Source organism: Nonomuraea glycinis, assembly GCF_014646515.1.
Classification (GTDB): Bacteria; Actinomycetota; Actinomycetes; order Streptosporangiales; family Streptosporangiaceae; genus Nonomuraea; species Nonomuraea glycinis.
In genome coordinates, this window is sequence record NZ_BMNK01000028.1 from 55530 (window position 1) to 96871 (window position 41342).

28 protein-coding genes (1 of these 28 only partly in view) are annotated in these 41342 nt (G+C 70.6%); 18 read left to right on the forward strand and 10 right to left on the reverse strand.

Translation table 11 applies throughout. The features are described 5' to 3' along the window. A protein-coding gene (locus IEY87_RS44180) for an ATP-binding protein (protein ID WP_189144890.1) crosses the window boundary here: on the forward strand, positions 1–580 show its 3' end. Its footprint begins 2144 nt before the window's first position; 580 of the gene's 2724 nt are visible here — the last part of the coding sequence; the start codon falls outside the window, past its left edge; the stop codon is at positions 578–580. A 56-nt stretch (positions 581–636) separates the two neighbouring features. On the opposite strand, the gene IEY87_RS44185 is transcribed toward IEY87_RS44180, so the two are convergent. The 3 genes from IEY87_RS44185 to IEY87_RS44195 are packed head-to-tail and all read right to left on the reverse strand — an operon-like array spanning position 637 to position 2618. After that, positions 637–942 (reverse strand): hypothetical protein, encoded by a 306-nt coding sequence (locus tag IEY87_RS44185; RefSeq protein ID WP_189144891.1) that lies wholly within the window; start codon positions 940–942, stop codon positions 637–639. Between the two features lie 26 nt (positions 943–968). Continuing rightward, a complete protein-coding gene (locus IEY87_RS44190; protein WP_189144892.1) occupies positions 969–1460 on the reverse strand; it encodes a hypothetical protein in 492 nt (163 codons plus the stop codon). A 15-nt stretch (positions 1461–1475) separates the two neighbouring features. Next, positions 1476–2618, reverse strand: coding sequence for a chymotrypsin family serine protease (locus tag IEY87_RS44195; protein ID WP_189144893.1), 1143 nt, complete (start codon positions 2616–2618; stop codon positions 1476–1478). Positions 2619–2958: 340 nt separating this feature from the next. On the opposite strand from IEY87_RS44195, the gene IEY87_RS44200 reads away from it, so the two are divergent. From IEY87_RS44200 to IEY87_RS44225, 6 genes are all read left to right on the forward strand, one after another. After that, positions 2959–4398, forward strand: coding sequence for a helix-turn-helix transcriptional regulator (locus IEY87_RS44200; RefSeq protein ID WP_189144894.1), 1440 nt, complete (start codon positions 2959–2961; stop codon positions 4396–4398). A 53-nt stretch (positions 4399–4451) separates the two neighbouring features. Then, positions 4452–5381, forward strand: a complete 930-nt coding sequence (locus tag IEY87_RS44205) for a glucosyl-3-phosphoglycerate synthase (RefSeq protein WP_189144895.1) — start codon at positions 4452–4454, stop codon at positions 5379–5381. A gap of 150 nt (positions 5382–5531) precedes the next feature. Next, a complete protein-coding gene (locus tag IEY87_RS44210; RefSeq protein WP_189144896.1) occupies positions 5532–5903 on the forward strand; it encodes a VOC family protein in 372 nt (123 codons plus the stop codon). 65 nt (positions 5904–5968) lie between these two features. After that, complete coding sequence (locus IEY87_RS44215; RefSeq protein ID WP_189144897.1) at positions 5969–7177, forward strand: acyl-CoA dehydrogenase family protein; 1209 nt, start codon at positions 5969–5971, stop codon at positions 7175–7177. 893 nt (positions 7178–8070) lie between these two features. Then, positions 8071–12024, forward strand: a complete 3954-nt coding sequence (locus IEY87_RS44220) for a trypsin-like peptidase domain-containing protein (protein WP_189144898.1) — start codon at positions 8071–8073, stop codon at positions 12022–12024. 20 nt (positions 12025–12044) lie between these two features. Further along, positions 12045–12335, forward strand: a complete 291-nt coding sequence (locus tag IEY87_RS44225) for a CU044_2847 family protein (protein WP_189144899.1) — start codon at positions 12045–12047, stop codon at positions 12333–12335. Here IEY87_RS44225 and IEY87_RS44230 read toward each other — a convergent pair. After that, on the reverse strand, positions 12319–13104 hold the full coding sequence (locus IEY87_RS44230; RefSeq protein ID WP_189144900.1) for an extracellular catalytic domain type 1 short-chain-length polyhydroxyalkanoate depolymerase: 786 nt from the start codon (positions 13102–13104) through the stop codon (positions 12319–12321). The two genes, IEY87_RS44225 and IEY87_RS44230, sit on opposite strands and share 17 nt — an antisense overlap. Positions 13105–13393: 289 nt before the next feature. Between IEY87_RS44230 and tnpB the strand changes: the two genes are divergently transcribed. Then, entirely contained in the window at positions 13394–14776 is a 1383-nt protein-coding gene (gene tnpB / locus IEY87_RS44235) for an IS607 family element RNA-guided endonuclease TnpB (RefSeq protein WP_189144901.1), read from the forward strand. A gap of 145 nt (positions 14777–14921) precedes the next feature. On the opposite strand, the gene IEY87_RS44240 is transcribed toward tnpB, so the two are convergent. Together IEY87_RS44240 and IEY87_RS44245 are read right to left on the reverse strand one after the other, a co-directional pair. Continuing rightward, on the reverse strand, positions 14922–15155 hold the full coding sequence (locus tag IEY87_RS44240; protein ID WP_189144902.1) for a hypothetical protein: 234 nt from the start codon (positions 15153–15155) through the stop codon (positions 14922–14924). A 246-nt stretch (positions 15156–15401) separates the two neighbouring features. After that, a complete protein-coding gene (locus IEY87_RS44245) occupies positions 15402–16061 on the reverse strand; it encodes a hypothetical protein (RefSeq protein WP_189144903.1) in 660 nt (219 codons plus the stop codon). Positions 16062–16189: 128 nt separating this feature from the next. On the opposite strand from IEY87_RS44245, the gene IEY87_RS44250 reads away from it, so the two are divergent. From IEY87_RS44250 to IEY87_RS44260, 3 genes are all read left to right on the forward strand, one after another. Then, positions 16190–17083, forward strand: coding sequence for a bile acid:sodium symporter family protein (locus IEY87_RS44250; protein WP_225278247.1), 894 nt, complete (start codon positions 16190–16192; stop codon positions 17081–17083). Between the two features lie 214 nt (positions 17084–17297). Beyond that, the gene (locus IEY87_RS44255) at positions 17298–23630 is read left to right on the forward strand and encodes a non-ribosomal peptide synthetase (protein ID WP_225278248.1); all 6333 of its coding nucleotides are present in this window, start codon (positions 17298–17300) and stop codon (positions 23628–23630) included. Further along, positions 23621–26674: a non-ribosomal peptide synthetase gene (locus tag IEY87_RS44260; protein WP_189144905.1), complete on the forward strand. Its 3054-nt coding sequence runs from the start codon at positions 23621–23623 to the stop codon at positions 26672–26674. Before IEY87_RS44255 ends, IEY87_RS44260 begins: the two co-directional genes overlap by 10 nt. Positions 26675–26785: 111 nt before the next feature. Here IEY87_RS44260 and IEY87_RS44265 read toward each other — a convergent pair whose 3' ends face one another. Continuing rightward, a complete protein-coding gene (locus tag IEY87_RS44265; protein WP_189144906.1) occupies positions 26786–29971 on the reverse strand; it encodes an AfsR/SARP family transcriptional regulator in 3186 nt (1061 codons plus the stop codon). A gap of 135 nt (positions 29972–30106) precedes the next feature. Here IEY87_RS44265 and IEY87_RS44270 point away from each other — a divergent pair, with 135 nt between their 5' ends. After that, complete coding sequence (locus IEY87_RS44270; protein WP_189144907.1) at positions 30107–31177, forward strand: HesA/MoeB/ThiF family protein; 1071 nt, start codon at positions 30107–30109, stop codon at positions 31175–31177. 144 nt (positions 31178–31321) lie between these two features. Next, positions 31322–32530 (forward strand): hypothetical protein, encoded by a 1209-nt coding sequence (locus IEY87_RS44275; RefSeq protein WP_189144908.1) that lies wholly within the window; start codon positions 31322–31324, stop codon positions 32528–32530. Positions 32531–32602: 72 nt separating this feature from the next. On the opposite strand, the gene IEY87_RS44280 is transcribed toward IEY87_RS44275, so the two are convergent. Continuing rightward, positions 32603–33436 (reverse strand): PaaX family transcriptional regulator, encoded by an 834-nt coding sequence (locus IEY87_RS44280; RefSeq protein ID WP_225278249.1) that lies wholly within the window; start codon positions 33434–33436, stop codon positions 32603–32605. Positions 33437–33540: 104 nt separating this feature from the next. Here IEY87_RS44280 and IEY87_RS44285 point away from each other — a divergent pair, with 104 nt between their 5' ends. The 5 genes from IEY87_RS44285 (at position 33541) to IEY87_RS44305 (ending at position 38862) form a co-directional block, all read left to right on the forward strand. Next, complete coding sequence (locus IEY87_RS44285; RefSeq protein ID WP_189144909.1) at positions 33541–34467, forward strand: SDR family oxidoreductase; 927 nt, start codon at positions 33541–33543, stop codon at positions 34465–34467. Between the two features lies 1 nt (position 34468). Beyond that, complete coding sequence (locus IEY87_RS44290) at positions 34469–35362, forward strand: amidohydrolase family protein (RefSeq protein ID WP_308113020.1); 894 nt, start codon at positions 34469–34471, stop codon at positions 35360–35362. After that, a complete protein-coding gene (locus IEY87_RS44295) occupies positions 35359–35817 on the forward strand; it encodes a MaoC family dehydratase (protein WP_189144910.1) in 459 nt (152 codons plus the stop codon). The genes IEY87_RS44290 and IEY87_RS44295 overlap by 4 nt, the downstream gene beginning before the upstream one ends. Positions 35818–35946: 129 nt before the next feature. Beyond that, positions 35947–37278, forward strand: a complete 1332-nt coding sequence (locus IEY87_RS44300; RefSeq protein ID WP_225278250.1) for an MFS transporter — start codon at positions 35947–35949, stop codon at positions 37276–37278. Between the two features lie 12 nt (positions 37279–37290). Continuing rightward, entirely contained in the window at positions 37291–38862 is a 1572-nt protein-coding gene (locus IEY87_RS44305) for an acyl-CoA synthetase (RefSeq protein ID WP_189144912.1), read from the forward strand. A 596-nt stretch (positions 38863–39458) separates the two neighbouring features. Here the strand turns inward: IEY87_RS44305 and IEY87_RS44310 are convergent. Together IEY87_RS44310 and IEY87_RS44315 are read right to left on the reverse strand one after the other, a co-directional pair. Further along, complete coding sequence (locus tag IEY87_RS44310; protein ID WP_225278251.1) at positions 39459–40346, reverse strand: IS5 family transposase; 888 nt, start codon at positions 40344–40346, stop codon at positions 39459–39461. Positions 40347–40616: 270 nt separating this feature from the next. Next, positions 40617–41258 carry a hypothetical protein gene (locus IEY87_RS44315; protein WP_189144914.1) on the reverse strand — a complete coding sequence of 214 codons (642 nt, stop codon included), beginning with the start codon at positions 41256–41258 and terminating at the stop codon, positions 40617–40619. Positions 41259–41342 lie beyond the last annotated feature (84 nt).

Below are 41342 nucleotides of genomic sequence, written 5' to 3' on the forward strand. Positions count from 1 at the left end.
CCGGCTTGGGGAGTATGGGCGGGCGCGAGCCGTACTCGACGCGTTCGAGGAGCGCGCGGCGGACCAGGAGCGGCACTCCTCACTTTCACTCATCGCAAGGGCCCGGGGCAACCTGCTGGCCGCGCAGGGCGGCTTCGACGAGGCGGAGATCTGTTTCGAGACCGGGCTGCGCCATGACGCTCTCGTCGACCTGCCCTTCGACCAGGCCCGGTTGAACCTGGACTATGGCATCTTCCTGCGAAGGAGAGGTACGCGCGGCGCCGCTGCTGATCGGCTGGAAGCTGCCCACCAGGTCCTCGAACGTCTGCAGGCGGTGCCGTACCTGACGCGCTGCGAGCGGGAACTGGCCGCCTGCGGTCGCGTCATCCGATCTTCCTCCATGGATCCGCGTTCAGGTCTGACACCCCAGGAGCACGCCATCGCCCGGCTGGTGGCGACCGGCCTGTCCAATCAGCAGGTGGCGAGGGAGCTGATGCTGAGCGTGAAGACCATCGAGTACCACCTGGGGCACGTCTTCACCAAACTGGGGTTGAGATCCCGAACCGCTCTGGCGGCCCGGCTGGCCGCGCAAGAGCCGTGAACGATACCGGGTCGGCCAACGGCAGGTGAGGTGTCCCCGTGAGCCCTTCGACGCGTTCATTGAGCGTGGTACTCGCCACTGACCTCGACGACGACCGGGAATCCGTCGACCTGCCCGGGAAGTTGCGACTCCAGTCGTGCCCGTGTGGCCACGTCGAGAAGCATGATCTTTATGAAGTCCTCGCCGTCGGCATTCGCTGTATGGGAGACCCCCTGGACGCCAGGTTCGGTCAGCCACGCGCGGGCGACCTTCTCGATCGCCGCCGCCAGCGGCGAGGCCGGCGGCGGTCCAGAGTAGACGGTGTTCTCTGCAAGCCCGCTCTCCATCGGCTGCGGTGGCCGGAAGTCATCGTTGGATACCAAGGCTTGCCCTCCGGTGAAAGTCTGCGCTAATCACGATCGCAGATGAACACGACCACCTTGCCGAGGTGGCTCTCCACGCCGAGCTGCATGGTGTCCAGGTAGCTGGCCGTGTTGAGGAACCCGGCCTTCCAGAACTTCAGTTCCAGTGTCTCACCAAAGGCTGCCGATCGTGTGATGTCGGTGGTAGCCACGCGAGTGTTACCGGAGGTGCCGATCGTCCGGATGAGGGGCCAGGAGTGGCCGGGGATGATCGCGGAAATTTCGATCTTCTTCCACCAGCTGATCTGCTGGGCCACCTGCAGTTGCAGGGTGATCTGCCCAGGTGTTCCGTTGTCCTCGTCGACCACGTAGTGCCATCGATCCCAGCCATTGTCGAGGAAGGTGCCGGCGCCGATCAGCTGTGCCTGAGCACGGTCGTCGTGGGCGAGTTGCTCAGCCATGGGCAGGGTGGCTTGGTAGTTGCGCGGCGCGATCATCTCGTGGAGTTCCTGCTGGAGCGCTTGGTCGGGAATCTTCATGGCGTCGTCCTTCCGTCAGGTGAAGAGATCGATGTCGAGCGCGTCGAGAACCAGAGCCATCGGGTTGGCCAGGGTGTGGCGGAAGCCGCCTGCGAACAGCAAGCCGACAGGTGAGCGGGTGGCATCCCACGTCCACACGATCGAGCCGGAGTCCCCGCCGGCGCTGAACTCCAGCGCTGACACGGGGCGGATCGCGATCTGGTTGGTGAACAGCGCCTGGTGGCCGTCGTAGTTGATGATTCCCGTCCATCCCAGGTCGGTGATCTCACCTTGCCTGACCTGGGTGGTCCGTCCGCTTTTCCCGACACCCATGCCCAGGAACGGGGAGACGGGCTGCCGGCCGATCCGGAAGAACGTCTGAGCGCCCCCGAGAATGCGGACGAGTTCTGGACGTACGCGGTCGGGCCAACACCAAGCGGTTGCGCAGTCGACGAGGTTGGGTGTGTTGTCGAAGGCGATCGGCCGGAAGCGCTCGAGCACCGCGATCTGGTCGACAGGTGCGGCGCCGCCGTCGAAACGTCCCTGCTGAATGATCGGGTCGTTCAGTGATGCCTTGTTCGAGTTGGCGATCACATGGTTGTTGCTCAGAAAGAGCAGCCTTTGATTGCGCGGCTCCGTACGGCCGACTGCCAAGCAACCGATCGTGCCCGCTGTGGCAGCGGTATGGCCCGTGGAGACACCGCCGGGGGCCGGGCGGATGCGGAACCGGTGTGCGCTGGCGTCGAATACATCTTGGCGCACCAGTATGGGCACGTCGCGCGCACTGGAGATACCGAAGTCGTCCACCACCATCTCCCGCACCAGTCTGGCCTCGGTGGGCTCGGCCACGTAGACGCTCATCGCTGGTTCGCCGGGCAACGAAGGGGAATCGGGATCGCCCAGGCCGATGGCGACACCTTGGATGCTGCCGGCAGGGGACAGGAAGCTGGTGACGTCCTGCGACTCAGCTTGCCGGGATTGATACCTGGCGATGAGAGCGCTTTCAAGCTCGGCGTGTGCATCGCGCACCGCAGTGTCGACATCCTGCAGGCCGGCTTCGAGAACTGCGCTCCCGGCCTGCGCCGCGACAGCGTACTGGGTATCCGCAGAGGGCTCGGATAACCTGGTGGGCGCCTCGAAGGGTACGTCCCTGCGCGGCGGTTGATCATTACTGGTCATGGATTCCTCGATTCGGCCTGGCCGCTTTCCGGCCCGTCATCCTGTGCCAGTCCCACACTGAGGCGCACGGCATCACAGGGCCCCAGGGGTGATGTAGGGGATTTCCCTAGTCCTTCGCGCGAAATGTGTCTGCCCAGGTCAGCCAGCACCCGATTCGGCGCCGCGCGGCCGTCCGGCACCGGTGGCGGTGCTGTCCGCTATCGTGCTGGGGCTAAAAATGCTCGGGCAGAGGGAGCAGCCAGGGGGATGTGCCGCCCGGCGGTAGGGCGGCTAGAAAATAGGCGGATTTTCCGTCTAAGATGCCCCTATGGCGTCCTTGCTAGGCGAAGAACCGCTGTCTTTGACGCAAGAGCTCGATCTGATCGCGTTCGGGCAGCGCCTGCGTCACCTGCGCAAACAGCGTGGCCTCACCCTGTCCGACCTCGGCTCCCGGGTCAGCAGGGCACCCAGCCAGCTCTCCCTGCTGGAGAACGGCAAACGCGAGCCGAAGCTGTCACTCCTCAAGTCGCTGGCCGCCGCGCTCGGCGTCCCCGTGGAGGAGCTGCTGCGCCGGCAGCCGCCGAACCGGCGCGCCCAGCTGGAGATCGCCCTGGAAGAGGCGCAGCGCGACCCCATCTACGCCGGGCTCGGCCTGCCGCGGCTCAAGGTCTCCGCGCGCGTGCCCAACGACGTGCTGGAGCACCTGCTCGGTCTGTACGGCGAACTACGCGCCAGGGAAGCCAGAGGCACCGCGACTCCCGAGGAGGCCCGGGCGGCCAACGCCGAGCTGCGGCGCAGGCAGCGCGAGGTCGGCAACTACTTCCCCGACATCGAGAAGGCCGCCGGCGAGGCGCTGGCCGCGGTCGGCTACCGGGGTGGCGCCCTGTCCCAGAGCGTGATCCAGGGCCTGGTGACACACTTCGGCTACACCGTCCACACCGCCCAGGACCTCCCCAGGTCGGTGCGATCCATCACCGACCTCCGCAATCACCGCATCTACGTCAAGCACGAGCAGCTCGGCATGCACACCCCGCGCACGATCCTGCTCCAGACGCTCGGCCACCTCGCGCTCGGCCACGGCAAGCCGCGCGACTTCGCCGACTTCCTGCGCCAGCGGACCGAGGCCAACTACTTCGCCGCCGCGGTGCTCGTACCGGAGAAGGCCGCCACTGTTTATCTGCAGGAGGCCAAGGCGGAGCGGGCGCTGTCGGTGGAGGATCTGCGCGACGTGTTCGCCGTCTCCTACGAGATGGCCGCGCACCGCTTCACCAACCTGGCCACCCACCATCTCGACCTGGTCTGCCACTTCGTGCGCAACGACGCCGGCGGCATCATCTACAAGGCGTACGAGAACGACGGCATCGTCTTTCCCGCCGACGAGCAGGGCGCGATCGAGGGGCAGCGCATGTGCCTGCAGTGGTCGGGGCGGCAGGTCTTCACCTCGCCCGACCGGTTCTCGGTCTTCTACCAGTATTCCGACTCGCCCACCGGCACCTTCTTCTGCGTGGCCCATGTGGACCCGTCCCGGGAGCGGGACTTCGCGATCACCCTGGGCGTGCCGTTCAAGGAGTCACGCTGGTTCCGTGGCCGTGAGACCACCAACCGCACCAGGTCGAGCTGCCCCAACGGCGACTGCTGCCGCCGTCCGCCCACCGACCTGGCCGAACGCTGGGAGGGGTACGCCTGGCCGTCGGCCCGCGCCAACTCCCACGTGCTCGCCGCCCTGCCGCCCGGCTCGTTCCCCGGCGTGGACGAGGCGGACGTCTACACATTCCTGGAGCGGCACGCGGTCCTGAGCTGACGACTAGCCGGGGCGAAAAACGGGGATAAAGCCTGATGAACGGGGGTGGTCGTATGCTGCCTGAAGTTCATAGCTGGTTGCGGCGCCGCACGTCGAGCGTCGCGGACTGGCCGGTCGGATCGCTGGTCGAGGCCAAGGGGGATGTCAGCGTCAGCGTGGTGCTCCCGGCGCGCGACGAGCGGGAGACCGTGGGGGAGATCGTTCAGATCATCCGGCGGGAGCTGGCCTGCCTCGTGGACGAGATCGTGGTGATCGACTCACGCTCCACCGACGACACCGCGGTGGTGGCCGCGCGGGCGGGCGCCGCCGTACACGCTCAGGACGACATCCTGCCGGAGTTGCCGCCGCTCGACGGCAAGGGTGAGGCACTGTGGAAGTCGCTGGCGGTCACCACGGGTGACATCGTGGCCTTCGTAGATGCCGATATCCGGAAATTTCACTCTTCGCTGGTGAGTGGGGTGCTTGGGCCTTTGCTCACCGATCCCACCGTGGCCTACGCCAAGGGCTGCTACGACCGCCCGTTCGACGGCGCCCCCAACGGCGGCGGCCGGGTCACCGAGCTCGTCGCCCGCCCGCTGATCAACCTGCACTGGCCGCTGCTGTCCGGCTTCGTCCAGCCGCTCGCCGGCGAGTACGCGGGCCGCCGCTCGGCGCTGGAGCGGGTGCCGTTCCTCACTCGATACGGGGTCGAGCTCGGGCTGCTCATCGACCTGCTGGACCTGGCGGGGCTGGACGCGTTCGCCCAGGTGGACCTCGGCTCCCGCGAGCACGCCCCGCAGTCGACGGAGGCCCTCGGCGGCATGGCCGGGCAGATCATGCTGGCCGCTTGGTCACGCCTGCGACGGCAGGGCAAGATCGAGTCGTGGCATGTTCCCTCGCCCTGCCTGGATCAGTTCCGGCGGGCCTGCGTCGGGCACGAGATCGTCTCCAGCGACATCACGATCGCCGAACGCCCACCGATGCTCACCCTCACCACCCACTGACCATCACCACCCACTGACCCGGCCCACCCTGGATCGCGAGCCACCCACCTGTCGCCCTGGGCCGAGCCACCGCTTGTTCCACCCTCGGCTGTTCCGCTTTTGGTCGTTCCGCCCTGCCTGTTTTGGTCTTGGTGTGGGTAGGGGGTCGGAATGGCTTGCCGGATCACTGAATTGGTGCTCGACTGTCGCGACCCTGAGCGGCTGGCCGCGTTCTGGTGCGAGGTGCTCGGCTTCAGCGTGATCGAGCGCGAAGAGGGGGCCATCGAGATCGGGCCCGCCGAGGGACCCGGTGGGCTGCAGCCGACGCTGGTGCTCAGCCCGTCCGACGACCCCAAGCTGCGGAAACTCCGGCTGCACATCGACGTCAACGCCACCGATCGCGACCAGGACGCCGAGCTGACGCGACTGCTGGCCGCCGGGGCGACGCACGCGGACGTCGGGCAGAGCGGCCAGGAGCCCTGGTACGTCCTCGCCGACCCCGAGGGCAACGAGTTCTGCCTGCTGCGCCGCCGTGTGACCTGACCTTTCCGGTCGTACCTACTGACCAGTAGGGTATTACCGTGTCGGAAATTTCGGGAAGTGACAACGTGAGCGGCTTTAGTCTTGATCTTGGCGAGGATGTCGCCGAGGTGCGCGGCTGGGTGCATACCTTCGCCCGCGACGTCATCCGGCCCGCCGGCGCCGAATGGGACGAACGCGAGGAAACCCCCTGGCCCGTCATCCAGGAAGCCGCCAAGATCGGCCTCTACTCCCTCGACTTCTTCGCCACCCAGTGGTTCGAGCCGAGCGGGCTGGCACTGCCGGTCGCGTTCGAGGAGTTGTTCTGGGGAGACGCGGGCATCGGCCTGTCGCTCGTCGGCACCGGCCTGGCCGCCGCCGCGCTGTCCGCCAACGGCACCCCCGAGCAGATGGGGGAGTGGCTGCCGCAGATGTTCGGCACCGAGAACGACGTCAAACTGGGTGCCTTCTGCGCCTCCGAGCCCGACGCCGGCTCCGACATCGGCTCCATCCGCACCCGCGCCACCTACGACAACGGCGACTGGATACTCAACGGCGTCAAGACCTGGGTCACCAACGGCGGCATCGCCAACGTGCACGTCGTCGTCGCCTCGGTGGACCCCGACCTGGGCACCCGGGGCCAGGCCACCTTCGTCATCCCGCCCGGCACGCCTGGCCTGTCCATGGGCCAGAAGTTCGCCAAGCACGGCATCCGCGCCTCGCACACGGCGGAGGTCGTCCTGGACCACGTCCGCATCCCCGGCTCCTGCCTGCTCGGCGGCAAGGAGAAGCTGGACGCCCGCCTGGCCAGGGTCCGCAACGGCGAGCGAGCCGGCGAGCAGGGGGCCATGCGCACCTTCGAGACCACCCGCCCCACGGTCGCCGCCATGGCGGTGGGCATCTCCCGCGCCGCCTTCGAGTACGCCAGGGACTACGCTGGCGAACGTGAGCAGTTCGGCCGCAAGATCGGCCAGAACCAGGCGATCGCCTTCCTCCTCGCCGACATGGCGACCCGCGTGGACACCGCCCGCCTGCTGACCTGGCGCGCCGCCTGGATGGCCAGGCAGGGCAGGCCCTTCGAGCAGGCGGAAGGCTCGATGTCGAAGCTGGTCGCGGGGGAGACGGCCGTCTGGGTGACGGAGCAGGCGATCCAGATCCTCGGCGGAGCGGGATACACCCGCGACCATCCGGTGGAGCGCTTCCACCGGGACGCCAAGATCTTCACCATCTTCGAGGGCACGAGCGAGATCCAGCGATTGATCATCGGCCGCGCCGTCACGGGCCTGCCGGTGCGGTGATGACACCCCGCGGCCGGACCTTCCGGCCGCCCAGCGATAGGTCTGCTGATATACGAGTGCGCCCCGCTCCTTCCTGCTGGGAGGAGCGGGGCGCATTTTCGTGTTTGCGCAGTTAGTCCTGAGGCTCACGGACCACGGAAGCGAGAACCGCAGGAACGGTCAGACGGCTTTCCACGTCGTGCACTGGTTGTTCGTTCCTGAAGGACGCCAGCAGAATCTGATGTCGGTGGGGTTGGACCGTAGGGGGTGGACCCAGCACAAGCTGCTGTACGTCGGCGCGTCATAGCGGATGAGAGTGCCGCCGCTGTACCTCACCGTGCCCCAGACGTCGGAATCGGGGTAGTGGCCGAGCATCCTGCAGACAGTCAGCTCCGTATGACTGGAGTTGATCTCCGCGTGGCCCCAACTGTTTCCCACCCTGACCGTGTGGGCTTGTGCGGGTGCGGCCATGGCTAGAGTCGTCGCGGCCGTAGCGATGGCTACTTGCCCAATCCGCATGATTTTCGTACGCATGGTCGTCTCCTTCATTCGATCTAACAGCGCAGACTCATGTCCGCATCTGCTGACCCGAAGGTCGGGCTGGCTCAAGCCTTACCTCTGGCGAGGAACCGGGCGAGGGCGACAACCGGCCACTTACCGGACATTTGAACCACCGGTTCTCGTGGAGACCGCGGTCGGCTGGCGACCTGCTGCTGCTACCTCCAGTCGCTCGCCGCGACCGCTCGGGGCGACGGCGTCGAGGAGATGTGGATCGACCCCGGCATCGGCTTCGGCAAGAACACCGAGGACAACATCACCCGCCTGCGGCCGCCCTGCTCGACGCGGTCTGGGGCTGAGCAGCGGGCCTGGCGGTCTCGTCATCCGGCGGGCCCGCGTCTGCCTAGGGTGGGCTTATGCCTGTGCGTACGTGGGTGGTCGCGGTGTTCACCGACGAGGAGGGGGTCTCCCCGGCCGGTTCCGGGGTCCTCGTCGCCGATGGGCAGGTGCTGACCAGCGCGCACGTGGTCCCGGAGGACGGCGTCTGCTGGGTGTGCTTTCCCCTGTCGGACGACGGTTTGACCCTGTTCCGTGCCGAGTGCGCGGGCCGGCGCGACGAGGTCGGGGCCGACGTGGCGCTCCTCGTCCTGACCGGCCCGCAGCCGCCGGACGTGGAGCCGGCCCCGGTGGCCTGCGTGAAGGACGAGGTCCTGAAGGACTCCCCCTGGTCGGCGTACGGATTCCCGGACGGCAGCCCGTTCGCCACCCAGGCGGGCGGCACGGTCGGCGCGCAGGCCGGCTACGGCTGGGTGGCGCTGCGCACCGAGTCCCGCCACCCGCTCGCCCGTGGTTTCAGCGGCTCCGGGCTGTGGTCCGAGCGGCACCAGGCCGTCGTGGGGATGCTCGGCCGGTACGAGTCCACCCAGGGCGACGGCCTGGCCCTCACCCTGCACACCGTCGACCGCCTGCTGCCGCGGGCGCGGCTGGGTTACCGCGCGGAGCGGGCGGGGGAGCTGGCCATGACCGCCTGGGGCTGGTCGCTGACCGATGATCCAGAGGCGGGGCGGCACTGGCGGCCACGGGCTCGCGGGGTCTCCCGGGACAGCGAGCGCGGCCACCGCTTCACCGGGCGCGGCGAGGTGCTGAGCCGCATCGTCGCCTGGCTGGACGGCGAGCGGCCCGCCTACAGCGCGCTCGTGGTGACCGGCTCCCCAGGGGTGGGGAAATCGGCGGTTCTCGGCAGGATCGTCACCACCGCCGATCCAGCCCTCCGCGCCGGGTTACCCGACTCCGACACCGCGGTCCGGGCCACACCGGGTTCGGTCGGCTGCGCCGTACACGCCAAAGGCAAGACCGCGCTGGACGTCGCCGCGGAGATCGCCCGAGCCGCGGGAGTGCCGCGGCCGGAGCGGCTGGAGGACCTGGTCGCGGCGCTGGACGCCGGCCCGAGGCTCAACCTGGTCATCGACGCGCTCGACGAGGCCGGCACGCCCGCCCAGGCGCGGGAGCTCATCACCGGCCTCGTAGTGCCGTTGGCGGAGACCTGCCAGGCCGTGCGGGTCGTCGTGGGCTGCCGCCGCCGCGACGACGAGGGCGATCTGCTGCTCCGGTTCGGGCGGGCCGGGGAACTCCTCGACCTGGACGATCCCGCGCTGTTCCGCGAGGCCGATCTCGCCACGTACGCGCTGGCCACCCTCCGGTCCGCGCGCGCCGACGACAACCCGTACCTGGAGGACGGGGCGGCCCGCCCGGTCGCCGACCGGATCGCGGCGCTGTCGGCGGGCAACTTCCTCGTCGCCGGGCTGATGGCCCGCGCGCACGGCCTGCACGACACCGTCGCCGCCGGCCCCGGCGAGCTGTCCTTCAGCCCCACCGTCGACGGCGCGCTGCGCGACTACCTCGCCAAGCTGGGCCCCGAGGCCGGTGACCTGCTGACCGCCCTGGCCTTCGCGCAGGCGCCGGGCCTGACCGTCGAGGTGTGGCGGACGGCGATCCAGGCGCTGTACGGACACGCGCCGGAACGGGAGGCGCTGATCAGGTTCGCCGGATCCTCGGCCGCCAACTTCCTGGTGGAGTCCGGGCGGACGTACCGGCTCTTCCACCAGGCGCTCAACGACACGTTGCTGGCGGCCAGGGCGGAGTTCCACCCGCGCGAGGACGACGAGCGGGCCCTCGCCAGGGCTTTCCTCGCGTACGGCGTCCGCGCCGGCTGGGCGTCCGCCCCGGACTACCTGCTGCGCTCGCTGCCCCCGCACGCGGTCAACGGGGGAGTGCTGGACGAGCTGCTCGCCGTGGACGACCACCCGCTGCACGCCGACCTGATGCGGCTGATCCCGCTCGCGCGCGGCGCGGTCACCCGGCAGGGCAAGCAGCGGGCCCGCCTGCTCCGCTCCGTCCCGCAGGCGGTGACCGCCGACCCGGACGAGCGGCTGGGGATGTTGAGCATCGCCGAAGCCCTGGACGCCCTGGGGGACGCCTATCAGCGGATGCCGCGCCCCTCGCCGTACCGGGCGATGTGGGCGCGGGCCGAACCCCGGCTGGTGGAGACGGTCCTCACCGGCCACGACGGCCCGGTCAACGGAGCCTGCGCCGTGACAGTCGAGGACCGCACCCTCCTGGCCACCGCCGGCGAGGACATGACCGTGCGCCTGTGGGATCCCGCCACGGGCACGCGGGTGCGCACCCTCACCGGGCACACCGCGGGAGTCACCGCCGTCCGAGCGCTCACCTTCGCAGGCCGTACGGTGCTGGCCACTTCCGGCATGGACCGGACCGTACGGCTCTGGGACCCCGCCACCGGCGCCCACCTGCGGACCTACCGGGGGCACACCTACGGGGTCACCGGCCTGTGCACGCTGACGGCGGACGGCCGCACCCTGCTGGTCTCCACCAGCGACGACCGGACGGCCCGGATCTGGGACCCGGCCGCCGGCCGCTGCCTGCGCACACTGTCCGGGCACACCGGCGAGGTCACCGCGGTCTGCGCCGTCACCCTCGGCGGCCGTGACCTGCCGGTCACCGCGAGTCAGGACAGGACCATCCGCCTGTGGGACCCGGACACCGGCGCCTGCCTGCACACCTTCGCCGGCCACACCGAGGGGATCAGAGGCCACTCGCACCGCGTCACCTCCGTCTGCGCCCTCACCGTGGACGGCCGCACGCTGCTCGCCTCCACCAGCCGCGACCGGACCGTCCGGCTGTGGGATCTGGCCACCGGCACCTCCCTGCACACCCTGACCGGGCACACCAGTGAGGTGACCCATGCCTGTCCCGTCACCGTGGACGGGCGCACGCTGCTGGTCACCACGGGAGGCGACAGGTTCGTCCGGATCTGGGATCCGGCGACGGGAGAGCCGGTCGGCAGCCTGGGCGGCCACACCGACGCGGTCACCTCCGTCTGCGCCCTCACCTCCGACGGTCAGCCCCTGCTGGCCACGACCGGCCGCGACCGCACCGTGCACCTGTGGGCGGCCGACACCGCCACCACGCACCGCCCGCACCGGACGCTCCCGTACGGGGTCACCGGCCTCGGACTGGTCAGCGCCGGCGACCGGCCCGCGCTGGTGACGACGGGCCGCGACAGCATGGTTCACCTCTGGGATCCGGAGACGGGCGAGCACCTGCGCAGCCTCAGCGGGCATATGTTCACGGTGAGCGCGGCCTGCGCCCTCACCGTGGACGGGCGCGGTCTGCTGGCGACCACCGGCGAGGACCGGACCGTACGGCTGTGGGATCCGGCCACCGGTGCGTGCCTGCACGTTCTCGCGGGACACGACAAGGGCGGCACCGCCGTGTGCGGCGTCCAGGGGATGCTGGTGACGGCCGGCCGCGACCACACGGTACGCGTCTGGGACCCGGCCACGGCCACCCTCCTGCGCACCATGACCGGCCACACCGCCGCCGTCACCGCGGCCTGCGCCATCGGCCCGGCCCTGCTCGCCACCGCGAGCCGCGACACCACCGTCCGCCTGTGGGACCCGGCGACCGGCCGGGCGCACGGCGTCTTCGTCGCGCACGAGCGAGCGGCGGTCACCGGCCTGTGCGCCCTTCGGTACGACCACCGCCCGCTCATGGTGACCACGAGCCGCGACCGGACGGCCGGACTGTGGGACCCGGCCTCGGGCGATCACCTGCGCACCTTCCGCGGGCACACCGACACGGTCACCGCCGCCTGCCCGGTCACCGTGGACGGCCGCGCGCTGCTCGCCACTTCCAGCTATGACCGCACGGTACGCCTGTGGGACCCCGCCACGGGCGCGTGCCTGCGAGTCGTGCCCGTCCAGCACGAGGCTCTAGCGTTGACGGCGATCCCCGGAGGCGTGGCGGTCGGCCTGACCGCGGGCGTGCTCGCCGTCCGGCTGTCGTGGTGAGCAGTGGTGAAGGGAACCGTGTGACGAACGTCGTCAGGTATCAGGTGGACGAGCACACCACCGTGGCCTTCGAGATCGACCCTCCGCCGGGCTACCAGCCCGCCGGGGCCAAGGCGGTCGCCGGCTCGGTCCAGGATGCGTTGGAGCCGGCCATCGAGGCCGCCCGCGTCGTGCTGGCGAAGATTAAGGAGGTACGGCCGGACGAGGTGCAGGTGAAGTTCGGGATCAAGGTGAGCGGGACCACCAGCTGGCTGGTCGCCAAGGCGGCGACGGAGGGCAACTTCGAGGTCACCCTCACCTGGAAGTCCTAGGCGGGCGCGCCGGTGTCGCCGTGGGGCCGTCGTCGAGGCCGAGGAAATGGACGGCCATGGCCGCCATGCCGCCGGTCGGGATGGTGTGGCCGACACCGTCCAGGCTGATCGCCTCCACCGCGGTGCCGTACCGGGTGCGCGTCCAGTTCGGCCGCGGGTGGTCGGTGGCGGTCGGGGTCCGGGCGAGGCCGTGGACGTCGGTCCACTGCTTGATCTCCTCGGTGAGGTTCGGGTAGCGCAGGGTGCCGTCCCGGGTGCCGTGCCACACCTGGATGCGCGGCCGTGGACCGTCGTAGCCGGGGTACGCGGCACGTACCAGGTCGCCCCACTGCCGGGGCGTTCTGGTGAGGGTGCCGTGGGCGCACGAGCGGTTCCAGCCGGAGCCGTCGGTGGCGGCGAAGCAGCCGAACGGCACACCCGCGAACGCGGCGCCCGCCTTGAACACGTCGGGGTAGGCGCCCAGCAGGACGTTCGTCATCATGGCGCCGGAGGACGAGCCGGTCACGTAGACCCGGTCGGGGTCACCGTTGGCGCGCTGCTGGACGTACCTGACCATGGACACGATTCCCACGGGGTCGCTGCCGCCGTCGCGCCTGAGCGCCTGCGGCGAGGAGACGTCGAAGCACGAGCCGCTGCGGGTCGCCGACGGGTAGACGACGACGAAACCGTACCGGTCGGCGAGGGCGGCGAACTCGGTGCCGGCGTGGAAGGCGGGGCCGGAGCCGGTGCAGTAGTGCACGGCCACCAGGATCGGCGGCCGGGGTCGCACGCCGGGGGTTGGTAACCGCTGTGGCTCGTATCAGTGTTCAGTCTTCATCTGGCTTTCTGCAGCGCGATTGCGGTCTGTCACGTTGTGATCGGGGCTGGCTCGGTGGCTTGCGAGCTGGCAGACGGCATGACGAAGCGCTGTAGGGGCCTGCGGCTTCACACCGCGTCTGGCCGGGCAGCCCACTCCTACTCTTCACTGTCACGGTTAGCATGCAAAAAGTTACTCAACGTGCGGTCAACTGGTAGAGTGATTCGTACACACTCTCGAATACGCGAGGAAGGGGCGGGTCATGCGGGTCGTGCAGGCCTACCATTTCGCGCTGGACCCCACCACACGCCAGGTCGCCGTGCTGGCGTCGCATTGCGGGGCGGTGCGGGTGGCGTTCAACTGGGGTCTGGCGCAGGTGAGGGCGAATCTGGCGCAGCGGGAGGCCGAGCGCTCCTACGGCATCCCCGAGGACCGGCTCACCCCGGCCCTGTCCTGGTCGATGTACAGCCTGCGTAAACGCTGGAATCATGTCAAGGGCGAGGTGGCGCCGTGGTGGGCGGGCAACTCCAAGGAGGCCTACGCGTGCGGGCTGGCTCGCCTGGCCGACGCGCTGTCCAACTGGCGCGAGTCCCGGCAGGGCACGCGTAAGGGCCCGAAGGTGGGTTTTCCCCGCTTCAAGACCAAACGCCGCGCGGCCCGGTCGGTGCGCTTCACCACCGGCGCGATCCGGCTGGACGGCCACACTCATGTGGTGCTGCCGGTGCTGGGCCGGATTAAAACGCACGAGCCGGTCGGCAAACTCGCCCGCCTGCTCACCGAAGGCGCGCGGATCGCCTCGGCGACGGTGCGCTGGCAGGAGGGCCGCTGGCACGTCAGCTTCACCGTGCACACCGAACGAGCGGTGGCAACGCCTGCCCGGCCGGACGCGGTGATCGGCGTGGACCTCGGCATCAAAACCCTGGCGGTCTTCTCCGACGGACGCCCGCCGGCCGCCAACCCCCGCCACCTGACCACGGCCACGCGTAAGCTGCGCCGCCTGTCGCGGGCGGTCTCCCGCAAACACGGCCCCGACCGCCGCACCGGTCAGAAGCCCTCGCAGCGGTGGTTGCGGGCGAACGCCGCCCGCAACCGGGCAGAGCATCGGGTGGCGGCGCTGCGCCGCGACGGCATCCACAAACTGACCACGGCTTTGGCCCGCACGTACGGCACCATCGTGGTCGAAGACCTCAACGTGGCCGGGATGCTCCGCAACCGGCGACTGGCAAAAGCCATCTCCGACGCGGGCTTCGGGGAGATCCGCCGCCAACTCGCCTACAAAACCGGCTGGAACGGCGGACGGCTGGTGGTGGCGGGCCGCTGGTTCCCCTCCTCCAAGACGTGTTCATCCTGCGGGGCAGTGAAAGCCAAACTGCCGCTGCGGATGCGCACCTACGTCTGTGAGGGGTGCGGCCTGTCGATGGATCGCGACGAGAACGCCGCGCGCAATCTCGCCTCTTTGGTGAAGCGCACGGTCGCCGGGAGTGGCCCGGAGACCCGAAACGGACGTGGAGCCGACCTTAAGACCCCGCCTGGCGGGGCAGGTGGCCGTGAAACGTCAACCCCGCACCGGGCACCCACTGCCCGGATCAGACGAGGACCTTCGCCCGCACCGGGCGAATCACTGAGAATCCTTGAAACTCAGTGAACGGACGCGCCACTATCACCGAACTGTCCGACGACTTCGTCACCCAACTGACCCACGGCCACCGGACCACCGGACGCGCTGACTAGCTGACCAAGTATCCAGGCGCCTGACCGGGCGTGCCCGGTCTCGCCGGTGGGCGGGTGATCTATGGCGCCTCTCCGGGGATGAGGTCGTCGCCCTTGAGGGCGATCAGGCCGCGTCGGCACACGGCCCAGCGGACGTCGTCGCTTCCGCCGTCCCGGAGCACCACGCTGGCGTAGATCGAGTTAGGGCAGGAGATGCCATGCTGATTGCAGCCGCCTCTTGCGCCCACGCCGACCGGATCGTTGTACCAATCACGGCCCTGAGGCGGAAGGGTCACCAGCACCTCGGATGTCATGTCGCAACCGTATGGATGCCGAGCCCTCTGTGACAATGCCTGCCACGTAACGTCTGACGGCCGGATCGGAGGGACAGGCGTCCAGGGGCCTGATGGCGTGGGTATCACCGTCCGGTCATCAGTACATGATCAGTAGGGTGAGCCTGGTCAGCAGGTCGCCACGTAAGCCCGTCCGCGCCCTCCGTCTGGTGCGACAGGGGTAAGTGGGCGCGGACGTCCTCGACGAGGTCCGCCCAGTGCTGACGGCTACTGCTTCAGCGCCTTCTGAAGCTTGGCGGTGGCCGTCTTGGCGGCGGACCTGGTGAGGTCGGGATCGTACTCGGTGTAGAAGCACGAGTACTCCAGCGCGATCAAGGTGTTCTCGACTCTGATGATCACCATGTCGACGACCATGGTCGGGTCATCGCTGTTGCGCGGTTCCATCAAGCGATATCTCATGCCGGAGCCGAGCTTGCCGACCGGTAGTTTCGTGATGGTGGCCGTCGCGCCCGGGTCCTTCTTGAGGCGGGCTGCCCGGCCCTTGGCACAATCGCGGACCATGACTTTGGCCGCACGCTCCAGCGCGGCCGTTCGGGAAGCAGTTCCGCTCACGATGAACTGGTTGATTCCCTCCGCCAGCTCGCCCCTTACTATCCAGGTCGCGGTCTTGCTCCGATAGAGCGGCGCAACCCGGTTGACCGCCTGGGCGCACGCCTTCGTGTGCACGTAATCGCGGTCCAGCAGAGGCTTCCTGTATCTGATCTTGCGGCGAACGAAGTCTGAGCCGAGGTCCGTGGGTTGAAGCAGCGCGGCCCGGAGTTGGGCAGGCGACGGCTGACCGACGTTGTCCTCGGCCAGGGCCTGCGGGGACCCGAAGACTGCGCCGCCCAGTAATCCGGCGATCAGCGCCACACGTTTGAAGATCATGCTGAGCACTCTAGGAGATGGCCCTGACATGAGGGGTGGTTACGAATGGGGTGGATGTATTGATCGGGGAGGGATCGGGCTGTTAGACAAGGGCAGCGGTTCTCGCCCTGAGGAACGGTGGTTCCCCCTTGCAGCAGTCCGTTCTCACCACAGTCATGCTTCCCGCCGCGCTCGCGCTGATCATGTTCGGGCTGGGTCTGTCGCTCGCGCCGCAGGACTTCGCGCGGATCGCCACCCGCCCCAAGGCCGTGGTCATCGCCCTGGTCGCGCAGTTGCTCGTGCTGCCGGCCGTCTGTTTCGGGCTGGTCGTGCTGTTCGGGCTGGAGCCGCTGCTCGCCGCCGGGATGATGCTGCTCGCGGCCTCGCCCGGCGGGACGACCGCCAACCTCTACAGCCACCTGTTCGGCGGCGACGTGGCGCTGAACGTCAGCCTGACGGCGGTGAACTCGGTGCTGGCCGCGTTCACGCTGCCGGTCGTGGTCAACCTGTCGCTGGACTACTTCGTGGGGTCGGGGCCGGACATCGGCCTGCAGGCCGACAAGGTGGTGCAGGTCTTCGCCATCGTGCTGGTGCCGGTCGCGATCGGCATGATCGTACGGCGTCTCAGCGCGAGGTTCGCGGACCGGATGGACAAGCCGGTCAGGATCCTGTCGGCGATCGTGCTGGCCGCGGTGATCATCGGGGCGATCGTGCAGGAGCGGGAGCGGCTGGGCGGCTACCTCGCCTCGGTCGGGCTGGTGGCGGTGCTGTTCAGCGCGATCAGCCTGACCGTCGGCTACTGGCTGCCACGCCTGTTCAAGGTGGAGCGGCGGCAGGCGATCGCCTCCGGGATGGAGATCGGCATCCACAACAGCACCCTGGCCATCACGATCGCGCTCAGCCCGTCGCTGCTGGCCAACTCGACGATGGCGGTGCCGCCGGCGGTCTACGGGGTGCTCATGTTCGGCACCACGCTGGTTTTCGGCTACCTCGTCCGCCGCCGCGTGACCGAGCCCGACGACCGGCTGCCGGCCGCCGGCTGAACGGAGCCGGACCAGCGACGTCAAGCGTCCGACCTGGGCGGACAGGACGCCTTTTCGATCGCGGACAGCTCGTGTCGGCACCCGCTTGACTTCACCGTCACGGTATGGACAAATCTCGTTAATGTGACATTCACCACAGAAGGTGAGGCGGTAGTTGGCGACCTCGGCGGAGCTTTCCTCAGGTGGGGCCCACCTCTCAGACACCAAACGAGCTTTGCTGGAGCAACGCCTGCGCCGCAGGTCGAACGGCAAGCCGACCGGAATCCCGCGCCGTCCCGCCGACGCGGAGATCCCCCTGACCCACGCCCAGGAGGGGCTGTGGTTCATGGAGCAGTTCGCTCCCGGCACGGCCGCCTACACGATCCCCTACGTGGTGCGCCTGCGCGGGAGCCTCGACGCCGACCGGCTGCACCGAGCCCTCGAAACGGTCGTGGCCCGGCACGAGATCCTGCGCACCCGCTTCCCCGCCGACCCCGACGGCCGCCCCCGCGTCGAGGTGGCCGGCACCGCTCAGGCGGAGCTGCGCCGCCTGAGCGCCCCGGACGAGGCGGCGGCCCGTGAGCTCCTGAGCGCCGAGCTGGCCAGTCCCTTCGACCTCGCCACCGAGCCGCCCCTGCGCGCCCTGCTCGTGCGGCTGGCCGACGACGACCACATCCTGCTGGTAGCCCTGCACCACATCGCCGGCGACGGCTGGTCGCTGGAGATCCTGGCCGGGGAGCTGCGCACGGTCTACGCGGGGGAGGAGCCGCCCGAGCTCGCCCTGCAGTACGGCGACTTCGCCGTGTGGCAGCGCGGCCGCCCGGCGGACGAGGCGGACCTGACCTACTGGCGCGAGCGGCTGGCCGGAGTGCCGCCCATCGACCTGCCCCTGGACGGCCGGCGCGGCGCGCTGGCCACCTTCGAAGGCGGCTCCCACAGCTTCAGGCTCGGCCCCGACGCGCTGGCCGCCGCGCACGGCATGGCCCGCGAGCACGACGCGACGCTCTTCATGGTCGTCCTCGCCGTCTACCAGGTGCTGCTCGGCCGGCACAGCGGCCGGCCCGACTTCGCGATCGGCACACCGGTGGGCGGCCGCCCGCGCAGCGAGCTCGAACCCCTCATCGGCATGTTCGTCAACATGCTGGCCATGCGCGCCGACCTGGCGGGCGACCCCACCTTCGCCGAGCTGCTCACCCGGGTCAGGCGGAGCACGCTGGACGCCTTCGAGCACCAGCGGCTGCCGTTCGAGCAGCTCGTCGGCGAGCTCGGCCTGGCCCGGGACGTCTCGCGCACCGCGGTGTTCCAGGCAGCGCTGGCGCTGCGCAGCTATGACGCGGACAGCGCCGCCTGGCCGGGCCTCGCGGCGGAGCCGTACCCGCTGACGGCCACGGCCGCCCCCTTCGAGCTGGAGCTGTTCCTCACCGAGCGCGACGGCGGGCTCGACGGCCTGTTCGTCTACAACCGGGACCTGCTGGCCGAGGCCACGGTCGAGGAGCTCGGCGTCCGATTCGGAACGCTCCTGCGCGCCGCCTTCGCCGATCCGGACCGGCGGGTGTCGGACCTGGAGATGCTGACCGGGCAGGAGCTCGAGCGCGTCCTGGCCCTCGCGGCCGGGCCGAGTGTGCCGTACCCCGCGGACCGGACGCTGGGGGAGCTGTTCGAGGAGCAGGCGGCCCGTACGCCCGACGCGGTCGCCCTGGAGTTCGGCGGGCAGCGGCTCAGCTACGCCGAGCTGGAGCGGCGCTCCGGCGAGCTGGCCCGGCGATTACGCGACCTGGGCGCGCGACCGGGCGTCCGGGTCGCGGTCGCCCTGGAACGCTCCCTCGACCTGGTCGTGAGCCTGCTGGCGGTGGTCCGGGCCGGCGCCGCCTACGTGCCGCTCGACCCCGACTATCCCCGTGAACGCCTGGACTTCATGCTGCGGGACGCGCGGGCCGCGATCCTGCTGCCAGAGGAGACGGTGCGCGAGGAGAGCGTACGCGAGCGGGAGGACCTGCCGGACACGCCGCTGACCCCGGCCTGTCCCGCGTACATGATCTACACCTCCGGCTCGACCGGACGCCCCAAGGGCGTGCCGAACTCCCACGCCGGCATCGTCAACCGCCTGGACTGGATGCAGCGCCGCTTCGGCCTGACCGGCGCCGACGCGGTGATGCAGAAGACGCCCGCCGGGTTCGACGTGTCGGTCTGGGAGTTCTTCTGGCCGATCATCACCGGCGCCCGCCTGGTCGTGGCGGCGCCCGGCGGCCACCGCGACACCGCCTACCTGCGCGACCTCGTCGTGGCGGGCGGCGTGACGACCATGCACTTCGTGCCGTCGATGCTCGCCGCCTTCCTGGAGGAGGAGGACGTAGAGCGCTGCGTGTCGCTGAAGAGGGTCATCTGCAGCGGGGAGGAGTTGCCGGTCGCCGTCGCGGCCCGGCTCTTCGAGCGGCTGCCGCACGTGGAGCTGCACAACCTCTACGGGCCGACCGAGGCCGCCGTCGACGTGACGGCCTGGCGCTGCGTGCCGGGCGAGAGCCGGATACCGATCGGCCTTCCGGTGCAGAACACCCGCGTCCACGTCCTCGACGCGCGGCTGCGTCCCGTGCCGCCCGGCGTGGCCGCAGAGCTGTACATCGGCGGCGTCCAGGTGGCCATGGGCTACCACGATCGGCCCGGCCTGACCGCCGAACGCTTCCTGGCCGACCCGTACGGGCCGCCGGGCTCGCGCCTCTACCGCACCGGCGATCTGGCCCGGCTGCGCCGCGACGGCGCCGTGGAGTTCCTCGGCCGGGCCGACGGCCAGATCAAGATCCGCGGCCAGCGGGTCGAGCCGGGCGAGGTCGAGGCCGTGCTCCGCGAGCAGCCGGGCGTACGCGAGGCGCTGGTCGTGGCGGGCGCCGACGGCCTGGTGGCCTACGTCGTCACCGGCGCCGACGTGACCGGGTTGCGCACCCGGCTCAAGGAGATCCTGCCCGACCACATGGTGCCCACCGCCTACGTGAGGCTGGAGGCGCTGCCCCTCAGCCCCAACGGCAAGGTGGACCGTGCCGCGCTGCCCGCTCCCACCCGGTCGAGCGGCGACGGAGCCCTGCCGGCCACCCCCGCGGAGATCGCTGTCGCCGGGATCTGGAGCGAGCTGCTCGGCGTGCCCGGCATCCGGGCCGACGACGACTTCTTCGACCTCGGCGGGCACTCGCTGGTCGCCATCCAGGTGGTGGCCCGGCTCCGCACGCTGCTGGCCCCGGCCGAAGGCCGCTCGGTGGGCGTCATGGACCTGTTCCGGCACTCCACCGTGCGCGCCCTGGCCGGGCTCATCGAGGGCCCCGCCCCGGCCGAGGACAGGCCGCGCGAGCTGCTGCACCGCCTCACCCGCTCGCCCCTCACCCCCGCCCTCACCCTCGTCTGCTTCCCGTACGGCGGCGGCAGCGCCCTGGTCTACCAACCGCTGGCCGACGCCCTGCCCGAGGAGTGCGCGCTGTACTCCATGGCCTTCCCCGGCCACGACCCCGGCCGCCCCGACGAGCCGGTGATGCCGCTGGAGGAGGTCATCGAGCAGGCCGTACACGAGATCCTGGACGGCATCGACGGCCCCATCGCCCTGTACGGCCACTGCGGCATCGGCGGCGCCGTCACCGCCGAGGTCGCCCGGCGGCTGGAGGCCCGGGGCCGGGAGCCGGTCGCCGTCTACATCGGCGCGATCTTCCCGTTCGCCCGTCCGCGCGGCCGGATCGCCGGGCCGCTGGGCAGGCTGCTGCGCACCGACCGCCTGCGGGGCGACCGCTCCTACGAGAACCGCATGAAGGCCATGGGCAACGACATCTCCGGCCTGGACGAGGAGCAGGTCAGGTTCATGGTCCGCAACCAGCGGCGGGACACGCTGATCGCGGAGGAGTCCTTCACCCGCATGCTGTCGGAGCGGGCGGAGCCGCTGCGCGCCCCGGTCATCGCCGTCGTGGGCGAGCAGGATCCGGCCACCGACTACTACCGCGAGCGGTATCGCGAGTGGCACTTCCTGTCCCGGACCACCGCGCTGGCGGTTCTCGACGAGGCCGGCCACTACTACCTCAAGTACCGCGCCGACGACCTGGCCCAGATCCTCACCAACACGCACATCGCGATGGAGTACGGCTCGGCCGCCGAGCTGAGTCGCCAGGCCCGCGGCCCCGCCGCCGGGTGGTGGGTCGAGGAGACCTCGACCGAGGACGGGCGGGAAGCTGAGGACGGGCGGGAAGCCGGAGACGGGCAGGAGGCCAGGGAGAAGCGAGGGGTGCCATCGCCCCGCGAGCGGGTGCCGTCGCCCCGGGGGCGGGCGCCGGAGCCCAGCATGGGCCGGTTCCTCGCCGTCTCGGCGTTCCAGCTCCTGTCCATGGTCGGCACCGCGGTGACCGACTTCGCCATCCCGATCTGGGTCTACACCACCACCGGCTCCCTGCTGAACTTCGCCCTTCTGGTCGCGCTCGCGATCATGCCGGGCGTGCTGGCCGCCCCGCTGATCGGCGCGCTCGTCGACCGGCACGGCAAACGGCCCATGATGGTGCTGGGCAACTGCCTGGCCGGCGGCGTGCAACTGGCCTTCGGCGTGCTCCTGTGGACCGGCGCCCTGGCCACCTGGCACATCTATCCGCTGATCACCCTGCTCTCGGTCATGCTGGTATTCCAGCGGCTCGCCTACACCGCCGCGCTGCCGCAACTGGTGCCGAAGCGCTACCTGGGGCACGCGGCCGGCGTGGTGCAGATGCTCGTCGGCACCTCCCAGTTCGTCGCCCCGCTGCTGGCCGTCGCGCTGCTGGCCGGGATCGGCCTCGGCGGCATCCTGGTGATCGACGTGGTCAGCTTCGCCGTGGTGCTGGCCGCGCTGGCGGTCATCCGCTTCCCGGCCACGATGGCGCTGGAACGGCGCGAGACGCTGGCCGCCGAGCTCGCCGCCGGGTTCCGCATGTCGCTGGGCAACCGCCACCTGCGGGCCGCGCTGCTCTACTTCGCGGTGCTGAACGTCATGCTGGCCGCGGTGCTGATGTCGATCTCGCCGCTGGTGCTGTCGTTCGCCGATCTGGACACCGCCGGCCGCATCTCGTTCGTCGGCGGCCTGGGCGCCACGCTCGGCGGCGTGATCGTCGCGCTGTGGGGCGGGCCGCGCCGCCGCCGGATGCGCGCCGTGCTGCTCGGCACCCTGCTGCTCAGCCTGTTCGCGGTCGTCATCGGGGCGTACGCCTCGCCGCTGACCGTGGGCCTGGGCGCGTTCGGGCTGTGGTGCAGCCTGTCCGTGGTCAACGGCGTCTTCATGACGATCATCCACGTGAAGGTGCCGCAGCGTTTCCACGGCCGGGTGATGGCGTTCAACCAGATGATCTCCTGGTCGACGCTCCCGGTCGGCATGGCCGTGGTCGCCCCGCTCGGGGAGCGGCTGCTGGAGCCGCTGCTCCTGCCCGGCGGCGCGCTGGCCGACACCGTCGGCGCGGTGATCGGCGTGGGCGAGGGGCGCGGCATCGCGTTCATGTACGTCCTGCTGGGCCTGGGCATCGCCGTCCTCGCGCTGGTGGCCATGCGGATCCCGGTACTGGCCGGGTTCGACGAGGCGGTGCCGGAGGCGGACCCCGACGACCTGGTCGGCGCACGGGCGCTGCGGGAGCGGGCGGGCAACGTCGTCAGCCTCGCCTGGAGCGCTCCAGCCTTCGCCAAGGCGCTCACCATGCCGCTCAGCGCGGCCAAGGCGAGCGAGCTGCTCGGGGAGCCGGTCGAGAAGGTGCTGCTGCGCACCGGCGGCGAGATCAGCGCCGTCTACGAGGTCAGGACCGGCGACCGCGAGCTGATCGTCAAGCTCTACCCGGGGCTGTTCACCGAGCGCATGCGCAAGGAGCGGCAGGTCTACGAGCTGCTCGGCGGCACCGGCGCGGCCGCGCCCGCCGTGGTCCGGGCCGACGACTCCAGGCGTGACCTGCCCCAGGCGTACCTGATCATGACCAAGGTGGCGGGACGGCCGCTCTCGCAGGTCTCCGCGGGCCTGGACCGGGAGACCGTCGAGCGGCTCTACCGCGAGATGGGCCGCCTGCTGCGCACCGTGCACAGCGTGCCGGTGCCCGCGTTCGGCCCGCTCGACGGCGTGCCCGAGCCCACCAACGACGCCTACGTCGGCGGCCAGTTCGAACTCAAGGCCGCCCACTTCGCCGAGTTCGGCGGCGACCCCGCCCTGCACGCGGCGCTCGTCGCCCGCCTGCGCGCCGACCGCCACCTGCTGGCCCGCCGCACCACGCCCGTCCTGCTGCACCACGACTTCCACGAACGCAACGTCATGGTCGCCGAACGCGCCGGGCGATGGGAGCTGACCGGCCTCATCGACGTCGAGAACGCGCTCGGCGGCGACCCCCTGATGGACCTGGCCCGCACCGACTACTTCGCCGTCCGCGACGACCCGCTCCGCCGCCGCGCCCTCTACGAGGGGTACGGCGACCTGCCCGGCGACCTTGCCGAGCGGCTGGCGTTCTACCGGCTCTACCACGCGCTCGACCAGTGGCACTGGCTGGCCACGATCGGCGAGGTCAGCGCGCTGGAGCCGATCACCCAGGAGATACGCGCATGCCTGTGACCGAAGACGTTTTCGCCGCCTCGTACGCGCAGGAACGCGTCTGGTTCCTCACCGGGCTGCTGCCCGGCGTGCCGCTCTACAACATCGCCGGCGTCTCCCCGCTGGAACGGCTCGGCACGGTCGAGCCCGGCCTGGTCGAGCGGGCGCTGCGGGTGGTGGCCGAGCGGCACGAGCCGCTGCGGACCCGCCTGGAGCTGCGCGGCGAGGAGGTCGTGCAGCTGATCGCCCCCGAGGCGGTGGTGCGGCTGGCCCGCACCGACCTGTCCGGCCGTCCCGGGGAGTTCGCCGCCCTGGCCGCGGCCGACGCCGCCGAGCCGTTCGCGCTGGACGGCGCGCCCCTGTGGCGGGCCCGGCTGGTGTGGCTCGGCGAGGGACAGTGGCGGCTGGTGCTCGTCGCCCACCACACCGTCTTCGACGCCTGGTCGATGCAGATCTTCACCGAGGATTTCACCGAGGCGTACCACGCGCTGCGCGAGAACCGGGAGCCCCGGTTCGTCAAGCTGGCCGTGCAGTACGCCGACTACGCCGCCTGGCAGCGCGGGCAGCGCTTCGAGGCGTCCCTGGCCTATTGGCACGAGCGCCTGGCCGGATCGGTGCCGCTGGAGCTGCCCTCCGACCGCCCGCGACCGGCCGAGCTCGGCCACGCGGGCGCCAACCACCCCTTCACCGTCCCGGCCGCGCTGACCGGGCGGGTGGCCGCCCTGGCCAGGCGCACGGGCAGCACCTCCTTCATGGTGCTGCTCACCGCGTTCGCCGCCCTGCTCGCCCGCTGGAGCGGGCAGAGCGACGTGGTGATCGGCTCGCCCGTCGCCGGACGCGACCAGCCCGAGCTCAGCCCGCTCATCGGCATGTTCGTCAACACCCTCCCCCTCCGCACCGACCTGAGCGGCGACCCGTCCTTCGCCGAGGCGCTGGACCGGGTGCGGACCACCGTCATCGACGCGCTCGACCACCAGGACGTGCCCTTCGCCCGCATCGTCAGCGAGCTGAACCCGCCGCGTGACCCCTCCCGCACCCCGCTCTACCAGATCGCCTTCAACCAGCTTCCGTACGACGTGCGCGGCCAGATCGGCACCGGCACCACCAAGACCGACCTCACGCTGGAGCTCCAGAACGCCGAGGGTGACCTGAGCGGCTGGCTGGAGTACGCCACCGACCTCTACGACCCGGCCACCATCGCCACGCTGGCCGAGGGGTTCCTCGCCCTGCTCGACGCCGCCACCGCCGACCCCGCCCGCCCGCTGTCGCGGCTGCCGCTGATGCCCGCGGGGGAGACGGGGAGCTCCTGGCACGGGCCGCGGTCGCCGTACCCCGCCCTGCCGTTGCACGAGCTCGTGGCCGGGCGCGCGGCCGCCACGCCCGGCGCGGCCGCGGTCGTCGTCCCGCACGAGGGCCGCACGCTCACCTACGGCGAGCTCGACGAGCGGGCCGGGGCGCTGGCCCGGGTGCTCGTCTCCCGCGGCGTCCGGGTCGAGTCGCCGGTGGCGGTCTGCCTCCCGCCCGGCGGCGACCTGGTGGTCGCGCTGCTCGCGGTGCTCAAGGCGGGCGCCTGCTACGTGCCGCTCGACCCGCGCTATCCGGTGGAACGGCTGCGTTTCATGCTGGCGGACGCAGGGACCGCGCTCGCCCTGACCACGCCGGAGCTGGCCGGACGGCTGCCCGGCGTGCCCGTCCTGACCGACCTGGCGCAGAGCCCGCCGGACGACCGGCCGCTGCCCCGCGTCTCACCCGACCACCTGGCCTACCTCATCTACACCTCCGGCTCCACCGGGGTTCCCAAGGGCGTCATGGTGCCGCACCGGGGCGTGGTCAACCTGATCACAAGCCTGGCCTTCACCCCGGCCGAACGCATGCTCCTGCTCACCCCGATGTCCTTCGACATCGCCGCCCTCGAGCTCTTCGGGCCGCTGCTGTCGGGCGGCGCCGTGGTGGTGGCCCCGCCGGGCGGCAGGCTGGGCGCGCTCCTGGCCGAGACGGACGTGCGCACCGTGCAGGCGCCGCCGTCCGTCCTGGAGGAGATCATCGGGGAGCTCCCGGCCGGCCTGCCCCGGGTGCTGAGCGGCGGCGAACCGCTCGGCCCCGCGTTCGCCCGGCGGCTGCGGGAGGTGGCCGCCGAGGTGCACAACATGTACGGCCCGACGGAGACGACCATCTGGTCGCTCACCCACTTGACGCGACCGGACGAGCACGCCGTCCCCATCGGCCGCCCGGTCGCCAACACCGCCGCCCACGTGCTGAGCGAGGCCCTGGAGCCGGTGCCGGCCGGCGTGGTGGGGGAGCTCTGGCTCGGCGGCGACGGGCTGGCCCGCGGCTACCACCGGCAGCCCGCCCGCACCGCCGAGCGGTTCGTCCCCGACCCCTTCGGCCCGCCCGGCGCCCGCCTCTACCGGACCGGCGACCTAGTGCGGTGCCTGGCCGACGGCGTCATGGAGTTCGTCGGCCGGGTGGACGACCAGGTGAAGGTACGCGGGGTGCGCATCGAGCTCGGCGAGGTCGAGGCCGCCCTGACCGCGCATCCGGGAGTCACCCGCGCGGTCGCCGCCGTCCGCGACGACGCGCCGGGCGGCCGCGCCCTGGTGGCGTACGTGGACGAGCACGCCCCCGTCGCCGAGTTGCGGGCCTATCTGCAGGACCGGCTGCCGTCGACCATGATCCCCAGCTTCTACCTGGCCGTCGGCACCTTCCCCAGGCTGCCCAACGGCAAGCTCGACCGCTCCGCCCTGCCCGCCCCCGTCCCCACGGCCGCCGCCGACGCCTCCCCGCCGCGCACGGCCGCCGAGGAGCTGGTGTACGAGATCTGGAGCGAGGTGCTCGACCAGGACGGGTTCGGCGTGGAGGAGGACTTCTTCGACCTGGGCGGGCATTCCATGCTGGGAACCCGGGTGGTCGCCAGGATCTGCTCGGAGGTGGAGATCGAGCTGCCGCTCAACCTCCTCTTCCAGACCCGCACCGTCCGCCGGCTGGCGGCGGCGGTGGAGGAGCGGCTGGCGGCCGAGATCGACCAGCTGTCGGAGGAGGAGGCCGCGGCCCTGATGGAAGGCTGACGCCGGGGCCGTTCACGTGCGCGCCGGAACAGTGACGCGGTGGGCCCCATGGCCGATCTCGATGTCCTCGCCGGTGTCAGCGCACGCACCGGCCGGGCCGAACGGACGGGTTCACGGGGCCAGCAGCGCCGCGGTCCTCGCCCGCTCGGGCGCGCCGATGGCCGTGAACAGCTCATGAGCCTGCTCCCAGTGCTCCCTTCCCTCGCCCTTCAGGGCGTGACCGAGCGTCATCAGGACGCGCGCGTACTCCAGCCGCTGCCCGGATCGCCGCGCGAGCTCCAGGGCCTGCTCGCACGCCTGGACGCACTGCTCGCGGTCGCCCTCCGCCAGGTGGACGGCGGCGAGCAGGCCGTGCAGTCGTGGCAGGTCCAGGGGATTGAACGTCAGCGGCCGGTCCACCTCATGGCGCGCCTGCGCGAACCGGCCCTGGCGGTAGTGGAACTCCGCACGGCTCAGCAGCACCTGGTCCAGGTCCGTCCCCGTGCTCTGGCTGAGCTCCAGCGCGGCGTCGAGGCGGGCGAGCGCGGCGTCCGCCCGGCCGAGCTCCAGCTCCGCTCCCGCCATGCCGGTGAGCGAAGCGATCTGGCACCGTTTGTTCTCGACCTCCTCGGCGATGGCCAGGCCCCGGCCGAAGGCGTCGATCGCCTGCTCGTACCGGCCCGCATCATGATGAGTCCAGCCGAACGTCTCGTACGTCACCGCCTCGGCGTACCGCAGACCGGCGGCCTGCGCCAGGGCCAGCGCCTCGTCCAGGGCTTCCAGCGCCTCGGGGAGGCGGGCCTGTTTCTGGCGGACGAGGGCGAGGTTGACCAGGGTCAGCGTCTGGAGATGCCGGTCGCCGGACTCGCCGGTCAGGGGGAGGCCGGCCCGCAGGCACTCCTCGGCGCGGTCCAGTTGGGCGAGCATGAGGTGGGCCGAGGCCAGGTTGTTCAGTCCGCGTGCCTCACCGTGCCTGGACCCCAGCGCGTGATGGATCTCCACGGCCCGCCGGTATCGCGGGACGGCCCTGTGCGGCTCTCCCAGCTGTTTGAACACCACACCGCTGCCTTGGAGCGCCATGGCCTCCCCCTGTGGCCACGCCGCCCGCCGGGACAGCGCCAGCGCGCGTTCGTAATGGTCCATGGCGCTTGTGAGGTCGGTCATGCGCCATCGGGCCAGCCCGATCGAGTGGCACATCGCGGCCTGCCCTCTGAGGTCGCCCTCCTTCTCGGCGGCGGCCAGCGCGAGCTCGGCGAGCCGGAGCCAGTCGCCGCGGGTCCGCCGGTGATGCAGGACGTCCTTCATGGCCTCGACCAGCAGCCAGGCGTACGGCCGCGGCCCTTGCGCGGCCGCGTGCGACACGGCGGCCACGAGGTTGTCCCATTCGGTGTCGAGCCAGTCGAGCGCGTCCGGCGCGGTATCGAAGGTCGTCGGGGTCACCTCCGGCCGGGCCTGGTCGTAGGCGAGCTCCGGGACCTCGAAGCCGGCCACGGCGATGGCGCCGATGACCGTACGCAGGTAGTAGTCGAGAAGCCGCCGGACGGCGGCCTCCCGCTCGGCGGCGGAGTCCTCCTCCAGGCTGCGCTGCGCGGCGTACTCCAGCACCAGGTCGTGCGCGGCGAACCGCTGCGGGCCGGTCTCCTTGATCAGGTGGATCCGGGCCACGGCGCCGAGCAGGTCCTCCGCCCGCTCGCGGCCCGTTCCCGCCAGAGCGGCCGCGGCCGCCGCGGAGAGGTGGCCGCCCTGCGCCACGCCGAGGAGGCGGAACATCCGCCGCTCCGCCGGCGGCAGCGCCCGGTGCGACAGGTCGAGAGCCGCCTGGACGGCGACGCTCTCGTGGCCCTCCACGCGTAACCTCACCAGCCGTCCCCGGTCGGCGAGCTGGCGGACGTAGTGGGCGATCATCCGGTGCTCGTGGTCGCCGATCCAGGACATCGCGATGGACAGCGCCAGCGGCAGCCGGCCGCAGAGCGCCATGAGCTCCTCGGCGGCGTCCGGCTCCCGGAGCAGACGGTCCTCGCCGAGGCCGTGGGAGAGCAGCCGGCGCGTCTCCTCGCGGTCCAGCACGTCCAGCGTGAGGCGCTCGACCCCGTCCAGAGCCGCCAGGCCGCCCAGCCGGTAGCGGCTCGTCACGACGGCGCGGCATCCGGGGTCACCGGGCAGCAACGCGCGCACCTGCCCCGGCTCGGCGACGTCGTCCAGAATCACCAGCATGCGCCGTCCCGCCAGACAGGAGCGGTAGAGGGCGATCTGAGCGTCCAGCTCGACCGGTATGTCCTGCGCCGCCACCCCGCACCCCTGCAACAGCAGTTGCAGCGCCTCGGACAGCGACATCGGCTCCCGCTGGTCGAAGCCCCGCATGTCGAGGAACAACTGCCCGTCAGGGAAGCGTCCGCTCGCCGCGTGCGCCCAGTGGATCGCCAGCGCGGTCTTCCCCACGCCGGCGGGGCCGACCACGAGGGTCACCCGGTCGGCGTCCATCCGCCGGAGCGCCTCCGCGCGGCCGACGAAGCGGCTGCTCGCGGGCGGCAACTGGCGGGGAACCGGCACCGGCCTGGCGGTCTCGGCCGCCGGTCTTCCCCCGAGCATCCGCTGGTGCAGGAGCTGCAGCTCGCCGCTGGGCTCCACACCGAGATCGTGTACGAGCCGAGTCCGGAAATCCTGGTACACCTCAAGCGCGTCGGGAAGGCGACCGTCGTCGCGGAGGGCCCGCATGAGCAGGGCGTGCGGCCTTTCCCGCAGCGGCTGCTCGGCGAGGAGCCGGGTGAGCCCCGGGATGGCCGCCCGGCTCCGCCCCGTCTCCAGCAGCGCCGCGCCGTGACCCTCGGCCGCCTCGCACCTGAGCTCCTCCAGCCGGTAGCGCTCCACCTGGGCGGCAGGGCCGGCCAGATCGGCGAAGGGGTCACCGCGCCACAGCGCGAGAGCCCGGTCGTACAGGTCAGCCGCGTCCGGATGCCGGCCGTCCTCCGTGGCCCGCCGCGCGCTCTCCACCGACGCGGCGAATTCCTCGGCGTCCACCGCGCCCGCTTCCGCGCGGAGCAGGTATCCCGGGCTTCGGGTGAGGATGACGTCCCGTCCCCGGGGGCCGAGCGCCCGCCGGAGCTCCGCGATCAGCGCGCGCAGCCGTGCCGGGGCGGAGGGCGGCAGGTCGTCGCCCCAGAGGTGCTCGGCCAGCCGCTCCACGGACACCACGCGCCCGGCGTCCAGGAGCAGGGCCGCGAGCAGCCCCCGCTGCCTGCCGGTCAGATGCGCGGTCCGGCCGTTCACGGCGATCTCCAGAGGGCCGAGGAGGAAGAACCGGACATCGGGAGAGAACACCGACCAGACGGTAGTCCACCCCTCCCTGGAGATCAATTCTTCCCGTGCGGGACCCGTGCGGGATCCGTGCGGAATCCATGCGCACGGCTGCCACAGTGCTGCCAAATCCCATCTCAGAGATTGGCTGATGCGCCGATGAGGCCACGACTCAAAGGCATCGCCTGGGAGCGGGTCGGAGATGAGCTGCGGCTGGTGCACGACCCCCGCGACCAGCTGGTTCTGACCGACCCCGACGGGACGGTGGAGAAGCTCCTCGGTCTGCTCGGCGAGGGCGGCAGGACCGTCGCCGAACTCGCGGACGAGTTGTCGCTGGACGAGGCCGACGTCCAGGGCGCCGTCGCGGCGTTCGACGCCGAGCGGCTGCTGGAGGACGGCGACCGTCTCGACCGGCTGGAGCCCGCCGACACCGAACGGTACTTCAGCAACCTGGCCTTCTTCGAGTCGTTCAGCTGTCTTGACCGCAGCCGCGAGGACCTGCAGCGACGGCTCCGCGAGTCGCACGTGCTGGTGCTCGGCACCGGCGGTCTCAACTCCAACACCATCCCCCACCTCGCCGGGCTCGGCGTCGGCAGGATGACGCTCCTTGACCGCGACACCGTGGACCCGCGCAACTTCGCGCGGCAGTACCTCTACCGCTGGGACGACGTCGGCTCCCGTAAGGTGGCGCGCGCCGCGGACTGGGTTCGCGCCTTCGACCCGTCCATCGAGGTCGAGACGATCGACCTGGGCGTGGAGAACCCGGAGCAACTCGATGAACTCGTCGGACGTACCGGGCCCGACGTGGTGGCCTCCGGCATCGACCGGCCCGGCGAGATCGACCTCTGGGTCAACGCGGCCTGCGTACGGCACGGGGTGCCGTTCGTCAGAGGCGGCATGTGGGTCACCTCCGGGACGGTCTGGTCGGTCGCGCCAGGGGTCAGCGCCTGCCGCGCCTGCGTGCCCCCGAACGCCGAGCCCGACTCCGACGATCCGGACCTGGCCGCGATCCGCCTCTACCGCAACGGGCCCCGGCCGAACCGCGGCATAGGCCCGGTCGCCGGCCTTCTGGGGGCGTTCGGCGCGTTCGAGGTGCTGCGCTACCTGACCGGATTCGAGCCACCGGCGTACGCCGGTCGGCCGCTCATCATCGACTTCGCGGGCGGTTGCGCCACGAGTCGTACTGAGTGGCCACGCAATCCCACCTGTGACGTGTGCGGAGGGAGGTGACCCATATGAAGATCGAGATTGTGCGGATCGAGAACACCCGCCTGACCGTGGACGCGGACCCGGGGTCGGACTCCTGATGATCCGGGGCCGCACTCCGCTTCGGTGGGGAGTGCGGCCCCCTCGCACGTGAAGGTGGAGGAGAAGATGAGCGCGGCTTTGGACGCTGACCTACGCGAGCGGGCCGCACGGCTCACGGTCGCCTTCGACGGCGAGGCCTGGGTTCTGGGACGGCCGGATCTGGGCGTCTTCGTCGCGGTGCCGGAGCCGGGCGCGGTCTTCGTCACCACCCTGCGGGAGACGGGCTCGGCGGCCGAGGCGACGGCACGGGCGAGCGAGGTGGCCGGCGAACCGGTCGACGGGAATGACTTCATCGACGGTCTCACGGCCGCGGGCCTGCTCGACCCGGCCGCGGCCCCGGACGGCACCGTCACGCCCGCCGGCCGGCAGATCAAGTGGATCGAGGGAATCAGCCCCCCGGCGGCGGCCCGCCTCTTCGGGCGTACCGGCTGGTCGTTCTACGCGGCGGCGCTCCTGTTCGTGCTCGCCGTCCTCCTGACCCGTCCTGACCTGCGTCCTTCCTGGCAGGACGCGTGGTTCCTGCCCAGCCCGGGGCTGTCCGTGTTCGGCTGGCTGGTGCTGGGCATCGCGTTCGGCGCGTTGCACGAGGCCTGGCACTGGCTCGCCGGACGGGCGATCGGCGTCCCCGCGACCTTCCGGGTCAGCTACCGCGGCATGTACATCGTCTACGAGACCGACCTGACCCAGATCGTCGCGGTGCCGCGCAACCGCCGGCACGGGGTGTACCTGGCCGGGATGGCCATCGAGACCGTGGTCGTGGCGGCCGCGCTGGGCCTGCGGACGCTCACCCCGCCCGGTGGCCTCGACGACCTCCTCGCCGCCGTGGTCCTGTTCAGGATCGTCGCCATCGTGTGGCAGTGGGCGGCCCTGCCGCTGCGCAGCGACTCGTACGCGCTGCTCGCCAACGCGCTGCGCTGCCACAACCTCTACCGGACCACCTGGCTGACCGTGAAGAACCGGATCTTCCGCCTCACCGGGCCCGAGATGACCGAACTGGCCGGCGCGGGCGCGCGGGACCGCGCGATGGCCCGCTGGTTCGCGCTCCTCTATGTGGCGGGCATCGCCGTCATGACCTGGCTGTTCCTCACTGTCATGCTGCCGCTGATGCTCTCGCTGGCCCAGTGGAGCGCGGCTCAGTTCGCCGGGGGACGGATCGGCTCGGCCGGCTTCTGGGAGGCGCTCGTCGTGACCTTGTACGTCGGGCTGCGGCTCGGCCTCCCGCCGCTGCTCGCCCTCCGCGAGCGCCGCCTGCGCCGGGCCGGCGAACTCCTGTGAGGTCACGCTCCCGAACCTGGTCCCTCGAAGCGAACGCCGGTGACGGAACTCCCTCGCCACCGGTGAGCGGGCTCACACGGGAAGCTCGTCCAGGATGGCGGCGGCATGCTCGGCGGCGCGTGTTTCGTACTCCCGCGCGAGCGTCTGGAAGACCTGCTCGGCCCGGATGGCCGGCCAGTCCGGGGGCAGGTGCTCGGCCGGCAGGTGGGGATCCTGGCGGACGAGTTGCAGCCAGTCGGTGTGCAGCAGCAACTGGCGGGCGAGGTCGTCCGGCGCGTCGGGGAGCGGCCGGGGCACGTCCCACTGAGTGAGGAACGCCCGGTAGCGTCCGGCGATCCGCTCGATGTCGAAGGCCTTCCTGACGAGGTCGGCGGTCTCGGTCGGCTTGAACGCGCCGGCGGTCAGCACGGTGACGTGGTCGCCCAGCTCCAGCGAGGCGATGAGGTCGGTGACGTCCTTCTCGCCCGGCGCTATCCACAGCCCGTTCTGCAGCAGGCCGAAGCCGTTCCAGATCAGCTGGGAGCGCAGGTCGTGCCGGGTGCTGCGCCGGCTGTCCGGTAGGGAGAACCCGACGAGCGTCCAGGTGCCGTCCCAGTCGCGGTTCACCGCACCGGTCTCCCACACCCGTCTGCGCCCGTCCTTCAGCACGTCCGCGGCGTGCGGGGTGAGCCCGAAGTACACCTTTCGTCCTCGGCGGTGCCGGGTCAGCAGGTTCCGCTTGACCATGCGGGCGAGCGTCGAGCGTACGGCCTCCTCGGAGACGTTGAGGCGGGCGAACACGTCGATGACGCTGCCGGAGTAGACGGCCACGCCGCGGTGCAGCACGTAGATGCCGAGAAAGCTGAACATCAGGGACTGCGGGCGCGGGAGCTGCGCTGCCGGGTCGTCTTCGCCGTCGAGGGTCACAGCCCAAAGGGTAGACGGTTCTCCATGTCATGCAAATCTTTGACGGTAGTCACATAAGTGCCATAGATTCGGCGGTGTCACGCTGCCAATGAAAGGTGAGGTACATGGATCTGTCGGGCAAGGTGGCCGTCGTCACGGGCGCGGGTCGTGGCCTCGGGCGCGCCTACGCCGAGGCGCTGGCGGCGGCGGGGGCGGCGGTCGTCGTGAACGACCTGGACGGCGACTCGGTGGCGGGAGTCGTCGACGGGATCATCGCGAACGGGGGCAGGGCCACGGCCGTCGTCGCCCCGGTCGGCTCGGCCGAGGCCGCCGAGCGGCTGGTCGCCGCGGCCGTCAAGGAGTTCGGCCGGTTGGACGTGATGGTCACGAACGCGGGCATCCTGCGCGACCGGGTCCTGTGGAAGATGTCCGACGAGGACTTCGACGCGGTGATCGACGTACACCTGCGGGGCACGTTCACCTGCGCCCGCGCGGCGGCGGTGCGGATGCGCGAGCAGGGGGCGGGCGGCCGGCTGATCCTCGTCGCCTCGCCCGCCGGTCAGCGCGGGAACTTCGGCCAGACCAACTACGCAGCCGCCAAGGCGGGCATCGTCGCCATGGCCCGGACCTGGGCGATGGAGCTGGCCAGGGCGAACATCACGGTGAACGCGATCGTCCCGGTGGCGGCCACGGAGATGACCAAGACGATCCCGGTCTTCGCCCCGATCATCGAGGAGTCGGAGCGGACCGGGCAGCCGTTCCCGCAGTGGCTGCGCAAGGACGAGGGCCTCGGCACGGTCGAGGACGTCGCCCCGCTCGTCACCTTCCTCGCCTCTGACGCCTCCGCCGAGGTGACGGGCCAGGCCATCGGCATCGGCGGCGACCGGCTGGCGCTCTGGTCCCACCCCGGCGAGAAGGCGGTGGCCTACGCCGACGGCGGCTGGACGGCCGACGCGATCGCCGCCTCCTGGCGGACGGGCGTCGGCGCCGACCTCGAGACGTACGGCGTGCCCGCGCCCAAGGTCCCCGGCCAGAAGACGGCGGAGAGCTGAGATGCCGCGCATGGACGTCGGCGAGCTGGTCGCGATCGACGTGCACACGCACGCCGAGGTCTCCGCCGGCGGGCACGTCTCGCTGAGCGCGGAGCTGTTCGGCGCCTCGGAGAAGTACTTCAAGGAGCATCCCAGGCCGACCATCCCCGAGATGGCCGCCTACTACCGGGAGCGCGCCATGGCCGCGGTGGTGTTCACCGTCGACGCCGAGCACGCCACCGGCCACCCTCGCATCTCCAACGAGGAGGTCGCCGAGAGCTGCGCCGAGCACCCCGACGTGCTGATCCCGTTCGCCAGTGTCGATCCGTGGAAGGGCCGGGCGGGCGTCCGCGAGGCGCGCCGGCTCGTCGAGGAGTACGGCGTGCGCGGCTTCAAGTTCCACCCCAGCCTCCAGGGCTTCGCGCCCGACGACCGCATGGCCTATCCCCTCTACGAGGTGATCCAGGAGCTCGGCGCGATCGCCCTGTTCCACACGGGCCAGACGGGTATCGGCGCGGGCGTCCCGGGCGGGGGCGGGATCCGGCTGAAGTACTCCAATCCCATGCTGGTGGACGACGTCGCCGCGGACTTCCCCGATCTGAGGATCATCCTGGCCCATCCGTCGTTCCCCTGGCAGGACGAGGCGCTGGCCGTCGCCACGCACAAGCCCCATGTCTACATCGACCTGTCCGGATGGTCGCCCAAGTACTTCCCGCCGCAACTCGTCCGGTACGCGAACACGTTGCTGAAGGACAAGGTGCTCTTCGGATCCGACTATCCGGTGATCACCCCGGACCGCTGGCTGGCCGACTTCGACAAGCTCGAGATCAAGCCGGAGGTCCGCCCCAGGATCCTCAAGGACAACGCCGCGCGCCTGCTCGGGCTGTGCGCGCAGGAAAGGACGGCACGATCATGACCACGACGGTGCACGGACTCGGCGAGATCAAGGCGCTCGCCGGGACGGACCTCGGCCACAGCGAATGGCTGGAGATCACCCAGGACCGGGTGAACACCTTCGCCGACGCCACCAACGACCACCAGTGGATCCACGTCGATCCCGAGCGGGCGAAGGGCGGGCCGTTCGGCGGTCCGATCGCCCACGGCTATCTGACCCTGTCCCTGGTCATCCCGCTCTTCACCGAGTTGCTCGACATCCGGGGCGTGACGATGAGCGTCAACTACGGACTGGAGAAGGTCCGCTTCCCCAGTCCCGTCAAGGTCGGCGCCAAGATCCGCCTCGCCGCCGCCGTGGTGTCGGTGGAGGACGTCCCCGGTGACGGCGTCCAGATGCTGCTCGACTTCACCGTGGAGGTCGACGGCGCCGCCAAGCCCGCCTGCGTCGCGCGGGTGATCTACCGTCACTACGCCTGAACGGGCGAGACGTACGGCCCGCGCACATTCGCCATATTGGGCAAACCGTTGACGTCCGTTAGAAATATGCCTAACCTCCGGGGCAAGCAAGCGAGCGTCTCAGCTCGCTCCCGGACGAGGAGCTCGGTCATGCCGAACCTGTCAGTCACACCCCCCAACCGGATCCAGCTCCGACGCGCGGTCGCCTCAAGCTTCCTGGGCAGCGTCATCGAGTACTACGACTTCCTGCTGTACGCCACCGCCTCGGCCGTGGTCTTCAGCAAGGTCTTCTTCTCCTCCCTCGACCCGCTCACGGCGACGGTCGCCAGCTTCGGCACCTTCGCCACGGGCTACCTGGCCAGGCCGCTCGGCGGAGTGATCTTCGGTCACTTCGGCGACCGGCTGGGCCGCAAGCGCATGCTGGTGATGACCATGACCCTGATGGGCGTCGCCAGCTTCCTCATCGGCCTGCTCCCCACCTACGCGCAGATCGGCGCCCTCGCGCCCATCGCGCTCATCCTGCTCCGGGTCCTGCAGGGCGTCGCGGTCGGCGGTGAATGGGGCGGGGCCGTGCTGATGTCCGCCGAGCACGCGACCAGCCGCCGCGGACTGTGGGCGAGCTTCACCAACGCCGGAGCCCCCTTCGGCATGGTGCTGTCCACCGCGGCGCTCGGCGGCACGGCCGCCGTCCTGGGCGAGGAGGCGTTCCTCAGCTGGGGCTGGCGGGTGCCGTTCCTGATCAGCGTCGTCCTGCTGGCGGTCGGCCTGTTCGTCCGGCTGCGGGTCGAGGAGACCCCGGTGTTTCAGGCCGCCGCCGCGGACCGCGGCACCCGGGCGCCGCTGCTGGACGTGCTCCGCAACCACCCGAGGACCCTCCTGCTCGGTGTGGGCGTCGGCCTGTCCGCCTTCGTGGCCCAGGGCACGCTGACCACCTATCTCATCGCCTACGGCGTGCGGGCCGGCTTCGCCAGGCCAGACGTGCTGAACGCGCTCACGCTCTCGTCGGCGCTGGCCGTCCTGGGCATCCTCGGGTGGTCGGCGCTGTCGGACCGGGTGGGACGCCGCCCGGTCGTGCTGGCCGGCGCACTGCTCATGGCCGTGTTCGGCTTCGCCCTCTTCCCGATGGTGAACGCCGGCAGCGTCGCCGTCCTGACCCTCGCGCTCGTGCTGGGCCAGGCGGTCATCCACCCGATGATGTACGGCCCGCTCGCCGCGCTGTACACCGAGGTCTTCGCCACCAGGAGCCGCTACACCGGATCCTCGCTGGGCTACCAGCTCGCCGGGCTCGGCGCCGGCCTGGCCCCCCTGCTGTTCGCGCAGCTCGACGCGTCCACCGGAGGCGGCGGGACGATGATGATCTCGGTGATCGTGGCCGCCTGCTGCCTGCTGACGGTGCTCTGCCTCCTGGCCCTGGGCGAGACCAGCCGCCACGACCTGGCCGAGGTCGCCCCGGCGGCGCCGGCCGAACCGTCCTCCACCTGACAGGAGTCACCGATGCGTAACGCCGGACTGGGCGGCTGGCCGGCCCGCCGGGCCCTGATGAGCCCGAACCGCACCGCCTTCGTCTTCGACGGCCGGGCGGTCAGCCACGCCGAGGTGCACGAGCGGACGACCAGGCTCGCGTCGAGTCTGCGCGACGCCGGGGTGCGGGCCGGGGACCGGGTCGCCTACCTCGGCCCCAACCACGTCGCCTTCGTCGAGACCATGTTCGCCACGCACCTGCTCGGCGGGATCTTCGTCCCGCTGAACTTCCGGCTGGCCGCACCGGAGATCGCCTACATGGTGGCGGACTCCGGAGCCTCCGTCCTCGTCTACGCGCCGGAGTGCGCCACGGCCGTGCGCGGTCTTCCGGGCCTGAGCACGGTCGTGGCGCTGGAGTCACCGATGCCGGGAGAACTGGAGTACGAGACCTTCCTGTCGGGGGGCGACGCCACGCCGATCGACACCCCGGTCGCCCTCGACGACATCGCCCTCATCCTCTACACCTCGGGCACGACCGGCCGTCCCAAAGGGGCGATGCTCAGCCACGCCAACCTGGTGTGGAACTGCTTCAACATCATGGCCGGCGTCGACGTGGCGAGCACCGAGGTGACGCTGATCAGCGCGCCGCTCTTCCACGTCGCGGCGCTGAACCAGACGCTGCTGCCGACCTTCCTCAAGGGCGGCACCTCGCTGATCATGCCGTCCTGGGACGTGGACTCCTGCTACGACCTCATCGAGAAGCACCGCGTCACCTGGATGTTCGGGGTCACCGCGATGTTCGCCGCCTTCGCGCGGTCGCCGCGGTGGGCCGACGCCGACCTGTCCTCCCTGCGGACCCTCATGTCAGGGGGAGCGGCGATCCCCGTCGCGTTGATCCGCACGTATCAGCAGCGGGGCCTGGTCTTCTGCCAGGGCTACGGACTCACGGAGACCTCGCCGGGCGCCACCTTCCTCGAGGCGGGCGAGAGCGTGCGCAAGGTGGGGTCGGCCGGCGTGCCGGTCTTCTTCGCCAACGTACGCGTGGTCCGGCCCGACGGCACCGAGGCCGAGGCCGGCGAGGCGGGCGAAGTGCTCATCCAGGGGCCGAACGTCACCCCCGGCTACTGGCGCAACCCGGAGGCGACCGCCGCCGCGCTGACCGAAGAGGGCTGGTTCCACTCCGGGGACATCGCCACCCTCGACGACGAGGGGCACCTGTACATCGTCGACCGGCTGAAGGACATGTACATCTCCGGCGGGGAGAACGTCTATCCGGCCGAGGTGGAGGGTGTGCTCTTCGAGCATCCGGCCGTGGCGGAGGCCGCCGTGGTCGGGGTGCCCGACGAGAAATGGGGCGAGGTCGGCCGGGCCTTCGTCGTCCCCCGCGACGGCGTCGCCCTCACCCCGGCCGACCTGGCGGACTTCCTCCGTTCCCGGCTCGCGAAGTACAAGATTCCCGTCCATGTCGACATCGTGGACGCTCTGCCGAGAACCGGCTCAGGCAAAATCCACAAGCCGGAACTGAGAACACGGCCCCTGCCCCCGGGCGCGGCACCACCCCGCTCGCCGGCCACCGCGTCGTCCAACCCCCCAGAGCAAAGATGATCAGAGGCGGCCGCCTGCTGCAACGGACCTATCGGCCTCGCCGTCCTGATCTGCTCGGCTCCCGAAAATCACGCGGCGGTTCAGAACGGCGCGCTTCTTCCCTTGGCATGTTGAAGATCAGCAAAGAGCGACGTGAGCAGGTCTTCCCCACAGGGTGGGTCCGCCGCCTCCGAGGCGAACTCGGCGGCGCCTGGGCCATGCCGCTTGGCATGCCAACCTTTGCTATTCCTCGGCCTCGCACCGACTGTGCCCCCTGCCTGCCCCGGACATGGCGCGTACCGACCGTAGAAGGTCGCCCGTGTAGGCCCGCGTTGCTGTACGAGATCCGCAAGAGCCCTCCGGGATCATTCCGGAGGGCTCTTGAACCGGAGTGCGGCCGACAGGAGTCGAACCCGTAACCTTCTGATCTGTAGGGAAGGGCGAACCCCTTGTCAGATGCCTCCCGCGCTGGTGAAGCGGTGAATGTAGGTCGCCGCCGTGTGATCACGTAAGGCGCGGTTGCTGTACCCGGCAAGTGGATCCGTACCGCAGGGCTGTCAGGCCCGAGGAACGGAAGTCGCACGGCAGGGTCTTCGACACCCGCATTAGGCCGTGTTTCATAAGGCACTGAGCCACTCGTTGATCGCGGTGATAGTGAGTGTGGCCTCGAAGCGGACAGCGAGCTTGTCGTACCGGGTGGCCATGGCGCGGTTGCGTTTGAGCTGGTTGATGCCGCATTCCACAGCGTGTCGCCGGCGGTAAAGGGCTGGGTCGAAGGCGGGAGGTCGCCCGCCCTTGGAGCCCTTGGCGCGCCGGCTGGCGTCCTGGTCGGTTTTGCTCGGGATGCACGCTTTGATCCCACGCCGGCGCAGATGGCCGCGGTTGGCCTTGCTGGTGTAGGCCTTGTCGGCCAGGACCCGATCGGGGCGGGTCCGGGGCCGGCCGCCGCCGAGACGGCTGATGCGGATCTTGCTCAGCACGGGGATGAACTGCGGGCTGTCACCGCGCTGACCGGCCGTCACCAGCAGGGCCAGGGGTTTGCGGCCCTGTTCACAAGCCAGGTGGGTCTTGGTGGTCAGCCCACCGCGTGAGCGGCCCAGCGCATGATCGTCCGGTTCGCTCTGCACCCCGCCGGGTGGTTCCTTCTGCAGGTGACCGTCCCGGCGCGCCCCGGCGGCGTGCTGATGGGCACGGCTGATGGTGGAGTCCACGCTCACCGTCCAGTCGATCCTTCCGGCGGCGTCCGCGTGCGCCTGCATCGCGGCCAGGATCTTGGCCCAGGTGCCATCACGCTGCCAGCGGCGGAACCGGCCGTACAGCGTCGACCAAGGCGCGTACCCCTCGGGGACGTCCCGCCACGGCGCGCCGGTCCGGATCCGCCACCGGATCCCGTCGATCAACTGCCGCCGGCTCCACTTCGGCGGACGACCACGGCCCGAGACGGCGGGTAACAGCGGCTCCAGCGCTGCCCACTGCACATCGGTCAGGTCGTGCCGCCTCGTCACCGCTACGCTGGCCACGAGGTCTCCGGTACTTGGCTCTTCTTGGTCGTTGAACCAACTACCGGAGACCTCGTCGTTTATCGAGGACCGCCACGCCGCAAGCCCTCAAAGACCCTTTTGAAACACGGCCTAGGAGAGGGGTAGCCGCAGGGCTGGCGCACACGCTCTGACCTGTGCAGAAGCTTTGCGACGCATGCGCCGTCTGGAAGATCATCCCGCGCATGTCCCGGACCCGTCGAGGCTGGCCAACACGTCACTTAACGGCACGCCTGTCTAGGCATGGTCCCAGGCCGTAGCGAAGAGCTGAAGGGCGTAGTCGTACATCAGGCCGGGGCGGGGCGCCACGATGCAGGGCGAGTCGCGGCCGTGGGCCGCTCGACGGTAGAGAGTGAGGAAGGCGATGCGGTCGGTGATCACTATTCGGTGGAGGTTGGGGAGGTTGTAGCGGCGCAGCTCAATGTTGTCCCTGTCAGCGACGACCTCCCTGACGTATCCAGCGTTGATGTCGACCTGCTCGGCCAGCATTCCGCGGGAGAAGCCCGGGTCGATACGCCGGATCTGGTCCTCGCGCCACTCCAGCCATGATCCGGAGGGGTGGTTAGTATCGGGAAGCAGTACGTGAACGAACTCTAGGCGACGTCCTTCGTCCTCCCACAGGGCCACGAACCCGTCGCGGGTGAGTTCATTCCCTCGGCCTGCGAGTACCCGTACCCAGCGGGCTTTGCCGAGTTCTGCTGTGAGATCTTCGGTGGCGACGCGCTGTCGCGGATGCACCCGGGAGATTCCCAAGCCGGTAAATCTGGACAGAAGTAGAGCTGGCCAGGAGCGCACGCGAGGCGACAGCGCCATACCTCCCACAACGGCGAGCGCGGTGGCGGCGAGCGAACTCACCACCCCGATTACGAACTCTCCCATTGGGACTTCCCGTCAGGTGTTAGCCTCGGGCTTTCGCGGGGAATTTGAGCCGGGCTGATCGTTCACATGAGAAAAGTGCCTTTG

Excerpts from the sequence above, each read along its gene's own strand:
- IEY87_RS44190 (WP_189144892.1), bottom strand. The coding sequence starts at position 1,460 with ATGAAGATTCCCGACCAAGCGCTCCAGCAGGAACTCCACGAGATGATC.
- IEY87_RS44195 (WP_189144893.1), bottom strand. The coding sequence starts at position 2,618 with ATGACCAGTAATGATCAACCGCCGCGCAGGGACGTACCCTTCGAGGCG.
- IEY87_RS44205 (WP_189144895.1), top strand. The coding sequence starts at position 4,452 with ATGCTGCCTGAAGTTCATAGCTGGTTGCGGCGCCGCACGTCGAGCGTC.
- IEY87_RS44210 (WP_189144896.1), top strand. The coding sequence starts at position 5,532 with ATGGCTTGCCGGATCACTGAATTGGTGCTCGACTGTCGCGACCCTGAG.
- IEY87_RS44220 (WP_189144898.1), top strand. The coding sequence starts at position 8,071 with ATGCCTGTGCGTACGTGGGTGGTCGCGGTGTTCACCGACGAGGAGGGG.
- tnpB (WP_189144901.1), top strand. The coding sequence starts at position 13,394 with ATGCGGGTCGTGCAGGCCTACCATTTCGCGCTGGACCCCACCACACGC.
- IEY87_RS44240 (WP_189144902.1), bottom strand. The coding sequence starts at position 15,155 with ATGACATCCGAGGTGCTGGTGACCCTTCCGCCTCAGGGCCGTGATTGG.
- IEY87_RS44245 (WP_189144903.1), bottom strand. The coding sequence starts at position 16,061 with ATGATCTTCAAACGTGTGGCGCTGATCGCCGGATTACTGGGCGGCGCA.
- IEY87_RS44260 (WP_189144905.1), top strand. The coding sequence starts at position 23,621 with ATGCCTGTGACCGAAGACGTTTTCGCCGCCTCGTACGCGCAGGAACGC.
- IEY87_RS44270 (WP_189144907.1), top strand. The coding sequence starts at position 30,107 with ATGAGGCCACGACTCAAAGGCATCGCCTGGGAGCGGGTCGGAGATGAG.
- IEY87_RS44275 (WP_189144908.1), top strand. The coding sequence starts at position 31,322 with ATGAGCGCGGCTTTGGACGCTGACCTACGCGAGCGGGCCGCACGGCTC.
- IEY87_RS44285 (WP_189144909.1), top strand. The coding sequence starts at position 33,541 with ATGGATCTGTCGGGCAAGGTGGCCGTCGTCACGGGCGCGGGTCGTGGC.
- IEY87_RS44290 (WP_308113020.1), top strand. The coding sequence starts at position 34,469 with ATGCCGCGCATGGACGTCGGCGAGCTGGTCGCGATCGACGTGCACACG.
- IEY87_RS44295 (WP_189144910.1), top strand. The coding sequence starts at position 35,359 with ATGACCACGACGGTGCACGGACTCGGCGAGATCAAGGCGCTCGCCGGG.
- IEY87_RS44300 (WP_225278250.1), top strand. The coding sequence starts at position 35,947 with ATGCCGAACCTGTCAGTCACACCCCCCAACCGGATCCAGCTCCGACGC.
- IEY87_RS44305 (WP_189144912.1), top strand. The coding sequence starts at position 37,291 with ATGCGTAACGCCGGACTGGGCGGCTGGCCGGCCCGCCGGGCCCTGATG.
- IEY87_RS44315 (WP_189144914.1), bottom strand. The coding sequence starts at position 41,258 with ATGGGAGAGTTCGTAATCGGGGTGGTGAGTTCGCTCGCCGCCACCGCG.